This is a genomic window from Streptomyces sp. NPDC017991 (genome assembly GCF_044328075.1).
Lineage (GTDB): Bacteria > Actinomycetota > Actinomycetes > Streptomycetales > Streptomycetaceae > Streptomyces.
This window is the reverse complement of the sequence record NZ_JBIRGP010000005.1, coordinates 113,517-169,497: the sequence shown is the minus strand read 5'-3', so window position 1 is coordinate 169,497 and position 55,981 is coordinate 113,517. Positions and strand designations below refer to the sequence as shown.

General features: G+C 71.7%; 54 protein-coding genes (2 of these 54 only partly in view). 35 read left to right on the top strand and 19 right to left on the bottom strand.

The features are described 5' to 3' along the window. Together ACH4DZ_RS17065 and ACH4DZ_RS17060 are read left to right on the top strand one after the other, a co-directional pair. A protein-coding gene (locus tag ACH4DZ_RS17065; RefSeq protein WP_398287920.1) for an ABC transporter permease crosses the window boundary here: on the top strand, positions 1-651 show its 3' portion. 201 nt of this gene lie to the left of the window's left edge; 651 of the gene's 852 nt are visible here — the last part of the coding sequence; its start codon lies off the left edge, out of view; its stop codon occupies positions 649-651. Between the two features lie 34 nt (positions 652-685). Then, positions 686-1,315, top strand: coding sequence for an AAA family ATPase (locus tag ACH4DZ_RS17060; protein WP_398287919.1), 630 nt, complete (start codon positions 686-688; stop codon positions 1,313-1,315). A 311-nt stretch (positions 1,316-1,626) separates the two neighbouring features. Here ACH4DZ_RS17060 and ybaK read toward each other — a convergent pair whose 3' ends face one another. From ybaK to ACH4DZ_RS17040, 4 genes are all read right to left on the bottom strand, one after another. Further along, positions 1,627-2,130 (bottom strand): Cys-tRNA(Pro) deacylase, encoded by a 504-nt coding sequence (ybaK, locus tag ACH4DZ_RS17055; RefSeq protein ID WP_398287918.1) that lies wholly within the window; start codon positions 2,128-2,130, stop codon positions 1,627-1,629. Between the two features lie 11 nt (positions 2,131-2,141). Then, the gene (locus ACH4DZ_RS17050) at positions 2,142-2,882 is read right to left on the bottom strand and encodes an LON peptidase substrate-binding domain-containing protein (protein WP_398287917.1); all 741 of its coding nucleotides are present in this window, start codon (positions 2,880-2,882) and stop codon (positions 2,142-2,144) included. An 11-nt stretch (positions 2,883-2,893) separates the two neighbouring features. Further along, positions 2,894-3,937 carry a hypothetical protein gene (locus tag ACH4DZ_RS17045; protein WP_398287916.1) on the bottom strand — a complete coding sequence of 348 codons (1,044 nt, stop codon included), beginning with the start codon at positions 3,935-3,937 and terminating at the stop codon, positions 2,894-2,896. Between the two features lie 196 nt (positions 3,938-4,133). Next, positions 4,134-5,714 carry an oxidoreductase gene (locus ACH4DZ_RS17040; RefSeq protein WP_398287915.1) on the bottom strand — a complete coding sequence of 527 codons (1,581 nt, stop codon included), beginning with the start codon at positions 5,712-5,714 and terminating at the stop codon, positions 4,134-4,136. A gap of 230 nt (positions 5,715-5,944) precedes the next feature. On the opposite strand from ACH4DZ_RS17040, the gene hisD reads away from it, so the two are divergent. The 10 genes from hisD to ACH4DZ_RS16990 all read left to right on the top strand — a co-directional run bounded on the left by hisD (position 5,945) and on the right by ACH4DZ_RS16990 (position 14,022). Continuing rightward, the gene (gene hisD / locus ACH4DZ_RS17035) at positions 5,945-7,264 is read left to right on the top strand and encodes a histidinol dehydrogenase (protein WP_398287914.1); all 1,320 of its coding nucleotides are present in this window, start codon (positions 5,945-5,947) and stop codon (positions 7,262-7,264) included. Between the two features lie 59 nt (positions 7,265-7,323). Then, the gene (locus ACH4DZ_RS17030; RefSeq protein WP_398288304.1) at positions 7,324-8,514 is read left to right on the top strand and encodes a histidinol-phosphate transaminase; all 1,191 of its coding nucleotides are present in this window, start codon (positions 7,324-7,326) and stop codon (positions 8,512-8,514) included. Then, entirely contained in the window at positions 8,511-9,104 is a 594-nt protein-coding gene (gene hisB / locus ACH4DZ_RS17025; RefSeq protein WP_055518513.1) for an imidazoleglycerol-phosphate dehydratase HisB, read from the top strand. The genes ACH4DZ_RS17030 and hisB overlap by 4 nt, the downstream gene beginning before the upstream one ends. A 2-nt stretch (positions 9,105-9,106) precedes the next feature. Continuing rightward, complete coding sequence (locus ACH4DZ_RS17020) at positions 9,107-9,271, top strand: hypothetical protein (protein ID WP_398287913.1); 165 nt, start codon at positions 9,107-9,109, stop codon at positions 9,269-9,271. Continuing rightward, positions 9,262-9,912, top strand: a complete 651-nt coding sequence (hisH, locus tag ACH4DZ_RS17015; protein WP_398287912.1) for an imidazole glycerol phosphate synthase subunit HisH — start codon at positions 9,262-9,264, stop codon at positions 9,910-9,912. Before ACH4DZ_RS17020 ends, hisH begins: the two co-directional genes overlap by 10 nt. Positions 9,913-9,915: 3 nt before the next feature. After that, a complete protein-coding gene (gene priA / locus ACH4DZ_RS17010; protein ID WP_398287911.1) occupies positions 9,916-10,641 on the top strand; it encodes a bifunctional 1-(5-phosphoribosyl)-5-((5-phosphoribosylamino)methylideneamino)imidazole-4-carboxamide isomerase/phosphoribosylanthranilate isomerase PriA in 726 nt (241 codons plus the stop codon). Beyond that, positions 10,638-11,066: a RidA family protein gene (locus ACH4DZ_RS17005; RefSeq protein ID WP_398287909.1), complete on the top strand. Its 429-nt coding sequence runs from the start codon at positions 10,638-10,640 to the stop codon at positions 11,064-11,066. Before priA ends, ACH4DZ_RS17005 begins: the two co-directional genes overlap by 4 nt. Next, positions 11,063-11,818 carry an imidazole glycerol phosphate synthase subunit HisF gene (hisF, locus tag ACH4DZ_RS17000; protein WP_398287908.1) on the top strand — a complete coding sequence of 252 codons (756 nt, stop codon included), beginning with the start codon at positions 11,063-11,065 and terminating at the stop codon, positions 11,816-11,818. Before ACH4DZ_RS17005 ends, hisF begins: the two co-directional genes overlap by 4 nt. Before the next feature lie 173 nt (positions 11,819-11,991). Continuing rightward, on the top strand, positions 11,992-12,579 hold the full coding sequence (locus ACH4DZ_RS16995; protein ID WP_398287907.1) for a helix-turn-helix domain-containing protein: 588 nt from the start codon (positions 11,992-11,994) through the stop codon (positions 12,577-12,579). 30 nt (positions 12,580-12,609) lie between these two features. Next, positions 12,610-14,022: an MFS transporter gene (locus tag ACH4DZ_RS16990; RefSeq protein WP_398287906.1), complete on the top strand. Its 1,413-nt coding sequence runs from the start codon at positions 12,610-12,612 to the stop codon at positions 14,020-14,022. A 111-nt stretch (positions 14,023-14,133) separates the two neighbouring features. Here ACH4DZ_RS16990 and ACH4DZ_RS16985 read toward each other — a convergent pair whose 3' ends face one another. Then, positions 14,134-14,769 (bottom strand): TIGR03085 family metal-binding protein, encoded by a 636-nt coding sequence (locus ACH4DZ_RS16985; protein WP_398287905.1) that lies wholly within the window; start codon positions 14,767-14,769, stop codon positions 14,134-14,136. Positions 14,770-14,885: 116 nt separating this feature from the next. Here ACH4DZ_RS16985 and hisI point away from each other — a divergent pair, with 116 nt between their 5' ends. The 11 genes from hisI to lgt all read left to right on the top strand — a co-directional run bounded on the left by hisI (position 14,886) and on the right by lgt (position 24,228). Further along, positions 14,886-15,305, top strand: coding sequence for a phosphoribosyl-AMP cyclohydrolase (hisI, locus tag ACH4DZ_RS16980; protein WP_398287904.1), 420 nt, complete (start codon positions 14,886-14,888; stop codon positions 15,303-15,305). An 11-nt stretch (positions 15,306-15,316) separates the two neighbouring features. Further along, positions 15,317-16,804, top strand: coding sequence for an anthranilate synthase component I (locus ACH4DZ_RS16975; protein WP_398287903.1), 1,488 nt, complete (start codon positions 15,317-15,319; stop codon positions 16,802-16,804). Between the two features lie 170 nt (positions 16,805-16,974). Continuing rightward, a complete protein-coding gene (locus tag ACH4DZ_RS16970) occupies positions 16,975-17,616 on the top strand; it encodes a TIGR02234 family membrane protein (RefSeq protein WP_398288303.1) in 642 nt (213 codons plus the stop codon). Between the two features lie 233 nt (positions 17,617-17,849). Continuing rightward, positions 17,850-18,083, top strand: a complete 234-nt coding sequence (locus ACH4DZ_RS16965) for an HGxxPAAW family protein (RefSeq protein WP_398287902.1) — start codon at positions 17,850-17,852, stop codon at positions 18,081-18,083. A gap of 89 nt (positions 18,084-18,172) precedes the next feature. Beyond that, complete coding sequence (locus ACH4DZ_RS16960) at positions 18,173-18,634, top strand: DUF2752 domain-containing protein (RefSeq protein ID WP_398287901.1); 462 nt, start codon at positions 18,173-18,175, stop codon at positions 18,632-18,634. Between the two features lie 182 nt (positions 18,635-18,816). Then, positions 18,817-19,626: an indole-3-glycerol phosphate synthase TrpC gene (gene trpC / locus ACH4DZ_RS16955; protein ID WP_398287900.1), complete on the top strand. Its 810-nt coding sequence runs from the start codon at positions 18,817-18,819 to the stop codon at positions 19,624-19,626. A gap of 9 nt (positions 19,627-19,635) precedes the next feature. Next, complete coding sequence (trpM, locus tag ACH4DZ_RS16950; protein WP_398287899.1) at positions 19,636-19,899, top strand: tryptophan biosynthesis modulator TrpM; 264 nt, start codon at positions 19,636-19,638, stop codon at positions 19,897-19,899. 170 nt (positions 19,900-20,069) lie between these two features. Next, positions 20,070-21,362: a tryptophan synthase subunit beta gene (gene trpB, locus ACH4DZ_RS16945; protein ID WP_398287898.1), complete on the top strand. Its 1,293-nt coding sequence runs from the start codon at positions 20,070-20,072 to the stop codon at positions 21,360-21,362. Further along, positions 21,359-22,174 carry a tryptophan synthase subunit alpha gene (trpA, locus tag ACH4DZ_RS16940; protein ID WP_398287896.1) on the top strand — a complete coding sequence of 272 codons (816 nt, stop codon included), beginning with the start codon at positions 21,359-21,361 and terminating at the stop codon, positions 22,172-22,174. The genes trpB and trpA overlap by 4 nt, the downstream gene beginning before the upstream one ends. Positions 22,175-22,265: 91 nt before the next feature. Continuing rightward, entirely contained in the window at positions 22,266-23,042 is a 777-nt protein-coding gene (locus ACH4DZ_RS16935; RefSeq protein ID WP_398287895.1) for a DsbA family protein, read from the top strand. A gap of 127 nt (positions 23,043-23,169) precedes the next feature. Continuing rightward, positions 23,170-24,228 (top strand): prolipoprotein diacylglyceryl transferase, encoded by a 1,059-nt coding sequence (lgt, locus tag ACH4DZ_RS16930; RefSeq protein ID WP_398287894.1) that lies wholly within the window; start codon positions 23,170-23,172, stop codon positions 24,226-24,228. A gap of 71 nt (positions 24,229-24,299) precedes the next feature. On the opposite strand, the gene ACH4DZ_RS16925 is transcribed toward lgt, so the two are convergent. From ACH4DZ_RS16925 to ACH4DZ_RS16900, 6 genes are read right to left on the bottom strand one after another with little or no spacing between them, the layout of a single operon-like run. Beyond that, positions 24,300-25,139: an HpcH/HpaI aldolase/citrate lyase family protein gene (locus ACH4DZ_RS16925; RefSeq protein ID WP_398287892.1), complete on the bottom strand. Its 840-nt coding sequence runs from the start codon at positions 25,137-25,139 to the stop codon at positions 24,300-24,302. Then, positions 25,136-26,365, bottom strand: coding sequence for a CaiB/BaiF CoA transferase family protein (locus ACH4DZ_RS16920; RefSeq protein ID WP_398287891.1), 1,230 nt, complete (start codon positions 26,363-26,365; stop codon positions 25,136-25,138). The genes ACH4DZ_RS16925 and ACH4DZ_RS16920 overlap by 4 nt, the downstream gene beginning before the upstream one ends. Then, positions 26,362-27,840 carry an ADP-ribosylglycohydrolase family protein gene (locus ACH4DZ_RS16915; RefSeq protein ID WP_398287889.1) on the bottom strand — a complete coding sequence of 493 codons (1,479 nt, stop codon included), beginning with the start codon at positions 27,838-27,840 and terminating at the stop codon, positions 26,362-26,364. The genes ACH4DZ_RS16920 and ACH4DZ_RS16915 overlap by 4 nt, the downstream gene beginning before the upstream one ends. Continuing rightward, positions 27,837-29,006, bottom strand: coding sequence for an ADP-ribosylglycohydrolase family protein (locus ACH4DZ_RS16910; RefSeq protein WP_398287888.1), 1,170 nt, complete (start codon positions 29,004-29,006; stop codon positions 27,837-27,839). The genes ACH4DZ_RS16915 and ACH4DZ_RS16910 overlap by 4 nt, the downstream gene beginning before the upstream one ends. A gap of 8 nt (positions 29,007-29,014) precedes the next feature. Continuing rightward, the gene (locus tag ACH4DZ_RS16905; protein ID WP_398288302.1) at positions 29,015-30,496 is read right to left on the bottom strand and encodes an ADP-ribosylglycohydrolase family protein; all 1,482 of its coding nucleotides are present in this window, start codon (positions 30,494-30,496) and stop codon (positions 29,015-29,017) included. After that, complete coding sequence (locus tag ACH4DZ_RS16900; RefSeq protein WP_398287887.1) at positions 30,388-31,401, bottom strand: ADP-ribosylglycohydrolase family protein; 1,014 nt, start codon at positions 31,399-31,401, stop codon at positions 30,388-30,390. Before ACH4DZ_RS16900 ends, ACH4DZ_RS16905 begins: the two co-directional genes overlap by 109 nt. A gap of 293 nt (positions 31,402-31,694) precedes the next feature. Here ACH4DZ_RS16900 and ACH4DZ_RS16895 point away from each other — a divergent pair, with 293 nt between their 5' ends. The 3 genes from ACH4DZ_RS16895 (at position 31,695) to ACH4DZ_RS16885 (ending at position 38,887) form a co-directional block, all read left to right on the top strand. Continuing rightward, the gene (locus ACH4DZ_RS16895; RefSeq protein WP_398287886.1) at positions 31,695-32,426 is read left to right on the top strand and encodes a VIT1/CCC1 transporter family protein; all 732 of its coding nucleotides are present in this window, start codon (positions 31,695-31,697) and stop codon (positions 32,424-32,426) included. 412 nt (positions 32,427-32,838) lie between these two features. Continuing rightward, positions 32,839-37,434: a glutamate synthase large subunit gene (gene gltB, locus ACH4DZ_RS16890; RefSeq protein WP_398287885.1), complete on the top strand. Its 4,596-nt coding sequence runs from the start codon at positions 32,839-32,841 to the stop codon at positions 37,432-37,434. Next, on the top strand, positions 37,427-38,887 hold the full coding sequence (locus ACH4DZ_RS16885; protein ID WP_398287884.1) for a glutamate synthase subunit beta: 1,461 nt from the start codon (positions 37,427-37,429) through the stop codon (positions 38,885-38,887). Before gltB ends, ACH4DZ_RS16885 begins: the two co-directional genes overlap by 8 nt. 279 nt (positions 38,888-39,166) lie before the next feature. Here the strand turns inward: ACH4DZ_RS16885 and ACH4DZ_RS16880 are convergent, their stop codons facing one another. Beyond that, positions 39,167-39,994 (bottom strand): chitosanase, encoded by an 828-nt coding sequence (locus ACH4DZ_RS16880; protein WP_398287883.1) that lies wholly within the window; start codon positions 39,992-39,994, stop codon positions 39,167-39,169. A gap of 74 nt (positions 39,995-40,068) precedes the next feature. Here ACH4DZ_RS16880 and ACH4DZ_RS16875 point away from each other — a divergent pair, with 74 nt between their 5' ends. The 3 genes from ACH4DZ_RS16875 to ACH4DZ_RS16865 all read left to right on the top strand — a co-directional run bounded on the left by ACH4DZ_RS16875 (position 40,069) and on the right by ACH4DZ_RS16865 (position 43,742). Further along, positions 40,069-40,287, top strand: coding sequence for a hypothetical protein (locus ACH4DZ_RS16875; protein ID WP_398287882.1), 219 nt, complete (start codon positions 40,069-40,071; stop codon positions 40,285-40,287). A gap of 11 nt (positions 40,288-40,298) precedes the next feature. Next, positions 40,299-41,402, top strand: a complete 1,104-nt coding sequence (locus ACH4DZ_RS16870; protein ID WP_398287881.1) for a hypothetical protein — start codon at positions 40,299-40,301, stop codon at positions 41,400-41,402. A gap of 711 nt (positions 41,403-42,113) precedes the next feature. Beyond that, positions 42,114-43,742: a cytochrome bc complex cytochrome b subunit gene (locus ACH4DZ_RS16865; RefSeq protein WP_398287880.1), complete on the top strand. Its 1,629-nt coding sequence runs from the start codon at positions 42,114-42,116 to the stop codon at positions 43,740-43,742. 30 nt (positions 43,743-43,772) lie between these two features. Here the strand turns inward: ACH4DZ_RS16865 and ACH4DZ_RS16860 are convergent, their stop codons facing one another. After that, entirely contained in the window at positions 43,773-44,852 is a 1,080-nt protein-coding gene (locus ACH4DZ_RS16860) for an acyl-CoA dehydrogenase family protein (protein ID WP_398287879.1), read from the bottom strand. Next, the gene (locus ACH4DZ_RS16855) at positions 44,852-45,997 is read right to left on the bottom strand and encodes an acyl-CoA dehydrogenase family protein (protein ID WP_398287878.1); all 1,146 of its coding nucleotides are present in this window, start codon (positions 45,995-45,997) and stop codon (positions 44,852-44,854) included. Before ACH4DZ_RS16855 ends, ACH4DZ_RS16860 begins: the two co-directional genes overlap by 1 nt. Positions 45,998-46,084: 87 nt before the next feature. Here ACH4DZ_RS16855 and ACH4DZ_RS16850 point away from each other — a divergent pair, with 87 nt between their 5' ends. The 3 genes from ACH4DZ_RS16850 (at position 46,085) to ACH4DZ_RS16840 (ending at position 48,818) form a co-directional block, all read left to right on the top strand. Further along, positions 46,085-46,870 (top strand): SDR family oxidoreductase, encoded by a 786-nt coding sequence (locus ACH4DZ_RS16850; RefSeq protein ID WP_398287877.1) that lies wholly within the window; start codon positions 46,085-46,087, stop codon positions 46,868-46,870. A 144-nt stretch (positions 46,871-47,014) separates the two neighbouring features. Next, on the top strand, positions 47,015-47,626 hold the full coding sequence (locus ACH4DZ_RS16845) for a TetR/AcrR family transcriptional regulator (protein WP_210883560.1): 612 nt from the start codon (positions 47,015-47,017) through the stop codon (positions 47,624-47,626). Between the two features lie 34 nt (positions 47,627-47,660). After that, the gene (locus ACH4DZ_RS16840) at positions 47,661-48,818 is read left to right on the top strand and encodes an acetyl-CoA C-acetyltransferase (protein ID WP_398287876.1); all 1,158 of its coding nucleotides are present in this window, start codon (positions 47,661-47,663) and stop codon (positions 48,816-48,818) included. A gap of 114 nt (positions 48,819-48,932) precedes the next feature. On the opposite strand, the gene ACH4DZ_RS16835 is transcribed toward ACH4DZ_RS16840, so the two are convergent. From ACH4DZ_RS16835 to ACH4DZ_RS16820, 4 genes are read right to left on the bottom strand one after another with little or no spacing between them, the layout of a single operon-like run. Next, positions 48,933-49,988, bottom strand: a complete 1,056-nt coding sequence (locus ACH4DZ_RS16835) for an NAD(P)H-dependent flavin oxidoreductase (protein WP_398287875.1) — start codon at positions 49,986-49,988, stop codon at positions 48,933-48,935. Then, on the bottom strand, positions 49,988-50,782 hold the full coding sequence (locus tag ACH4DZ_RS16830) for a CoA-transferase subunit beta (protein ID WP_398287873.1): 795 nt from the start codon (positions 50,780-50,782) through the stop codon (positions 49,988-49,990). Before ACH4DZ_RS16830 ends, ACH4DZ_RS16835 begins: the two co-directional genes overlap by 1 nt. Continuing rightward, positions 50,779-51,642, bottom strand: coding sequence for a CoA transferase subunit A (locus tag ACH4DZ_RS16825; protein WP_398287872.1), 864 nt, complete (start codon positions 51,640-51,642; stop codon positions 50,779-50,781). The genes ACH4DZ_RS16830 and ACH4DZ_RS16825 overlap by 4 nt, the downstream gene beginning before the upstream one ends. Before the next feature lie 2 nt (positions 51,643-51,644). Continuing rightward, the gene (locus ACH4DZ_RS16820; RefSeq protein WP_398287871.1) at positions 51,645-52,442 is read right to left on the bottom strand and encodes an enoyl-CoA hydratase family protein; all 798 of its coding nucleotides are present in this window, start codon (positions 52,440-52,442) and stop codon (positions 51,645-51,647) included. 88 nt (positions 52,443-52,530) lie between these two features. Between ACH4DZ_RS16820 and ACH4DZ_RS16815 the strand changes: the two genes are divergently transcribed. After that, positions 52,531-53,358, top strand: a complete 828-nt coding sequence (locus ACH4DZ_RS16815) for an SDR family oxidoreductase (RefSeq protein WP_398287870.1) — start codon at positions 52,531-52,533, stop codon at positions 53,356-53,358. A gap of 1 nt (position 53,359) precedes the next feature. Further along, positions 53,360-54,289, top strand: coding sequence for an SDR family oxidoreductase (locus ACH4DZ_RS16810; RefSeq protein ID WP_398287869.1), 930 nt, complete (start codon positions 53,360-53,362; stop codon positions 54,287-54,289). Positions 54,290-54,441: 152 nt separating this feature from the next. Here the strand turns inward: ACH4DZ_RS16810 and ACH4DZ_RS16805 are convergent, their stop codons facing one another. After that, complete coding sequence (locus tag ACH4DZ_RS16805) at positions 54,442-55,356, bottom strand: hypothetical protein (protein ID WP_398287868.1); 915 nt, start codon at positions 55,354-55,356, stop codon at positions 54,442-54,444. Between the two features lie 204 nt (positions 55,357-55,560). On the opposite strand from ACH4DZ_RS16805, the gene ACH4DZ_RS16800 reads away from it, so the two are divergent. Beyond that, positions 55,561-55,981 carry the 5' portion of a S1 family serine peptidase gene (locus ACH4DZ_RS16800; protein WP_398288301.1) on the top strand. It continues 362 nt past the right edge of the window, so the window shows 421 of its 783 coding nt (coding positions 1-421); it begins with the start codon at positions 55,561-55,563; its stop codon lies beyond the right edge, outside the window.

The following is a 55,981-nucleotide window of genomic DNA, read 5'->3' as shown; positions in this document are numbered from 1 at the left end:
GCGACCTTCCAGTCGATCGGGATCATGGTCCTGATGCGCGGGGTCGTGGACGGCGGCGGTGAGGCGCGGGCCGTGGTCGCCGGTTCGTCGGTCCTCGTGGTCGCGTTCGTCGCGCTCAACCTGCTCGCCCAGTACTTCGGCCAGCTGCGCGCCAGCGGCGGTCTCGACCACTACGCGACGCTGCCCGTGCCGCCCGCCGCCGTCGTGCTCGGCGCCGCCGCCGCGTACGCCTCCTTCACCGTGCCGGGGACGCTCGTGACCGCCGTCGTGGGCAGCGTCCTCTTCCAGCTGCCGCTGACGCACCTGTGGATCCTCATCGCCGTCATCCCGCTCGCGGGCGCGGCGCTGGCCGGGCTCGGCGCGGCGCTCGGACTGCTCGCGCCCCGCCCCGAACTGGCTACACTGCTGGGCCAGTTGGGCATGTCCGCCGCGCTGCTGCTCGGTGTGCTGCCGCCGGACCGGCTGCCGACGTTCGTGCAGTGGGCACGTGATCTGATGCCCTCCACCTACGGGGTGGAGGCGCTCGGGCTGACCTTCGGGCCGGACCCGGACTGGGGTCTCGTGCTGCTCGACCTCGCCGTGTGCGCGGGCGTCGGTGTCGCCTCGCTGGCCGTCGCGACCTGGGCCTACCGCCGGGCGGCCGTCCGGTGACGCGCCCGACAGGCGGGCCTGGCACGATGTCGGTGTGACCGCACCGCTGAACCCGCCTCCGCCGCCGCACCACCAGCCGCCGCACGACGCCTGGCAGGCGCCGCCCGCCGGGTACGGGCTCGGTCATCAGGAGGACGGTCCCGGAATGAAGACAGAGCTGCGCGAGGCCGTGGTCATCACGGTCGCGATGGCGGTCGGCGGACTGCTGCTCGGCGTCCTGTGGTGGTGGCTGGCACCGCACGTGCCACTCGTCTCGGACGACACCACCGTCTACCTCAAGGACACGGAGGGGGAGCAGGCCATCGGCGTGGACGGAACGTTCACTCTGCTGGCGCTCGCCCTCGGCCTGGTCAGCGCGCTGGGGGTGTTCCTCCTGCGGCGCGGGGGCGGCATCGCGCTCGTCGTCGCCCTCACCGTCGGCGGCGTCCTCGGCTCCCTGGTCGCCTGGCGTCTCGGCATCTGGCTCGGCCCCACCCAGGACGTGGTCGCGCACGCCAAGGGGGCCGGCAAGGGCGTCACCTTCGACGCCCCGCTGGAACTCGGCGCCAAGGGCGCGCTGCTCGCCTGGTCCGTCTCGGCCCTTCTGATCCACCTGGGCCTGACAGCCCTCTTCGCCCCGAGGGACCCGGACCCCTTCGAGTCCCCGTACCACCCGCAGGCATAGGGCGGCCACCCGGGGTGGGGCAGCCCCACAGGGGCGCGGGGAACTGCGCGCCCAGCCACAACGCACCCGCAGCCGACTCACAACACAGGGGCGCCGACTTACGGCCCAGCGGCCGACCCACGGACCGGGGGCCGACTCACAACTCAGGGGCCGACTCACGGACCGGCGGAGTGGTCACGACGGTCGGCGCCCGTGGTTCGCCCGGCCCTTCCGGATACGCCACTTCCGCTTACGCGTCTTCTTCGACATGTCCTCGGTACTTAACCGAGAACCCGGCCCCCGTCGAGAGGCCACGCACGCCCGTCGAGAGGTCAAGCCCGCCCGACGTCCGCCACCACCGCACCGGTGAGCCGCGCGAGGTCGTCGGGGGCGAGCTCGACCTCCAGCCCCCGCCGCCCCGCGGAGACGCAGATCGTGGCGTGCCCGCGCGCGGACGCGTCCAGCACCGTACGCAGCCGTTTGCGCTGCCCGAGCGGCGAGATGCCCCCGCGGACGTACCCCGTGGTGCGTTCCGCGGCGGCCGGATCGGCCATCGCGGCCCGTTTGCCGCCCACCGCCGCCGCCAGCGCCTTCAGGTCGAGGGAGCCCGCCACGGGCACGACGGCGACCGTCAGGTCCCCGTCGACGTCCGCGACCAGCGTCTTGAAGACCCGGTCCGGGGACACGCCCATGGCCTCGGCGGCCTCCTCCCCGTACGAGGGGTGCGCCGGGTCGTGTTCGTAGGCGTGGACCGTGAACTCGACCCCGGCCGCGGCGAGCACCACGGTCGCCGGTGTCCCGCCCGCCTGCTGCTGCTTCTTCGCCTTCCTGGCCAAGAGAGGTTCCTTCAGTTGAGGCTCGTCGGCCCGCGCGTCAGCTCCGACGCGGGCAGCGAGGGCAGATTGCGGATGATCGCGGTCTCCGCCCGCAGCAGCGTCAGCTCCTCGCGCAGCCGGGACGCCGTGTCCGGTGCCTGGAGCAGCCGCTGCTTCGCCGGGACGTCCAGCATCGCCGCCGCCGCGACCAGGTACGAGACGACGGACGGCTCGTCCGGCAGATCGGCCCCGGTCGCGAGAGACCGCTCCCGCGCGCCCGCCAGCCGCTTCTGGTACTGCCGGAAGGCCCGCAGCACCCCTTCCGCCAGCGCCCCGGCCTCCTCGCCGGGCTCCTCCGGCAGTTCCTCCAGTTCGGCCGTCAGATAGGCCCCTGAAGCGTCCACGGAGGCCAGCCGTACCCGGGTCGTCCCGGTGGCCAGTACCTCGAAGCTGCCGTCGGCCCGCTCCCGGATGGTCGCCGCGTCGGCGATACAGCCCACCGCGTGGAAGGCCTTCAGCGGTTCGTCGCCGAAGCCGGCCGAGGGCCCGCGCTGCGGTACGGCCGTCTGGTCGGGCATACCGGGCGAGGTGGCCGCGACCTCGTGGCCGTCGCGGATGGCGACGACGGCGAACCGGCGCGGTTCGTCCTCGGGGGTCTTGAGCAGATCGCGCATCATCGCGCGATAACGCTCCTCGAAGATGTTCAGCGGCAGGACGAGCCCGGGAAACAGCACCGAGTTCAGGGGGAAGAGTGGGAGCCGGACGGTGGTCACGACGCGAAAGCCTAATGGTCACCGGAGGGCGTACGTCCGCCGTGCTCACTCCGTGGATGGGGAAGATCCCCGATCCGTGTCCTCAGGGGCCGCTCCGAGGCCACCTGGATCCGGATCCCGTCGCGCAGTTCGAGGAACTGGCCGAGCGGATCGTCCGAGATCCGGTCCCAGGGGAACGAGGTGGCGTACGGGCCGATCCGGCGCAGTTGCTCCAGCGCGTCCTCCCAGCGTTCCAGTCTGACCAGCACATAGGTGAGGAGATTGCGGACCTCGGCGGGCCACGGGTCGGCGTCCTCGTACTCCGCGGAGAGTGCGATCGCCAGGTCGGCCGCCGAGTCGAGGCGCTCGCGGCCGACGGCGGCCCCGCCGTCCTCGGTCAGATAGGCGAAGGCCGCCCGCACGGGCAGCGCCTGGACCAGGGAGCCGGGCAGCGCGTCGTGGGCGGCGCGCTCGGCGAAGTCGAAGCACTCGCGGTGTGAGCCGTACCAGGCGGCGGACAGGTACTGCAGGGCGGCCACATGGCAGCCGTAGTGGTGCGGGGAGCGGCGCACGGCCTGCGCCCACAGCTGCTCGAACTCGGTGTGCGGCGCGTTCGTGCCACGGGCGTGGTCCAGCGCGATCCGCCACGGCACGGGGTCGCGCGGGGCGCCCTCGGCGGCGACGGAGATCAGTGGTCCGACCTGGCGCAGCAGCTCGGCGCGGGCCGGTGACCGCCAGCTCCGGCACACCGCAAGTTCGGCCTTGACCAGGGCCGCGTCCGGGTCGTGCGGGGCGGCGGAGCGCCAGTCGTCGAACCACTCGCCGCGGGAGAGGGCGAAGGCCGCGAGGCGGGTCGCGTACCGGTCCCGGTTCTCCCACTCGGCGGACTCGCGGGTGGTGGACAGCAGCTTGCCCGCCGGGCCGTACTCGCCGCGGCCCGCCGCGACCAGGGCCGGGCCGAGCCGCTCGTCGGGGGCGTCGAGCAGCACCTCGTCGTCGTCGGGCAGACCGGCGGCGAGACCCGAAGTGTTCCGCGCCATCCGGACCGTACGGAGGAGCGCTCGCAGCAGTGCCATGGTGGGTCCATTGAAAACCGCAGGTCGGACCCGTACCAGGGGGTGCGCGGTGACGCTTTCGTAACCCTGGTTTGGTTGCGTGAGAAACGGTCAAGGGCAGGTAAAAGGTGACTGTCGCTCAGGTGTCGGGCCGCTGTGCGGCACCCGTGCCGCCGGAGCCGGTCGCCCCGCGCGACAACCGCCGCTCACCCGCCGCTCAGCCCCTGCGGAGTGTGCGGGTCGCGCCCGCCGCCACCGTCGTCGCCAGGACCCAGCCGAGCAGGATCACCACGGCGGACAGCCACTGCCAGCCGCCGCGCAGCTGCCAGAAACCGGCCTGGCCGAGGTCGATGAGCGGCAGCAGCAGGTCCAGGGCGAACAGCGTCGGGTTCCACGGCGGATGCTCACCGCTCTTGAGCGGCGGATGGTCGGCGTGGGAGAAGGCGAGCGAGGTCGCCGCCCACAGCACCGCCATCCACAAGGCGGCCCGTCCCGGCCGGTATCCGTAGGCGACCGTCCAGTCCTGCGCGTACCCCCACAGCTTGGCCGCGATCGGCAGGTTCTCGCGGCGGTGGCGCTGCTTGGCGAGCAGCACCTCGCGCGCCTCCTCGTCCTCGCCGCCGTTGCGCAGCACGGTCGCCAGCCGCTCGTACGGCTCAGGGTTGTACTCGGGCGTGGCGGCGGCCACCCACTGCAGGCGCCGGATCAGCGGGAACGGGCCGCGCGGCACCAGGTACTCGTACTGGAAGCCGCCCATCTGCAGCTGGCCCGCGCCCGGCCAGCTGGTCGCCTGGTCGATGAGGGTGACCACCCGCGCCCCGTTCAGCACGACCCGCCCGCGCTGCGGACGCCGGCCGAGGAACCGCAGCTCGGGCACCTGGACGCGGCGCAGCGAGATCTCCTGGTCGTCGCGCAGGGTGAGGCGGGCCTGCTCGAAGTCCACCGCGTCGCCGAACCTGCCGTCGTCGAGCCGGATCCCGCCCTCGCACTCGAACCGCTGCACGCGGGTGCCGCGCGCGGGGGTCCGGCCGCTGGTCAGCACGGGGTCGCCGATACCCGCGGGGGTCAGATACATGGTGCGCTCGACGGTCAGCTGCGGTGCGTTCAGCGCCCGGCGCCCGTACGGATTGGCCAGCCGGCTGCCGCGCAGGCTGAGCGAGACGCCCACCTTCGCGCCGCGCAGGCTCAGTTCGCCGTGCGACTCCATCATCTCGGCCTGCAGATCCTGGCCGATGGTCATCCCGTCGCCGACGAGGGAGTTGTCGCGCCGGTCCCGGTAGATCACCGCCTGGTTGAGCAGCAGGTCCGTGCCTATCTGCGCGTCGGTGAGGCGCACGCCGTTGTAGAAGCGGCAGCGCGGCAGATGCAGATCGCCCTCGGTGTGCAGCCGGGCCGCCTCCAGCCGCGGTATCGCGCAGTCCACCAGCCGCAGGGTCGTGAACCGGGACTCCGGCAGCAGGATCTCCTTGTCGAAGCGGCAGCCCTTCATCTCGACGTACGGCTCGACCGTGCCGCCCGCGAGATCGAGCGGGTCGACGATCCGCACCCCGGCCAGCTTGAGGGAGGCCACGCGGCCGTCCAGCGCGGGCGGGCCGTTCAGCAGCAGCCAGCACACGATCCTGGCCCGTACCGTGCGCTCGGGGCCCCAGGGATGGTCACCGTGCGGATCGTCGGCGACGGTGTCCCCGGCCCGCAGGTCGTACACGCTGCCGTTGCGGAACGCCTGCCACATGCCGGCCTCGGCCGCGCTCAGGTCGTCGGGCAGTTCGCCGACGCGCAGGCCGGCCCCGTCGGTCACGGTGTTCTCTCACCCCTCAGTTACTCGCGAGTTCGTACAACCGTCACTGTGATGCCCGCTGAGTCGGCGTCTGAACGCCGAGAGTGACCATGGTGACTGTCAGTGACTACGGAGGGCTGGATCAAGCCACGAGCCGACCGATGATCCCCGGCTCGTATCAGCGATTGATACAGCCGCCCGATGCCCGACGGCCGTCTGAGAGAATTAGCTACGTGCTGCAACATTTCGCTATGGCCCGCATCGATCTGCGCGGCGACGCCCTCCCCGAGGGCCCCGCCCTGCGCGACCTGCTGCCCCGAGCCGACTTCGACGTCTCGGCCGCCCTGGAGAAGGTGCGTCCGATCTGCGAGGCCGTGCATCATCGCGGCGACGCGGCGCTGATCGACTACGCGGAGAAGTTCGACGGCGTACGCCTGGAGTCCGTACGGGTCCCCGCGCAGGCCCTCACGGACGCGCTCGAACAGCTCGACACGGCCGTCCGCGCGGCCCTGGAGGAGTCGATCCGCCGCGCCCGTATCGTCCATCGCGAGCAGCGCCGCGCCACGCACACCACCCAGGTGGTCCCCGGCGGCTCGGTGACCGAGAAGTGGGTGCCCGTCGACCGCGTCGGGCTGTACGCGCCCGGCGGCCGGTCGGTCTACCCGTCATCCGTGATCATGAACGTGGTCCCGGCGCAGGAGGCCGGCGTCGAGTCCATCGCGCTCGCCTCGCCCGCCCAGGCCGACTTCGGCGGCCTGCCGCACCCGACGATCCTGGCCGCCTGCGCGCTGCTCGGCGTCGACGAGGTGTACGCGGCCGGCGGCGCGACCGCCGTGGCGATGTTCGCGTACGGCACCGAGTCCTGCCCGCCCGCCAACATGGTCACGGGCCCCGGCAACATCTGGGTCGCCGCCGCCAAGCGCTACTTCGCGGGCCGGATCGGCATCGACGCCGAGGCCGGGCCGACCGAGATCGCGATCCTCGCCGACCGGAGCGCCGACCCCGTGCACGTCGCCTCCGACCTGATCAGCCAGGCCGAGCACGACCCGCTCGCCGCCGCCGTCCTCGTCACCGACTCGGTCGAGCTGGCCGACGCGGTCGCCGAGGAACTGGAACCGCAGGTCGCCGCCACCAAGCACATCGAGGACCGGATCGTCCCGGCGCTCGGCGGCAGGCAGTCCGCGATCGTGCTGGTCGACGGCGTGGAGGAGGGCCTGCGGGTGGTCAACGCCTACGGCGCCGAGCACCTGGAGATCCAGACGGCCGACGCGCACGCGGTCGCCGACCGGGTCACCAACGCCGGCGCGGTCTTCGTCGGCCCCTGGGCGCCCGTCTCGCTCGGCGACTACGCGGCCGGCTCCAACCACGTCCTGCCGACCGGCGGCTGCGCCTGCCACTCCTCGGGTCTGTCCGTCCAGTCGTTCCTCCGCGGCATCCACATCGTCGACTACACGCGCGACGCGCTGGCCGAGGTCGCCCACCACGTGGTGACGCTCGCGGAGGCGGAGGACCTTCCCGCCCACGGTGCGGCGGTCAAGGCCCGGTTCGGCTGGAAGGTGCCCGGCAAGTGAGTACTCCCGGCGGTTCCTCCAGCAGCTCCTCCGACAGCTCCCCCGGCAGCTCCTTCGGTATGGAAGACCTGCCCGTCCGCGACGAGCTGCGCGGAAAGTCCCCGTACGGCGCGCCCCAGCTCGACGTGCCCGTACGGCTCAACACCAACGAGAACCCGTACCCGCTGCCCGAACCGCTCGTCGAGCGGATCACCGAGCGGGTGCGCGAGGCCGCGCGCCACCTCAACCGCTACCCCGACCGGGACGCGGTGGAGCTGCGCACCGAACTGGCCGCCTACCTGACGAAGACCGGCAAGCACGTCGTCGGTGTCGAGAACGTGTGGGCGGCCAACGGCTCGAACGAGGTCATCCAACAGTTGCTGCAGACCTTCGGCGGGCCCGGCCGCACCGCGATCGGCTTCGAGCCCTCGTACTCGATGCACGGGCTGATCTCGCGCGGCACCGGGACCGGATGGATCTCCGGCCCCCGCAACGACGACTTCACGATCGACGTGGCCGCGGCCGAGAAGGCCATCGCCGAGCACCGGCCCGACGTCGTGTTCATCACCACCCCCAACAACCCCACGGGCAACGCGGTGCCGCCCGCCACGGTCCTCGCGCTGTACGAGGCGGCGCAGGCGGCCAGGGCCGGAACCGCCGGCGCGATGGTCGTCGTGGACGAGGCGTACGTCGAGTTCAGTCACGGTGAGTCACTGCTGCCGCTGCTCGAAGATCGGCCGAATCTCGTCGTCTCGCGCACCATGTCCAAGGCGTTCGGCGCGGCCGGGCTGCGCCTCGGCTACCTCGCCGCCCACCCGGCGGTGGTGGACGCCGTCCAGCTCGTACGGCTGCCGTACCACCTGTCGGCCGTCACCCAGGCGACCGCGCTGGCCGCCCTGGAGCACACCGACACACTGCTCGGGTACGTCGAGCAGCTGAAGACCGAGCGTGACCGGCTGGTGGCCGAACTGCGCGCGCTGGGCTTCGCGGTGACCGAGTCCGACGCCAACTTCGTCCAGTTCGGACGGTTCGACGGCGCGAACGGCTCGCACGAGGCCTGGCGGCGGATCCTCGACCGGGGCGTCCTGGTCCGGGACAACGGCGTACCGGGATGGCTGCGGGTCACCGCAGGCACCCCCGCCGAGAACGACGCGTTCCTCGACGCGGTCCGTGAGCTGCCGCGTGAGCTGTCACGCGCACTGCCGCGTGAGTTGCAGACATCCGTGCCCGTGGGGGACACCCCCGCACCCCCGAAGGAGCAGAGCGCATGAGCCGCGTAGGCCGTGTCGAACGGAACACCAAGGAGACCTCCGTCGTCGTCGAGATCGACCTCGACGGCAGCGGAAAGGTCGATGTGTCGACAGGCGTCGGCTTCTACGACCACATGCTCGACCAGCTCGGCCGGCACGGTCTCTTCGACCTGACCGTGAAGACCGAGGGCGACCTGCACATCGACTCGCACCACACCATCGAGGACACCGCCCTCGCCCTGGGCGGCGCCTTCAAGCAGGCACTCGGCGACAAGGTCGGCATCTACCGCTTCGGCAACTGCACCGTCCCGCTGGACGAGTCGCTCGCCCAGGTCACCGTCGACCTCTCCGGCCGCCCCTACCTCGTGCACACCGAGCCCGAGAAGATGGCGCCGATGATCGGCGAGTACGACACGACGATGACCCGGCACATCCTGGAGTCCTTCGTCGCCCAGGCGCAGATCGCCCTGCACGTGCACGTGCCGTACGGGCGCAACGCCCACCACATCGTGGAGTGCCAGTTCAAGGCGCTCGCCCGGGCCCTGCGGTACGCCTCCGAGCGCGACCCGCGCGCGGCGGGCATCCTTCCCTCCACGAAGGGCGCGCTGTAAGCATGAGCGGCCTCTCCACCATCCTGATCGTCGTCGGGCTCTTCCTGCTCGGCGGCATCTACTCCTTCGTCAAGCAGCAGATGCCCAGGAGCCTCATCGTCCTGCTGTCCATCGGCGCGGCCATGTGCCTCGTGGCCGGTGTCGTCCGCCTGGAGGTGTGGAATTGAGTACCTCCTCCAAGCGGGTCGTCGTCTTCGACTACGGCTTCGGGAACGTCCGGTCCGCCGAACGCGCTCTCGCGCGCGCGGGCGCCGAGGTCGAGATCACCCGTGACTTCGACAGGGCCATGAACGCGGACGGGCTGCTGGTACCGGGCGTCGGCGCCTTCGCCGCCTGCATGAAGGGCCTGCGGGAGGCGCGCGGCGACTGGATCGTCGGCCGCCGCCTCGCCGGCGGGCGCCCGGTCCTGGGCATCTGCGTCGGTATGCAGATCCTCTTCGAGCGCGGCATCGAACACGGCGTCGAGACCGAGGGCCTCGACGAGTGGCCCGGCTCGGTCGAGCCGCTGCAGGCCGACATCGTCCCCCACATGGGCTGGAACACCGTCGAGCCGCCGGCGGGCACCCAGCTCTTCGCCGGCCTCGACGCCGACGCGCGCTTCTACTTCGTGCACTCGTACGCCGTCCACGACTGGTCCCTGGAGACCGCGAACCCGGCGATGCGCTCACCGCTCGTCACCTGGTCCACGCACGGCAAGCCCTTCGTGGCGGCCGTCGAGAACGGCGCCCTGTGGGCCACCCAGTTCCACCCCGAGAAGTCCGGCGACGCCGGAGCCCAGCTGCTCACCAACTGGATCGGAACCCTGTAGACCATGGCCAAGCTCGAACTCCTCCCCGCCGTCGACGTCCGCGACGGCCAGGCCGTCCGGCTCGTGCACGGCGAGTCCGGCACGGAGACCTCGTACGGTTCCCCGCTCGACGCCGCCCTCGCCTGGCAGCGGTCCGGCGCCGAGTGGCTGCACCTGGTGGACCTGGACGCCGCGTTCGGCACGGGCGACAACCGCGCGCTGATCGCCGAGGTCGCCCGCGCCATGGACATCAAGGTGGAGCTGTCCGGCGGCATCCGCGACGACGACACGCTCGCCGCGGCCCTCGCCACCGGCTGCACCCGCGTGAACCTCGGCACCGCCGCCCTGGAGACCCCCGAATGGGTCGCCAAAATCATCGCCGAGCACGGCGACAAGATCGCGGTCGGCCTCGACGTACGCGGCACCACCCTGCGCGGACGCGGCTGGACCCGGGACGGCGGCGACCTCTACGAGACGCTGGAGCGCCTCGACAAGGAGGGCTGCGCGCGGTACGTCGTCACCGACATCGCCAAGGACGGCACGCTCCAGGGGCCGAACCTGGAGCTCCTGAAGAACGTCTGCGCGGCCACCGACCGACCCGTCGTCGCCTCCGGAGGCGTGTCCTCGCTGGACGACCTCCGCGCGATCGCCGAGCTCGTCTCCCTCGGCGTCGAGGGCGCGATCGTCGGCAAGGCCCTGTACGCCGAGGCCTTCACCCTGGAAGAGGCACTCGCGGCGGTGGCCGGATGAGTGCCGTACGACGCGTCACGACCGGCGCACCCTGGGAAGAGGCCTTCGGCTACTCCCGCGCGGTGGAACTGCCGAACGGCCTGGTGCTGGTCGCCGGCTGCACCTCCGTGGTGGACGGCCAGATCGCCGGGGGAGGCCCGTACGAGCAGGCCGTCAACTCCTTCAAGGTCGCCCTCGCGGCCCTGGAGCAGCTCGGCCTCGGTCGCGAGCACGTCGTCCGTACGCGCATGTACCTCACGCACGCCCGGGACGTGGAGGACATCGGCCGCGCCCACAAGGAGTTCTTCGACGCGGTCCGGCCGGCCGCCTCGATGATCATCGTCTCCGGTTTCGTGGACCCCGGCCTGGTGGTCGAGGTCGAGGTGGAGGCGTACCGGGAGGCGGCGGGCCGGGAGGCGGCATCCGGCGGGGAGTCCGGCTCATGACCCTCGCCGTACGCGTCATCCCCTGCCTGGACGTCGACAACGGCCGGGTCGTCAAGGGCGTCAACTTCCAGAACCTGCGTGACGCGGGCGACCCCGTCGAGATGGCCAAGGTGTACGACGCCGAGGGCGCCGACGAGCTGACGTTCCTGGACATCACCGCGTCCTCCGGCAACCGTGAGACCACCTACGACGTGGTGCGCCGCACCGCCGAGCAGGTGTTCATCCCGCTCACGGTGGGCGGCGGCGTACGCACCGCCGAGGACGTCGACAAGCTGCTGCGGGCCGGGGCCGACAAGGTCGGCGTGAACACCGCCGCCATCGCCCGACCCGACCTGATCCGCGAGATCGCGGAGCGCTTCGGACGGCAGGTGCTGGTCCTGTCGGTGGACGCGCGCAGGACGGCCGCCGGAACCTTCGAGGTGACCACCCACGGCGGTCGCGAGGGCACCGGCATCGACGCCGTCGAGTGGGCGCACCGGGCCGCCGAGCTGGGCGCGGGCGAGATCCTGCTCAACTCGATGGACGCCGACGGCACCAAGGACGGCTACGACCTGGAGATGATCGGGGCCGTGCGCAAGCACGTCACGGTCCCGGTCATCGCCTCTGGCGGCGCGGGCAGCCTCGCCGACTTCCCGCCGGCCGTCACCGCGGGCGCGGACGCCGTGCTCGCCGCCTCCGTCTTCCACTTCGGCGATCTGAGGATCGGCCAGGTGAAGCAGTCGCTGCGGGAGGCCGGACACCCCGTACGGTGACGCCCCACCGAAGCTGAACCGACACGGACGAGAGCCCCGACCGCCGAGCGGCCGGGGCTCTTCCCCGTGCCGAACCGCGGGACGGGAAGCTGCGGGAGGGAACCCGCGAGATGGGAAAGAAAAGTTGCGCAGTTTTTATTGCGCAACTTTTCTTTTGTATCTACGGTGCTGTCATGACCGGCACGGAGAACCACCCGATCACGGACCTGGGCACCCTCAAGGCCCTCGCCCACCCCTTGCGGATGCAGCTGTACCGGGGCCTGTGCGTGGCCCGCACCGCCACCGCCTCCCAGCTCGCCGAGCAGGTCGACGAAGCCGTCTCCCTGGTCAGCTACCACCTGCGCAAACTGGCCGAGCACGGACTGATCGAGGCGGCCGACCCACAGAGCGGCGACGCCCGCGAGCGCTGGTGGCAGCCCGCCACCCAGGGTGTGAGCCTCAGGGACCAGGACTTCCGGGACGTTCCGGAGCGGGCCGCCGCACACCTCGCCGCCACCCGGCTCTTCCACCAGCAGCGGTCCGACATGTACCGCCGCTACCTCGACGAACGCCTCATCTGGGGCCCCGAGTGGAACTCCGCCGCCCCGGACAACGAGTCCCTGCTGCGGCTGACCGCCGCCGAACTCGCCGAGCTGAGCGCGGAGCTGCTGGCCCTCGCGAAGAAGTACGACGAGAAGGGGCGTGCCGCCGAGGCCGCCGGCGCGACCGAGGGGCGCGAGAACGTCGCGCTGCACGCGCTCGCGTTCCCGTTCCGCACCTGACAGTCCGTGCGTCCGAGAGAGGCCACCGACGTGACCGTCACTCCCGCGATCTCCGAAACGGCCACGCCGGCCGCTGACCGCCCCGCCCACCGCGACCCCGACGTCCTGCGCTGGCTCGGCGCGTACGCCTCCTCGGCGATCGGCGACAACGTCTACTACGTGGCGCTGTCCTGGGCCGCCGTGCGGTCCGGTACGCCCTCGCAGGCCGGGCTCGTGATGGCGGCGAGCGCCGTACCGCGCGCCCTGCTCATGCTGGGCGGGGGAGTGATCGCCGACCGTTTCGGCCCGCGTCGCGTGCTGCTCACCGGCAGCGGCGTGCGGTGCGCGGCGGTGCTCACCGTCGCCGTCCTGCTGCTCGTCAGCAGCCCCGGGCTGTGGCTGCTCGGGGTGCTCGCTCTGGTCTTCGGCGTGGTCGACGCCGTGCTCATGCCCGCGCTCGGCGCGCTGCCGGCCCGGATCACCGCCCGTGGCCAGCTGGCCCGCGTGCAGGGCATGCGCGGCATGGCGAGCCGTCTCGCAGGCGTCCTGGGTGCCCCGCTCGGCGGCCTCGGAGTGGCCTTCGGCGGCGCCGCGGCGGCCTTCGGCGCGGCCGCGCTGCTCTTCGCGGTCTCACTGCCGCTGCTGGCGGCCGTCCGGATCGGCCGGCAGCCGCACGAGGGGCGACCCGCAGGGGAGCTGCCTGCGGGAAAGGAGGGGCGCGCGGGGCCGGAAGGGAGCGGCACACGGGAGCTGCCCGCCGGACTGGGTGCGCCCGGCGGCTCCGAGCAGGTTGCGGCGCCGGAGACATCTGCCGGGCCGGAGGAGGCCGTCGCACCACAGGGGTCCGGTCGACCGTCGGCCGCGCGGGATGTGCGGGACGGCCTGGAGTACATCCTGCGCAACCCCGTCCTCGCCCGGCTCATGGTGGTCATCGCGCTGAGCGACCTGGGTTTCGTCGGGCCGCTGAACGTCGGACTGACGCTGCTGGCCGACGAACGCGGCTGGGGTGCCTCGGGGATGGGCTGGGTGCTGGCCGGCTTCGGGGCCGGGGCGGGAGCGATGTCCCTGCTGCTGACCGTGCGGGGACGGGTGCCGCGCGCGGGGCTGGTGCTGTCCGTGACGATCGCCGTCGGGGCCGTCGCCGTCGGGGCGATCGCGTACGTGCCGACGCTCGCCGCAGCCGTCGGCGTGGCGCTCGCCGTCGGCCTGCTCGCCGGACTGAGCGGGGCGTTGTGCGGGGCGCTGATGCAGACCGAGTCGGATCCCGCGTTCGTCGGGCGGGTGACCTCCGTGGCGAATCTCTTCAGTCTGGGGCTCGCCCCGCTCACGTTCCCGCTGACCGGCGCGGCGATCACGCTCTGGGGGACCGGCCCCGTCTTCGCCGCCAGCGCGGGAGTGTGCGCGCTCGGCGGGCTGACGGGGCTCGGCTCCGGGGCGTTGCGCCGCGCGGAACTTCCTAGGTGAGGGGGACGGCCCGCGCGGTCACCCGCGCCCTTGAGGGGCGCGGGCCCGCATCAGCGGCCCGCAGACCCATAGACCTGCAGACCCGCAGATCCATAGATCCGCAGGGTCGGTCTACAGGCCCAGTTGTTTTGTTTCCTGGAGCTTGGCGATCGCGTCCTTGTCGCCGTCCACCTCCACATCGGCCACGCCCTGCCGGCCGTGGGCGAAGAGGACCAGCTCGGAGGGTTCGCCGGTGACCGTGACCACGGGCGTGCCCTTGTGGGCGACGACCGTCTGGCCGTCCGGGCGGCGCAGGACCAGACCGGTGGGCGCGCCCCGGCCCATCAGCCGGGCCGCGCGTTCGAGACGGGACCACAAGGCGTCCTGGAAGACCGGGTCGAGCACCCGGGGAACCCAGTCGGGCCGCGCACGGCGTACGTCCTCGGTGTGGACGTAGAACTCGATCGCGTTCGACGCCTCGTCGATCTGCTTCAGGGAGAACGGCGAGAAACGCGGCGGTCCCGTACGGATGAGCTGGATCAGCTCCTCGTACGGCTTCGCGGCAAACTCCGCCATCACCCGGTCGAGCCTTGAGGCGAGCTGCTTGATCAGGATGCCGCCGGCGGCGTCCGGGCGGCGCTCGCGCACCACGACATGGGCGGCGAGATCACGGGTGTTCCAGCCCTCGCACAGAGTGGGGGCGTCCGGCCCCTCGGCCTCCAACAGATCGGCGAGGAGAAGTCGTTCACGCTTCGCATGGGTCGACATGTCTGCCAGCCTACGACCGCTCCGGCGGTCCGCCCACTCCTCCGGGCCATCGATCTCCGCTCTCAGCCAGTGGACGCCGTCCGGGAGCGGGCGGCCGGCGCGGCACAATGGTCGGCATGACCAGCACGCCCACGCCCAGCAGGCCCAGCGGCCTGGACCCCGAGATCGCCGCACGCCTCAGGCGCGGCGCCGACGGGCTCGTACCCGCCATCGCCCAGCAGTACGACACCGGTGAGGTGCTGATGCTCGGCTGGATGGACGACGAGGCGCTGCATCGCACGCTGACGACCGGCCGGTGCACCTACTGGTCGCGCAGCCGCCAGGAGTACTGGGTCAAGGGCGACACCTCCGGGCACTTCCAGTGGGTCAAGTCCGTCGCGCTCGACTGCGACGCCGACACCGTGCTGGTCAAGGTCGACCAGGTGGGCGCCGCCTGCCACACCGGCGACCGCACCTGCTTCGACGCCGACGTGCTCCTCAAGGACGCCGGAGACGCCGGAGACGCCGGTTCCGGCGTGCCCGCCGTGGATCAGTAAGGTCAGCGGCCATGGACCTCGACACCTTCCGCAAGCTGGCCACCGACCGGCGTGTCATCCCCGTCAGCCGCAAGCTCCTCGCGGACGGCGACACGCCCGTCGCGCTCTACCGCAAGCTCGCCGCCGAACGCCCCGGCACGTTTCTCCTGGAGTCCGCGGAGAACGGCCGCACGTGGTCCCGCTACTCCTTCGTGGGGGTCCGCTCCGCCGCCACCCTCACCGAGCGCGACGGACAGGCGCACTGGCTGGGCACCCCGCCCGTCGGGGTCCCGGCCGACGGCGACCCCCTCGCGGCGCTGCGCGCCACCATCGAGACCCTGCACACCCCGCACGACCTCGCCGACGGCCAGGCGCTTCCGCCGTTCACGGGCGGCATGGTCGGCTACCTCGGCTACGACATCGTGCGCCGCCTGGAGAAGATCGGCCCCGGTGAGCGCGACGACCTGAAGCTGCCCGAACTGACCATGCTGCTCACCAGTGACCTCGCGGTCCTGGACCACTGGGACGGCTCGGTCCTGCTGATCGCCAACGCGATCAACCACAACGATCTCGACACGGGCGTCGACGAGGCCTTCCACGACGCCGTGGCCCGCCTCGACGCCATGGAGGCGGACCTCTCGCGGCCCGTCTCGCAGCCGCCGGCCGCGCTTCCGCCGTCCGAGCTCCCCGAGTACACCGCGCTGTGGGGCGGCCCCGACTACCAGGTCGCCGTCGAGGACATCAAGGAGCGCATCCGGGCGGGCGAGGCCTTCCAGGTCGTCCCCTCCCAGCGTTTCGAGACGGCGTGCACGGCGAGCGCGCTGGACGTCTACCGGGTCCTGCGGGCGACCAACCCCTCCCCGTACATGTACCTCTTCCGCTTCGACGGCTTCGACGTCGTGGGGTCCTCCCCGGAGGCCCTGGTCAAGGTCGAGGACGGGCGGGCGATGGTCCACCCCATCGCCGGCACCCGGCCGCGCGGCGCCACCGTCCAGGAGGACCAGGCCCTCGCCGACGAGCTGATCTCCGACCCCAAGGAGCGCGCCGAGCACCTGATGCTCGTCGACCTGGGCCGCAACGACCTGGGGCGGGTCTGCGAGCCGGGCTCGGTGGAGGTCGTCGACTTCATGTCCATCGAGCGCTACTCGCACGTCATGCACATCGTGTCGACCGTCACCGGCAAGGTCGCCGAGGGCCGTACGGCCTTCGACGTACTGACCGCCTGCTTCCCCGCCGGTACCCTCTCCGGCGCCCCCAAGCCCCGCGCGATGCAGATCATCGACGAACTGGAGCCCTCGCGGCGCGGTCTGTACGGCGGCTGCGTCGGCTACCTCGACTTCGCGGGCGACTCCGACACCGCCATCGCCATCCGTACGGCCCTGCTGCGGGACGGGACGGCGTACGTGCAGGCGGGCGCCGGGGTCGTCGCCGACTCGGATCCCGTCGCCGAGGACACCGAGTGCCGCAACAAGGCGGCGGCGGTCCTGCGCGCGGTCCACACGGCCAACCGGCTCGCCTGACGGGCGCCCGCCCGACGGGCCCGGGGCGGCCCACGTGACGAGGTCGATGACGAGGGCGATGCTGAAGTCGATGACGAGGTCGATGACGAGGTCGACAAGGAGACATTCGCGGGCAGTGCGACGTGGCTCACGTGTCCTCGGGTGACGGTTCGCCCGGAGTTCAGGCGATAGTGGGGTACGTGACTGCTGTACCGCACCCCCGATCCGAAGCTCCCGGGCCCGCCCGTTCCGGCCGCCGAAGCCTCGCCGTCGCCCTGTTGTCCGGCGCGCTCGGCGCGGCCCTCGTGCTGCTCGCCACCCGGCGCGGCTGGTCGGGCGGCACGGCGACCGTGGCCGGTGGCGACTTCCCGCTGAGCGCCTCAGGCAGTGACGTCACGGGCGTCCCCGCCTCCCTGGCGATCGTGGGACTCGCCTCCCTCGTCGCCGTCTTCGCCGTCCGCCGGGCCGGCCGCTTCCTGGTCGCCGGGCTCCTCGCGCTCTCCGGCGCGGGCACGATCGCCGCGGCGCTCCTCGGTCTCTCCGACAGCTCCGCGCTGGACGAGAAGGCCGCGGCGGCCACCGGGGACACCGCCGCGACCGTGGGCACCATGACGCACACCGGCTGGCCGTACGTGGCCGCGGTGGGCGGACTGCTGCTGTTGCTCGCGGGGCTGCTGGCGCTGCGGTACGGGCGGTCGTGGCCGACCATGTCGGGGCGGTACGAGCGGGACGGGACGCCTCGGCCCCGGCGCGTTCGGGCGCCCGTCGATCCCGATCGGCCCGAGGAGATTTGGAAGGCGCTGGACCGGGGCGAGGACCCTACCGGGGCGTGACCGTTCCACGGCGCGTCGCGTTTCAGGGTGCGGGTCCGGTGGGGGTCGTTCGCGCAGTTCCCCGCGCCCCTTAAGGGCAAAAGATCGCGCCGTTCCCCGCGCCCCTCATGGGTGCGGTCGACCCCCGCGCACCCGCACCCGTCCGCGAACCCCAGTGGAACCGCACACACTCCCGTGCGGGACAATGGGAGCGAGCGTCCGGCTCATACACGTACAGCAACGAGGAGCAAGTCATGGCGGGCAGCAGCCACGGCCACACCCCGGCCGCCTGGACCGGTGTCATCATCGCCTTCATCGGTTTCTGCGTCTCCGGTGCCTTCATGGTGCTGGCCAGCCCGCTGGGCTTCTGGGCCGGCATGGTGATCGTCGTCCTCGGCGGCGTGGTCGGCGTGGCGATGCGCGCGGCGGGCCTCGGCCAGCCGAAGAACTCGCACCCCACCCACCAGGTGGCGTCGGCCGAGAGCTGACCACGGCGAGCTGCCCAGGAGGCGGGTCCGGCTCGTAAAGGGCCGGGACCGCCTCCCGCCATGTGCGGCCGACACCCCGGCGCGGCAGAATGCGACGCGTGAACGCCGAATCCCAGAGGGTGACGCCCGCTCCCGGATCCGTGGCCGCCGCCGTGGCCGCGGTACGGCGGCTCGCCGTGCCCGGCGGGATCCTGCTGGCCGTCGCCGCGGCCTTCGCGTACGTGGGAGCCGTCGACCCGAACGAACCCGGCCACTACCCCGCCTGCCCACTGCTCCGCCACACGGGCCTGTACTGCCCCGGCTGCGGAGGGCTGCGCAGCGCCCACGCCGTCGTGCACGGGGACCTGGGGGCGGCCTTCGGGGCCAACGCGCTCGCCGTGCTCGGCTATCTGGTCTTCGCCGTGCTGTGGGCCGTCTGGGTGGTCCGCACGGCCCGGGGCCGCCCGATGCGCGTCGATCCCGGGCCGTCCCTGCTGTGGAGCCTGGGCGCGTTGACGCTGGTCTTCACCGTTGTCCGGAACCTGCCGTTCGGTGGCTGGCTGCACCCTTGATCAACAGCGAACGTCCAGGTAGTGGGACCGGCGTCAACCGGATGTGAGGCCCGAGCCCTCCTGCGGATACCATCGCAGTGACCACCGGTTTCGCCCGATGCGACGAAACCCGGTCGACAGCAGGACCGCTTCGACCGCTTAACCGCTTCAACCGTTCACCGTCAGGGAAGGGGGCCGCTCGCGTGAGTGTGCTCGACGAGATCATCGACGGAGTCCGTGCCGACCTCGCGGAACGGCAGGCGCGCGTCAGCCTCGACGAGCTCAAGGAGCGCGCCGCGAAGGCTCAGCCTGCCAAGGACGGTGTCGCGGCCCTGCGCGGCGACGGCGTCAAAGTCATCTGCGAGGTCAAGCGCTCCAGCCCGTCCAAGGGCGCCCTCGCCGCGATCGCCGACCCCGCAGCCCTCGCCGCGGACTACGAGGCGGGCGGCGCGGCCGTCATCTCCGTGCTCACCGAGCAGCGCCGCTTCGGCGGCTCCCTCGCCGACCTGGAGGCCGTCCGGGCCCGGGTCGACATCCCGGTGCTGCGCAAGGACTTCATCGTCACGTCGTACCAGCTGTGGGAGGCCCGGGCGTACGGGGCCGACCTCGCGCTGCTCATCGTGGCCGCCCTCGACCAGCCCGCCCTGGAGTCCCTCGTCGAGCGCGCCGAGTCCATCGGGCTCACCCCGCTCGTCGAGGTGCACGACGAGGACGAGATCGACCGGGCGGTGGACGCCGGGGCGAAGGTCATCGGCGTCAACGCGCGCAACCTCAAGGACCTCAAGGTCGACCGCGGCACCTTCGAGCGCATCGCGCCCGAGATCCCCGCGCACATCGTGAAGATCGCCGAGTCCGGTGTCCGCGGCCCGCACGACCTCATCGCCTACGCCAACGCGGGCGCCGACGCCGTACTCGTCGGTGAGTCCCTGGTGACCGGCCGGGACCCGAAGACCGCCGTCTCGGACCTGGTCGCCGCGGGCGCGCACCCCGCGCTGCGGCACGGACGGGGCTGACCTCTCCCGATGAACGCCGGCCGCATCCCCGCCGCGACCACCCGTCCGGGCTTCCGCCCCGACGGTCGTCCGGCGTGCGTCCGGTCCGTCGCCGCGGGGATCTCACCGGCCGCCGGCCCCTACGCCCGGCTCGCCCGCGGCTGCCGTCCGCGCGGCTGCCGGGCGCCCGCGCGGCGCGTGCACGGTCGCCGGGTGCGGTACGTCATCGGCGACGAGCCGGGTCAGGTGAACGGCATGCGATGGCGTCGGCGCGTGTCACCTGCGGTGGGCTGAGCCGCGTTCTAGCGTTCCGCTGGAGGTCCGGCGATTACCCGCGGGCCGGTGGGGGCTGGTCGCGCAGTTCCCCGCGCCCCTTCGGGGCGCTGCCTCATCGACGGTGACATGCGATCCACGTAACTCCATTCCTACCAATCCCGGGGCCGACGCCCCTGCGAGGTAACCGCATGTCCAGCGAGTTCTTCATTCCCGACCCCGACGGCCAAATTCCCAGTGCTGAGGGCTACTTCGGCGCGTTCGGCGGCAAGTTCATCCCGGAGGCGCTGGTCGCCGCCGTGGACGAGGTCGCCGTCGAGTACGACAAGGCCAAGTCCGACCCGGAGTTCGCCCGGGAACTGGACGACCTGCTCGTCCACTACACCGGTCGGCCCAGCTCCCTCACCGAGGTCGAGCGGTTCGCCGAGCACGCCGGGGGCGCCCGGATCTTCCTGAAGCGGGAAGACCTCAACCACACCGGCTCCCACAAGATCAACAACGTGCTCGGCCAGGCCCTCCTCACCAAGCGCATGGGCAAGACCCGCGTCATCGCCGAGACCGGCGCCGGACAGCACGGCGTCGCCACGGCCACCGCGTGCGCGCTGTTCGGCCTCGAATGCACCATCTACATGGGCGAGATCGACACGCGGCGCCAGGCCCTGAACGTGGCCCGGATGCGCATGCTCGGCGCCGAGGTCATCGCCGTGAAGTCCGGCAGCCGCACGCTGAAGGACGCCATCAACGAGGCCTTCCGCGACTGGGTCGCCAACGTCGACCGCACCCACTACCTGTTCGGCACGGTCGCCGGACCGCACCCCTTCCCGGCGATGGTCCGCGACTTCCACCGCGTCATCGGCGTCGAGGCCAGGCGGCAGATCCTGGAGCGCGCGGGCCGCCTCCCCGACGCGGCCGTGGCCTGCGTCGGCGGCGGTTCGAACGCCATCGGCCTCTTCCACGCCTTCATCCCGGACGCGGACGTACGCCTCATCGGCTGCGAGCCCGCCGGACACGGCATCGAGACCGGCGAGCACGCGGCCACCCTGACGGCCGGCGAACCGGGCATCCTGCACGGCTCCCGCAGTTACGTCCTCCAGGACGAGGAGGGCCAGATCACCGAGCCCTACTCGATCTCGGCCGGACTGGACTACCCGGGCATCGGTCCCGAGCACGCCTACCTCAAGGACAGCGGCCGGGGCGAGTACCGGGCCGTCACCGACGACGCGGCCATGCAGGCACTGCGCCTGCTCTCCCGCACCGAGGGCATCATCCCGGCGATCGAGAGCGCCCACGCGCTCGCCGGAGCCCTGGAGGTCGGCAGGGAACTCGGCCCGGACGGGCTGATCGTCGTCAACCTCTCGGGCCGCGGCGACAAGGACATGGACACGGCCGCGCGGTACTTCGGCCTGTACGACGAGGGCGCGGACGCCGTCGTGGAGGCGGACGCCGACAGTGACACCGCCGAGATCGAGGGGGACGCCAAGTGAGCGGCAACGTACAGCTGTTGAGTGACACCCTCGCCGGGGCGAAGGCGGCGGGCCGGTCCGCGCTGATCGCGTACCTGCCGGCGGGATTCCCGACCGTGGACGGCGGCATCGCGGCGATCAGGGCCGTCTTCGACGGCGGCGCGGACGTCGTCGAGGTCGGGCTGCCGCACAGCGACCCCGTCCTGGACGGACCCGTCATCCAGACCGCCGACGACATCGCCCTGCGTGGCGGCGTCAAGATCGCGGACGTGATGCGCACGGTCCGCGAGGCGTACGAGGCGACCGGGAAGCCGGTGCTCGTGATGACGTACTGGAACCCCATCGACCGCTACGGCGTCGAGCGCTTCACCGCCGAGCTGGCCGAGGCGGGCGGCGCCGGGTGCATCCTGCCCGACCTCCCCGTCCAGGAGTCGGCGCTGTGGAGGGAGCACGCGGAGAAGCACGGCCTCGCGACCGTCTTCGTCGTCGCCCCGAGCAGCAAGGACGCCCGCCTCGCCGACATCACCGCGGCCGGTTCCGGCTTCGTGTACGCGGCCTCGCTGATGGGGGTCACCGGCACCCGCGCGTCCGTGGGCGCCCAGGCGCAGGACCTCGTCCGGCGCACCAAGGCCACCACCGACCTGCCGGTCTGTGTCGGCCTCGGCGTCTCGAACGCCGTACAGGCGGCCGAGGTCGCCGGCTTCGCCGACGGCGTCATCGTCGGTTCGGCCTTCGTGAAGCTGATGCTGGACGCCCCCGACGAGGCCGCGGGCCTGGACGCCGTACGCGCTCTCGCCGCCGACCTGGCCAAGGGCGTGCGCGGCGCGGTGTAGCGACACGGTGTGATGAACGGTTCGCTCACTCGAACGGGTGGACCTGGGGCCGGGGAGGCGCGGTGCGCCTCCCCGGTTCGTTCTGCGGGATGTGAGCGAGAAGAACCGTGAGGGAAAGCGCACCGCCCGCGAGCGGCTGGCGGAAGAGCGAGACAAGCAGAAGACGGCCGACAAGCGCCGCCGGGTGCTGGTCGTGGGCGGAGCGATCGTCTGCGTACTGGCCCTGGCCGGGGTGATCGGCGTTCTGGCCGCGAACTCGGGCGACGACAAGGCGGACACCGAGGCGGGCCCGCTGACGGCCCCCTCGGGGGCGAACGGCGACGACAGCCTCGCCATCCCCGTCGGCAAGGAGAGCGCGAGGTCGACCCTCACCGTGTGGGAGGACTTCCGCTGCCCGGCCTGCAAGAGCTTCGAGGACGGCTACCGCTCGACGATCCACGAGCTGACGGAATCCGGACAGCTGAAGGTCGAGTACCACCTGGCGACCCTGATCGACGGGAACATGCGCGGCAGCGGCTCGCTGCGTGCCGCCAACGCCGCCGCGTGCGCCCAGGACGCCGGGAAGTTCCCCGCGTACCACGACGTGCTGTTCGAGAACCAGCCCGCCGAGACGGACGACGCGTACGCGAAGAACAGCAAGCTGATCGAGCTGGCCGGCAAGGTCGACGGGCTCACCACCGGCACGTTCGAGAAGTGCGTCGAGGACGGCACGCACGACAGCTGGGTGGCCAAGTCCCATCAGGCCTTCCAGGGCGGCGGCTTCAGCGGCACACCGACGGTCCTGCTGAACGGGAAGAACATCTACCAGGACCAGACCATGACCCCGGCCAAGCTGCAGCAGATGGTGCAGCAGGCCGACAAGGCGTGAGTCCGGCGGGCGGACCGGCCGGGTGTCCCCGGCCGGGCTCCGGGGGGTTGCGCGCGGTCTCGTTATGGACCCGTAGCCCGGGCGGGTTGCCGTACGTGCCGCCCGGCAGGGTAGCGTCGACCCCGCCATGGAACTTGCCTATATCCCCAGCCCCTCGCGCGGTGTGCTGCACCTCGGCCCCATTCCGCTGCGTGGCTACGCGTTCTGCATCATCATCGGCGTCTTCGTAGCCGTCTGGCTCGGCAACAGGCGCTGGGTCGCGCGCGGGGGCCGACCAGGCACCGTGGCGGACATCGCCGTGTGGGCCGTGCCGTTCGGCCTCGTCGGCGGGCGTTTGTACCACGTCATCACCGACTACCAGCTGTACTTCAGCGAGGGTCAGGACTGGGTCGACGCCTTCAAGATCTGGGAGGGCGGCCTCGGTATCTGGGGGGCCATCGCGCTCGGCGCGGTCGGTGCCTGGATCGGGTGCCGCCGCCGAGGGATCCCGCTGCCCGCCTGGGCCGACGCCCTCGCCCCCGGCATCGCCCTCGCGCAGGCCATCGGCCGCTGGGGCAACTGGTTCAACCAGGAGCTGTACGGGCGCGAGACCGACCTGCCCTGGGCGCTGCACATCACGTCCGTGACGGACGGCCGGGAGCCCGGCTACTACCACCCGACGTTCCTGTACGAGTCGTTGTGGTGCATCGGTGTCGCGGTGCTCGTCATCTGGGCCGACCGCCGCTTCAAGCTGGGCCACGGGCGCGCCTTCGCGCTGTACGTCGCCGCGTACTGCGTGGGCCGCTTCTGGATCGAGTACATGCGTGTCGACGAGGCGCACCACTTCCTGGGGCTCCGGCTGAACGGCTGGACCTCGATCGTCGTCTTCGTCCTCGCCGTGGTCTACATCGTGCTGTCGGCGCGACGCAGGCCGGGCCGCGAGGAGGTCGTCGAACCGGCCGCCCCGGACGACGACACGGACGAGGACGGCGCCGCGGTGGACCTGGACAAGAAGTCCGAGGACGACACCGAGGCAGAGGCCGCCGACGCCGACTCCGCCGAGAAGAAGGAAAAGACCAAGGCAGAATCCGAGGCAGAAGCCAAGGCGGAGACCAAGGCGGAAGCCACGGAAGAAGCCGAGGCAGAGGACAAGGCAGAGGACAAGGTGGAGGAGAAGGACGAGGCCGGGTCGGCCAAGAAGTCCTGACCTCCGCGGCTACGTGGAAGGGGGCGCCCCGAGTTCCGGGGGCGCCCCCTTCCACGTACCCGCCGCGGTTCCTACGTACGGCGGGCCAGCGCCAGGGTGCGGTGCGCCCCCGCCACCACCGCCGTGTCGATGAAGCGGCCGTCGGGGAGGGCCTGGGCGCCGGAGTGGGTGGCCGCCGCACCGAGGATCGTCTCGGCCGTTTCGATCTCCTCCTGGGTCGGGAGGTAGGCGGCCTCGATCACCGGGAGCTGACGGGGGTGGATGGCCGCGCGGCCGAAGAAGCCCAGGTCACGGCCGTGTGCGCAGGACGCGGCGAGCCCCGCGAGGTCGCGCACGTCAGGGTGGACGGACTGCGGCGGTGGGGCGAGGCCCGCCGCGCGGGCGGCCACGACCACTCGGGAGCGCGGCCAGTCGAGGCCCGCGTCGGCGCGTACGCCCAGGTCGGCCCGTAGGTCGGTCTCGCCGAGCGCGATGCCGTGCAGGGCGGGATGGGCCGTGGCGATGGCGAAGGCGTGCTCGACGGCCAGGGCCGATTCCAGGAGGGCGTACAGGGGGAGGCGCGGGACGAGTTCCGTCGTCCGCAGGATCTCGGCGGGGGAGGAGACCTTCGGCAGGCGCAGGCCCGTGAGGGTGCCGAGCGCGGCCGGGGTGCGGAGGGCGTGGAGGTCGGCGGTGAACTCCGGGCCGTCCAGGGCGTTGACGCGGACGTGGACCGGGACCGGGGGCGGCTCGGCGAGCAGGTCGGCGGTGGCGGCGCGGGCGTACTCCTTGCGGTCGGGGGCGACCGCGTCCTCCAGGTCGACGAGGACCACGTCGGCGCCGGCGGTCAGCGCCTTCGCCACCGTCCCGGGGCGGTCGCCGGGGACGTAGAGCCAGGTGAGCGGGACCCGCGTCCGGACCTGTGTGGTCACAGGGCGCCCTCCGCACGGAGTTTGGTGATCTCGTCTTCCGTCAGGCCGAGTTCGGTGAGGACCGCGTCCGTGTCGGCGCCGTGCGGGCGGCCTGCCCAGCGGATTCCGCCGGGGGTGTCGGTGAGGCGGAAGAGGACGTTCTGCATGCGCAGCGGGCCCAGTTCGGGATCGTCGACGGTGGTGATCGAGTCGAGGGCGGCGTACTGCGGGTCCTCCATGACATCGCGTACGTCCTGGACGGGGGCCACCGCGGCCTCCGCCTTCTCGAAGGCGTCGATGACGTCGGCGCGGGTGTGCCGGGCGATCCACGAACCGACCGCCTCGTCGAGGACGTCGGTGTGGCGGGCCCGGTCCGCGCCCGAGGCGAACCACGGTTCGGTGACCAGCTCGGGGCGGCCGACCAGGCGCATCACGCGTTCGGCGACCGACTGGGCGGAGGTCGAGACGGCGACCCAGGTGCCGTCGGCGGTGCGGTAGGTGTTGCGCGGCGCGTTGTTCTGCGAGCGGTTGCCGGTACGGGCCTGGACATGGCCCAACTGGTCGTACCAGAGCGGCTGCGGGCCGAGGACCGTGAGGATCGGCTCGATGATCGCCATGTCCACGACCTGTCCGCGTCCCGTGCGGTCGCGTGCCGACAGGGCCGTCATCACCGCGTACGCGGTGGCCAGGCCCGCGATCGAGTCGGCGAGGCCGAAGGGCGGCAGGACCGGCGGGGCGTCCGGTTCACCGGTGATCGCGGCGAAACCGCTCATCGCCTCGGCGAGGGTGCCGAAGCCGGGGCGGCGCGAGTAGGGCCCGAACTGGCCGAAGCCGGTGACCCGGGCGAGCACCAGGCGGGGGTTGGCGGCCGACAGTTCCTCCCAGCCGAGGTCCCACTTCTCCAGCGTGCCCGGCCGGAAGTTCTCGATGATCACGTCGGCGGAGGCGGCGAGGCGCAGCAGGGTGTCGCGTCCGCCGTACGTGGAGAGGTCCAGGGTCATCGTGCGTTTGTTGCGGCCGAGGAGTTTCCACCAGAGGCCGATGCCGTCCTTCGACGGGCCGTGGCCGCGGGACGGATCCGGTCTGCGGGGGTGCTCGACCTTGACGACCTCCGCGCCGAAGTCACCGAGCATCGTGGCGGCGAGGGGGCCGGCGAAGAGGGTCGCCAGGTCGAGGACGCGGAGGCCGTCGAGAGGTGCCGTCGGGGTGGTCGGGGTGGTGGCGCTGGTCATGGTGCTGGGGGTCATGGGTGCGGGGCCTCCGTGGGAAGGGGGCGGGGGTCCGGCTGCGCGTCCGGGCGCGTGGTCAGCCGGGCGGTCAGCCGGGCGAGGGTGTCGAAGCCCGTTCCGTCGAAGTCGCCGACGGTCGTGGCCAGGCGGTTCTTCAGGGGAGTCGTCCAGCGGGACGGGATCGCCTCGGGGGCGCCCGCGAGCAGGCCCGTGATCGAACCGGCCGTCGCGCCGTTCGAGTCGGTGTCCCAACCGCCCGACACCGCCCGGCAGATGGAGGCTGTGAAGTCGCCGTCCGCGTGGGTGAGGGCGGCGGCGAGCAGGGCCGTGTTGGGGACGGCGTGGACCCAGTGGTACGAGGAGTGGGTGGCGTGCAGTTCGTCCACGATCCGGTCGAAGTCCTGGTGCCCGGTCGCCAGTTGGACGGCGTGACGGATCGCTCGGGCCAGGCGGGAGTCCGGGGGGACGACCGTGAGGCCCGTACGGAGGCAGGCGTGGATGTCGCTCCTGCCGGTGGCCGCCTCCGCGATGACGGCCGCCGTGAACATCGCCGCGTAGACGCCGTTGGCCGTGTGGGTGAGGGTGGCGTCCCGGTATGCCTGTTCCGCGGCGGTCGCGGGGTCGCCCGGGTTGGTCCAGCCGTGGACGTCCGCGCGGATCAGGGCGCCGATCCATTCGCGGAACGGGTTGCGGTGACGGGCCGTGTGCGGGGGTTCGATGCCGTCGAGGAGGTTGCGGTAGGCGACACGTTCCGCCGTGAACGTACGGCCTGCCGGGAGCTCGTCCAGCCAGAGGCGGGCCACGTCCGTGGTGGTGAAGTGTCTGCCGTGGCGTTGGAGCAGGAGGAGGTTCAGGAGGGGGTAGTTGAGGTCGTCGTCCTCCGGCATGCCGTCGATGTTCTCGGCGAGGGAGGTGGGGGCGGAGCGGCGGTTCCAGGGGTGTTCCGCTCTGAGCTCGGGTGTCAGGCCGCGTTCCGTGAACCAGGTGGTGAGGGGCCAGTTGCCGGTCGCCCTGGCCAGTTGGCGGATGCCGGTCAGGGGGAGTTTCTCCACCGGTTTGCCCAGGAGGCAGCCGACGGCTCTGCCCAGCCAGGCGCCTTCCAGACGGAGGTGGAGAGTGGCTGGGGTCAGGGGGATCTCTTCCCTGACCCCGCCCCTTCCCGAAGGCGGGGGCTGCGCCCCCGCACCCCCCGCTCCGTTGGCGGGCCAGTTCGGGCAGCGGGCCCGGATCCTGGTGAGGGCTGTCGGCTCGTTGTCCGTCAAGGCGCTGGGCAGGTCTGCCAGTTCGTCCAGGAGGTCCTGGGCCAGGGCTCGTAGGTAGGGGGAGGCCGGAGTGGGCGATGCGCCCGCGCGGAGCGGGGCGTCCGGGCCGGCCGCTGTCCGCCAGCGGGCGGCGACGGCCGATGGTTCGCGGCCGTCCTGGCCCGCCTGGCGGAGTTCGTGGCCCAGGAGGTCCTCCGGCTGGACCCAGGTCAGGCGCAGCGGAGGCGTCATGACAGCTCCGCGTACGCCGTCTCGTGGGCGCGGCGGCGGGTGACGTCTCGCGCGAAGATCTCCCGCGTCACCTCGGTGAGGGTGCGCGCGGGGGCCTTCAGGTCCAGGCGGCTGGCCTCCGCCACCGTCTTGGCCCAGTCGGACGGGATCTCCGCGCCCAGGGCGCCCGCGAGAGCGCCGGACATCGTCGCGATGGAGTCGCAGTCCCGGCCGTAGTTCACCGAACCCAGCACCGCGTGCCGGTAGTCGCCGCCGGAGACCAGCAACATGGCCAGCGCCACCGGCAGTTCCTCGATCGAGTGGATGCGGGAGGGGCGGCGGGCACCCAGGGACGGGCTGCGGTAGTCCGGGCCGACCGTGTCGTACGGGGCGACCGCCGCACGCAGGGGACGCAGCGCCGACTCGAAGTCCGAGTACCGCGTGGCCGTGTCGCAGACCGTCTCGATCGCGGCCCGTGTGCCGTCCTTCGCGACGGCGAGACAGGCCTCGACCACCGAGTCCGGGGTCGCGCCGGGGGTGCAGGCCGCCGCCACGGCCGCCGCGAAGACACCGGCCGCCTCGCGCCCGTACGACGACTGGTGGGCGCCCGCGACGTCGAGGGCCTCGGCGTACGCGCCCGCCGGGTTCGCCGCGTTGACCAGGCCGACCGGGGCCATGTACATCGCGGCACCGCAGTTGACGATGTTGCCGGTGCCGGCCTCGCGCGGGTCCACGTGGCCGTAGTGGATCCGGGCCACCAGCCACTTCTCGGCGAGGAAGATCCGCTGCAGGGGCAGGGCGTCCGCTTCGAGTTCCGGGATCCAGCGGGGCGTCGTCATCAGGTCGGGCACCAGGTGTCCGGCGACGGCGTACGCGTCCAGGTGGTCGCGGACCGTCGCGTAGACCCGTACCAGCGCGTGGGTCATCAAAGTGTCGTCGGTGACGTGTCCGTCGCCCTTGTGGTACGGGGCGACGGGGCGTGCCGTGCGCCAGTCGTCGCCGTGCCAGGGACCGACGATGCCGTGGACGCGTCCGCCGTGCCGTTCGGCGATCTGCTCGGGGGAGTAGCCCTCCACGGGGCCGCCGAGCGCGTCGCCGACGGCGGCTCCGACGAGGGCTCCGGTGATCCGTTCGTCGAGCGCCGCCGGTCTTGTTCCTGTTCTTGTTTCTGCGGTTTTGGGGGTCATGGCCCGAATCATCCCTCCGGGAGGGCCAGTTCCGTCGCTTCCAGCAGATCGGCGAGTCCGATGAGGTCCGTGCCGGTCAGGCGCGGCAGCGTGCAGCCGGACAGGGTGCGGCAGGCGTCGCGCCAGGCGGCGGGGACGGCCGTACCGCCGCCGAGTGCGCCGGTCAGCGCGCCGGCGAGGGCCGGGGCCGAGTCCGCGACCCGGGACAGACACGCCGCCGCGGGCACCGCCTCCGCGATCCGGCCGCGGGCGGCGACGGCGAGTGCGAGGGCGACCGGGACGGTCTCGGCGGCGGCGATGCCGTAGCTGTAGACGTGGTCGACGATCTGGTGTTCCAGGAGGGGGACGAGCCCGAAGGCGCCGTGCCCGTCCGCTTCGCAGGTGTCGGCCAGTGCTAGGGCGTGGCGGGCGTTGCGGCCGATCTCCGTGGTGTCCGGGAGTTCGGCGAGGGCCGCTTCCGCGCAGGCGTCCACGTCGGCGCCGCCCAGTGCGAGTGCGACGGCCGCGGCCATCGCGCGGGCGCCGTGCACGCCGTCGCCGTCCTGGGTGTAGCGGGCGTCGAACTCGGCCAGTTCCGCGGCGGACCGGGGGTCTCCGGCGTGGGCGACCGCCAGGACGCAGGCCCGTACGCAGGCCGCGTCGTCGAAGTAGTGGGGGTTGTCGTGGCCCGAGGCGGGTGGGCGCAGGCCGTTGGCGAGGTTGCCGAGGCCCGCGCGTACGGAGATGCGGGCGCGCAGGGGGAGTACCGCCGACTCGACCTCGGGGGCGCGGTCCGCGGCGGCGGCGACCTCGCTGGCGATCGCGTTCCAGGAGAGGTCGATCGCCGCGCGCATACGGCGGTCCCGGCTGAGGTCGCCCAGGGCGGCGGCGTCCGCGGCCCGTAGGACCGCCTCCGCCGCGAAGGCCGCCCACTCGGCGTCGTCCGAGGGGCCGAGTCTCAGGGGTTCCGGGGGTTGGTTGAGGGCGATGGGGACGGGGAGGGTGGTGGTCGCGTTCTGTTCGGCGAAGGTGTCCAGTTCGCGGGTGAGGCGTCTGGTCCATTCGGGCATGCGGGTGGCTCTGTGCCGGGCTGCCGGCCAGCCTGCGGCGTCGCCTGCCGCTAGGCCGAGCAGGAGGCCTTCGATTCGGCGGGGTGGGTTGGGGTGGGTGGGGGTGTGCGGGTGCGTCGTGGCTGGTCGCGCAGTTCCCCGCGCCCCTGAGGGGGTGGGGGGTGCGGGGTGTGTTGGTGGGTGCGGGGCCGTTGGGGCTGGTCGCGCAGTTCCCCGCGCCCCTGAAAGGCGCGTCTCTGGCGGGGCCTGTTGCGCGGATTCCCGCGCCCCTGAAGGGTGCGTCCCTGAAAGGTGTGCCCCTGCAAGGTGCGTCTCTGAGAAGCGTGTGGTGGTCATTGGGTGTCCTCTGCCGGGGTCAGTAGGTCTGCTACGTCCAGGACGTGGTGGCCCCGCATGGAGGGGAGGCAGCTGCCCTTCGCGGGGCCGATCGCCGCCGCCCAGGCGGGTGGGATCGCGGCGGCGCCGCGTGTGGCACCGGCCAGGGCGCCCGCCACCGCCGCCGTCGTGTCGGCGTCGCGGCCCATGTTGACCGCCGTCAGGACGGCCTCCTCGAAGTCGCCGTCGGCCGCCGCGTACGCGCCGAAGGCCAGGGCGACGGCCTCGGGGGCCAGGTCCGTCCAGGGGTAGCCGCCGATGACGACCGCCGAGCGCACCGCGCGTTCGCCGCGGTGCGCGCAGGCCACCGCCCTGCGCAGGGAGCGCGCCGTCCAGGAGTCGTCGGGGACGACGGCCAGCGCGGAGGCGACGACGACGATCGTGGGCGCGCCCGCCATCGCCGCGGCGACGCCCGCCGCGACGGCCTGGCCGCCGTAGATGCCCTCGCCGTCGTGGCTCACCGAACCGTCGATCGCCACCAGCCGGGCCGCCTCCGCGGGGCGGCCCGCCGCGAAGACCCCGAAGGGCGCCGCCCGCATGGCGAGGCCGTCGCTCCAGGCGTGCCGGTGCTGGGCGGAGATGGGGGCGGCGAGCCCCCGGCGCAGGTTCTCCAGCGTGCCCCGTTCGCTGAAGCCCGCTCCCCGGAACGGCCCCTCGTCCCGGTCCGCGATCCACTGGTGCCAGGCGGCCTCCACGTGGGCGACCGTGAGCGCCGAGCCGTGCCGTGCCAGCAGCAGGCCCGAGAAGATCGCGTACTCCGTGTCGTCCGTGCCGGCCGGCTTCTCGGCCACGTATCCCGTGATGCGGCCCCAGCGCGCGCGGATCTCGGACGGTTTCATGTTCTCGGCCGGCGCCCCCAGCGCGTCCCCGACGGCGAGCCCGAGCAGTGCGCCGCGCGCCCGGTCACGAAGAGCGGTGCCGCCCCCGCCCCCGGGCGCCGGTACCGGCGGAACGCAGGCGATCGATGCCATGGCGGCCCCTCTCCGTCGCGGGGTCCCAGGTGATCGGAAGCCGGTCGCAGGCCAATCGGGAGCCCCTTTGCGGATGTGTCCCCCGGGAGGGGTTCACCGGAGCCTCACGCGCCCCAGAGTCACCCGGTCGACATTTGTGCGCAGGTGGGCACGGATGAGCGAAGGGGGGTGAAGGTGCAGGTAAGTACGGCCTTCCTTGCTGGCGGGGGCGGAATTTCAGGCGTACTTTGGCAGTTGTCCAAAAGTAGAAGAAGTCCAAACAGGCAGTGAACGAGCACTTGGGGGACCCCCGCATGGCCATCATCGAGACCGAGGCCGCGCTGCACGAGGCGCACCGCGACAACCACACCCACCGGGACGTGAACGGCGGATGGCTGCGCCCGGCCGTCTTCGGTGCGATGGACGGCCTCGTCTCCAACCTGGCGCTGATGACCGGTGTGGCCGGTGGAGCGGTCTCCCACCGGACCGTCGTCATCACCGGGCTCGCGGGTCTGGCCGCGGGCGCCTTCTCCATGGCGGCCGGCGAGTACACCTCCGTCGCCTCGCAGCGCGAACTCGTCGAGGCCGAACTCGACGTGGAGCGGCGGGAGTTGAGGAAGCACCCGCAGGACGAGGAGCGCGAGCTCGCCCTGCTCTACGAGGCCCGTGGGGTCGAGTCCGCGCTCGCCGGTGAAGTCGCCCGGCAACTGTCCCGGGATCCCGAGCAGGCGCTGGAGATTCACGCGCGGGAGGAGCTGGGCATCGATCCCGGCGACCTGCCCTCGCCCCTCGTCGCCGCGGTGTCGAGCTTCGGCGCGTTCGCCCTGGGCGCCCTGCTCCCCGTCCTCCCGTACCTGCTGGGGGCCGCCACCCTCTGGCCCGCCCTGCTCCTCGCCGCCCTCGGGCTCTTCGCCTGCGGTGCGATCGTCGCCAAGGTGACCGCCAGGTCATGGTGGTTCAGCGGGCTGCGGCAGCTCGCGCTGGGCGGGGCCGCGGCCGGTGTGACGTACGCCCTGGGCAGTTTCTTCGGAACGGCCGTAGGATGACCGGCACCGCCTGATCGCGCACCTATGCAAGGGACTGCATAAGTAGCCGTTACTCGGCGGTTTCGAACGCTTAACCATTGGGCATGAGCCGTAAGCGCCGCGGGCAATGACGCCCGCGCCGCACCACACGCACATCATGAGCAGCAGGTGACGTTGCCTGCCGCGACCGGGCCGACGGTCATCGATCTGACCGAAAAGGCCCCCTTTTTCAGCCGCCACGAGCGGCGCCTCGCCGCGACCCGCGGTGTCCGCATGATGGAACGCGGTATCCGGTTCACGAGAACCGCTCCATCATGTAACCTGCACGAAATTTTGCACTCTCGCTAAGGGCCAACGTCGTCCCTCGGCACTTGCCCCCAGAGCCTCAAGGCCTGGGAGGTGCCCCCCAGACACGACGACGACGGGAGAGCCGATGCGTACGCCGCGCCAGCCGTCCCAGCACTCCGAGAATGGCCGGAACTGGTCCTTCATGGATGCTCGCCCTGCCGCGCAGGGAATGTACGACCCGCGCAACGAGCACGACGCCTGCGGCGTCGGCTTCGTGGCGACCCTCACCGGTGAGGCGAGCCACGCGCTGGTCGAACAGGCGCTGACCGTGCTCCGCAACCTGGAGCACCGCGGCGCGACCGGCTCGGAACCCGACTCCGGGGACGGCGCGGGCATCCTGTCCCAGGTCCCCGACGCCTTCTTCCGCGAGGTGGCCGAATTCGAGCTGCCCGAGGCGGGCTCGTACGCGGTCGGCATCGCCTTCCTGCCCGAGGACGGCGTCGCCGACGCCGTCTCACGGATCGAGACGATCGCCGCCGAGGAGAACCTCACGGTCCTCGGCTGGCGCGAGGTCCCGGTCGCCCCCGGACTGCTCGGCGCCACCGCCCGCTCGACGATGCCGCACTTCCGCCAGGTGTTCGTGGGGGACCTGTCCAGCCGGGGCATCGACCTCGACCGCAAGGCGTTCGCGCTGCGCAAGCGTGCCGAGCGCGAGGCCGGCGTGTACTTCCCGTCGCTCTCCGCCCGCACCATCGTCTACAAGGGCATGCTGACCACCGGCCAGCTGGAGCCCTTCTTCCCGGACCTGTCCGACCGCCGCTTCGCCTCCGCGATCGCGCTCGTGCACTCCCGGTTCTCCACCAACACCTTCCCGAGCTGGCCGCTCGCCCACCCGTACCGCTTCGTCGCGCACAACGGCGAGATCAACACGGTCAAGGGCAACCGCAACTGGATGGCGGCCCGGGAGTCCCAGCTCGTCTCCGACCTGTTCGGCGAGCAGGACAGCCTCGACCGGATCTTCCCGATCTGCACGCCCGACGCGTCCGACTCCGCCTCCTTCGACGAGGTCCTGGAGCTGCTGCACCTCGGCGGCCGGTCCCTCCCGCACTCCGTGCTGATGATGATCCCGGAGGCCTGGGAGAACCACGCCTCCATGGACCCGGCCCGCCGCGCCTTCTACCAGTTCCACTCCACGCAGATGGAGCCCTGGGACGGCCCGGCCTGCGTCACCTTCACCGACGGCACCCAGGTCGGCGCGGTCCTCGACCGCAACGGCCTGCGCCCCGGACGCTACTGGGTCACCGACGACGGCCTCGTCGTCCTCGGCTCCGAGGTCGGCGTCCTCGACATCGACCCCGCGAAGGTCGTCCGCAAGGGCCGCCTGCAGCCCGGCCGGATGTTCCTCGTGGACACCGCCGAGCACCGGATCATCGAGGACGACGAGATCAAGGCCGGCCTCGCCGCCGAGAACCCGTACGCGGAGTGGCTGGAAGCCGGCGAGATCGAGCTCTCCGACCTCCCCGAGCGCGAGCACATCGTGCACACGCACGCCTCGGTCACCCGCCGCCAGCAGACCTTCGGCTACACCGAGGAAGAGCTGCGCGTCATCCTCGCCCCGATGGCCAAGACCGCCGGCGAGCCCCTCGGCTCCATGGGCACGGACTCGCCCATCGCGGCCCTGTCCGAGCGCCCCCGGCTGCTCTTCGACTACTTCACCCAGCTGTTCGCGCAGGTCACCAACCCGCCGCTGGACGCCATCCGCGAAGAGCTCGTCACCTCGCTGCGCTCCTCGCTCGGCCCCGCGGGCAACCTCCTTGAGCCGACCGCCGCCTCCTGTCGAAGCGTCACCCTGCCCTTCCCGGTGATCGACAACGACGAGCTGGCCAAGCTCATCCACATCAACGCCGACGGCGACATGCCCGGCATGAAGGCCGCCACGCTCTCCGGCCTGTACCGCGTCTCCGGCGGCGGCGACTCCCTCGCCGCCCGCATCGAGGAGATCTGCACCGAGGCCGACGCCGCCATCGAGAACGGCGCACGCCTGATCGTCCTCTCGGACCGGCACTCCGACGCCGAGCACGCGCCGATCCCCTCGCTGCTGCTCACCGCCGCCGTCCACCACCACCTCATCCGCACCAAGCAGCGCACCCAGGTGGGCCTGCTGGTCGAGGCGGGCGACGTCCGCGAGGTCCACCACGTGGCCCTCCTCATCGGCTTCGGCGCCGCGGCCGTCAACCCGTACCTGGCGATGGAGTCCGTCGAGGACCTGGTCAGGGCCGGGACGTTCCTGACGGGCATCGAGCCCGAGCAGGCCATCCGCAACCTGATCTACGCGCTCGGCAAGGGCGTTCTCAAGGTCATGTCCAAGATGGGCATCTCCACCGTCGCCTCCTACCGCGGCGCCCAGGTCTTCGAGGCCGTCGGCCTGGACACGGCCTTCGTCCAGAAGTACTTCAGCGGCACCGCCACCAAGATCGGCGGCGTCGGCATCGACGTCGTCGCCAAGGAGGTCGCCGCCCGCCACGCGAAGGCGTACCCGGCCAGCGGCATCGCGCCCGCGCACCGCGCCCTCGACATAGGCGGCGAGTACCAGTGGCGCCGCGAGGGCGAGCCGCACCTGTTCGACCCGGAGACGGTCTTCCGCCTCCAGCACTCGGCGCGCAGCAACCGCTACGACATCTTCAAGAAGTACACGGACCGCGTGAACGAGCAGTCCGAGCGCCTCATGACGCTGCGCGGCCTGTTCGGCTTCAACTCGGGCCGCGAGCCGATCTCCATCGACGAGGTCGAGCCGGTCGGCGAGATCGTCAAGCGCTTCTCCACCGGCGCCATGTCGTACGGCTCCATCTCCAAGGAAGCCCACGAGACGCTCGCCATCGCCATGAACCAGCTGGGCGCCAAGTCCAACACCGGTGAGGGCGGCGAGGACCCGGACCGCCTCTACGACCCGGCGCGCCGCTCCTCCATCAAGCAGGTCGCCTCCGGCCGCTTCGGCGTCACCTCCGAGTACCTGGTCAACGCGGACGACATCCAGATCAAGATGGCCCAGGGCGCCAAGCCCGGTGAGGGCGGCCAGCTGCCCGGCCACAAGGTCTACCCGTGGGTCGCAAAGACGCGTCACTCGACACCCGGCGTGGGCCTCATCTCCCCGCCCCCGCACCACGACATCTACTCCATCGAAGACCTCGCCCAGCTGATCCACGACCTGAAGAACGCGAACCCGCAGGCGCGGATCCACGTGAAGCTGGTCTCCGAGGTCGGCGTCGGCACGGTCGCCGCCGGTGTCTCCAAGGCGCACGCGGACGTCGTCCTGATCTCCGGACACGACGGCGGTACGGGCGCCTCCCCGCTCACCTCGCTCAAGCACGCGGGCGGTCCCTGGGAGCTCGGCCTCGCCGAGACCCAGCAGACGTTGCTCCTGAACGGGCTGCGCGACCGCATCGTCGTACAGACCGACGGGCAGCTGAAGACCGGCCGTGACGTCGTCATCGCCGCGCTGCTCGGCGCCGAGGAGTTCGGTTTCGCGACCGCGCCGCTCGTCGTCTCCGGCTGCGTCATGATGCGCGTCTGCCACCTCGACACCTGCCCGGTCGGCATCGCCACCCAGAACCCCGTCCTGCGCGACCGGTTCACCGGCAAGGCCGAGTACATCGTCAACTTCTTCAAGTTCATCGCCGAAGAGGTCCGCGAGATCCTCGCCGAGCTGGGCTTCCGCACCATCGAGGAGGCCGTCGGCCACGCCGAGGCGCTCGACGTGGCCCGCGCGATCGACCACTGGAAGGCGCAGGGCCTGGACCTGGCCCCGCTCTTCTACGTGCCCGAGCTGCCCGAGGGCGCGGCCCTCCACCAGACCATCCAGCAGGACCACGGCCTGGAGAAGGCGCTCGACAACGAGCTGATCAAGCTCGCCGCCGACGCCCTCAACGCGACCGGTGCCACCGACGCCCAGCCGGTCCGCGCCCAGGTCGCCATCCGCAACATCAACCGCACGGTCGGCACCATGCTCGGCCACGAGGTGACGAAGAAGTTCGGCGGCGCGGGCCTGCCCGACGACACCGTCGACATCACCTTCACCGGCAGCGCCGGCCAGTCCTTCGGCGCCTTCCTGCCGCGCGGTGTGACGCTGCGCCTGGAGGGCGACGCCAACGACTACGTCGGCAAGGGCCTCTCCGGCGGCCGGGTGATCGTCCGTCCCGACCGGGGCGCCGACCACCTCGCCGAGTTCTCCACGATCGCCGGCAACACCATCGCGTACGGCGCGACGGGCGGCGAGCTCTTCCTGCGCGGCCGCACCGGCGAGCGCTTCTGCGTCCGCAACTCGGGTGCGACCGTGGTCGCCGAGGGCGTGGGCGACCACGGCTGCGAGTACATGACGGGCGGCCACGCCGTCGTCATCGGCGAGACGGGCCGCAACTTCGCGGCCGGCATGTCGGGCGGCATCGCGTACGTCATCGACCTCGACCTCGACAACGTCAACGCCGGCAACCTCGGCGCGGTCGAGGAACTGGACGACACCGACAAGCAGTGGCTGCACGACGTCGTGCGCCGGCACCAGGAGGAGACGGCCTCCACCGTCGCCGAGAAGCTCCTGGCCGAGTGGGACACCGCCGTGGACCGCTTCAGCAAGATCATCCCCAGCACGTACAAGGCAGTGCTCGCCGCCAAGGACGCCGCCGAGCGAGCCGGACTCGACGAGTCCGCGATCACCGAGAAGATGATGGAGGCGGCGACCAATGGCTGATCCCAAGGGCTTTCTGAACCACGGCCGAGAGGTCGCCAGGACCCGCCCCGTCGAGGAGCGCGTCAGGGACTGGAACGAGGTCTACGTCCCGGGCTCCCTCCTGCCCATCATCCCCACGCAGGCCTCGCGCTGCATGGACTGCGGCATCCCCTTCTGCCACAACGGCTGTCCGCTCGGGAACCTCATCCCCGAGTGGAACGACTTCGCGTACCGCGAGGACTGGTCCGCCGCCTCCGAGCGGCTGCACGCCACGAACAACTTCCCGGAGTTCACCGGCCGGCTGTGCCCCGCCCCTTGTGAGTCGGCGTGCGTGCTGGGCATCAACCAGCCCGCCGTGACCATCAAGAACGTCGAGGTCTCGATCATCGACAAGGCGTGGGACAGCGGCGACGTCGCTCCCCAGGCCCCCGAGCGCCTCTCCGGCAAGACGGTCGCCGTCATCGGCTCCGGCCCCGCGGGCCTGGCCGCCGCACAGCAGCTCACCCGCGCCGGCCACACGGTCGCCGTCTACGAGCGCGCGGACCGCGTCGGCGGCCTCCTGCGCTACGGCATCCCCGAGTTCAAGATGGAGAAGCGGCACATCAACCGCCGCATCGAGCAGATGCGCGCGGAGGGCACCCGCTTCCGTACGGGCATCGAGATCGGCTGCGACCTCAAGGCCACCGACCTGCGCAAGCGGTACGACGCCGTGGTCATCGCCGCCGGCGCCACCGTCTCCCGCGACCTGCCGGTCCCCGGCCGCGAGCTGAACGGCATCCACTTCGCGATGGAGTACCTGCCGCTCGCCAACAAGGTGCAGGAGGGCGACTTCGTGGCGCCCCCCATCACCGCCGAGGGCAAGCACGTCGTCGTCATCGGCGGCGGCGACACCGGCGCCGACTGCGTGGGCACCGCCCACCGCCAGGGCGCGGCCTCCGTCACCCAGCTGGAGATCATGCCCCAGCCGGGCGAGGACCGCGCTCCGCACCAGCCGTGGCCGACGTTCCCCATGCTCTACAAGGTGACCTCCGCGCACGAGGAGGGCGGCGAGCGGGTCTACGCCGTCTCCACCACCCACTTCGAGGGCGACGAGGACGGCAACGTCCAGTGGCTGCATCTCGGTGAGGTCGAGTTCATCGACGGCAAGCTCACCCCGAAGCCGGGCACGGAGCGCAAGATCCCCGCCCAGCTCGTCACCCTCGCCATGGGTTTCACCGGCACCGACCAGGAGAACGGGCTGGTCTCCCAGTTCGCCCTCGACCTCGACGAGCGCGGCAACATCGCCCGCGACCGCGACTACGCGACCAACGTGCCCGGCGTGTTCGTCGCCGGTGACGCCGGGCGCGGCCAGTCCCTCATCGTCTGGGCCATCGCGGAGGGCCGCTCGGCCGCCCGCGGGGTCGACCGCTTCCTGACCGGCGTCAGCGAGCTGCCGGCTCCGGTCCGCCCGACGGACCGCTCCCTGATGGTCTGACGCCCCACCCCCCCCATAGACGTCCCGTACAACGGTGTACGGAACTGAGCGCGGCGCCTGCCCTCGTCCCCGACCGGACTTGGTGGGCGCCGTGGTGCGTCCGCACGGGTTTTGCTTGCGTCTGCGGGCCCGTGGGGGCGGGCCTCAAAAATCGCGCAGTTCCCCGCGCCCCCAAAGGGGCATCTGGGGGCGCGGGGAACTGCGCAGCGGGGGTTCGGGGGCGGAGCCCCCAGGTGGTGACGGGAACGGGTAGGGGCGGCGGGGGCGAGAAAGGAACGGCTACTTCACTGCGTACGACTGGCCGTAGACCTTCCACTTCAGCGGAGTGTCCAGATCCAGATTGCCGTCGTACAGAAAACGCCGCTGAGCCGTGTCCACACGAGAGGTGTCCCGCCCCTCGTCCTCCATGGTCTTCTTCCGCATGTCCAGGAAGATGTCGAGATACGCGGCCTCCTTGCCACCCTCCGCAGGAGTGTCCGCCTCCGCCATGGCCCGCTCACGGATGCCGTAGAACCCGGGATTGCCGGGCCCGTGCATCACCATGGCGTCGTAGTAGATGAACTGCCCGAGCACACCCAGCCCGTCCCGCCGCGCGAGTCGCACCGCGGGATCGAAGTACACCCGGTCCCGCTCGGAATCCTGAGCCCGTCGGAACGCGGCCTTCCCCGACTCCGCCTTCCAGGCAGCCACGAACGCGGCGCCCAGCCCCGCATGCGACTCGGACCCGTCGACCTCCCGCAGAGCGGGCAGATACCGCGCCAGCCCATTGCCCGGATGCGACTTCGTATAGCGCTCGACCAGGACGAGCAGATCATGCGTACCGGTGGTGAAGCCGATGATGCCCGCGGTGTACCCGCGGCCGTCGTCGATGTCCTCGATGTAGTCGTACTGCGCACGCCAGTCCAGGCTGGAGTTCTCGGCGCTGGACACGATCCGCTGCGCCAGCTCCTTCTTCGCCGGCGCGTCCAGCCCGGCCGCACGCGCATCGGGAGTGGCGCTTCGGCCATCCGAACGCCCGCCCTCATCGCCATGACCGGGCACGACGAAGCAGGCCGCCACCGCGAAGAGGGGGACGACGGCGAACAACAGACGGCCAGCGCGTTTCATGAGCAAAGAGTACGATCGCCGCAGGGTGCCGTGCCGCATCGGGTGGACCATCTGTGAGCATCGGGGGAGGACCTGTGAGCGCGGACGAACTGACGTCGCTGAAAGCGGAGTTGGCGGGTCCACTGCCGCCGGCCTTCGGTGAACTGGACGGTCCGCAGGCCCTGTTGCTCGCCCAGGCACTGCGCCGGGCACGGGAGCGCCGAGCCTCCGGACTGCACGAGTCCGTCGAGGACGCCCTCACCCTCGTACCGGCCCTGACCAGGGAACCTGTCCGCCGGATGCTCTTCCGCTGAAGGGAATCCGCATGGACACACTGCGCGGCAGAGCCGAGACCCTGAAGCTCGCCCGGCTGCTGGACGTCGAGCCACGGCGACTGGCGTTCCTCGAAGAGCTGCCCGCCGACGACGTACGCCTCTTCCGTGAGAGTGCCGTCGCCGCGCTCTTCGACGAGGACCCCGTCCTGCTCGACCGCATCGCAGGCCTGACGAAACTGCTGCCCGCCGCCGTCGCCGCGGGCATCGCCCAGAAGGCACTGGGCCCGCGTCTGGCCGCCGCGCTCGCCGGACGCCTCGAACCGGCCCGCGCGGCCGACATCATCGACAGACTCCCGGCCGACTTCACGGCCCGCTGCTGCCACCACGTCGACCCGCGCCGCATCGCCGGGATCATGGGCAGGCTGGACGACGGCATCGTCGTACGCATCGCCCTCGTCCTCGCCGAACGCGGCGACCACCTCACGATGGGCCGGTTCGTCGGCCACCTGCGGGACTCGGCGCTGAAGAGCATCCTGCCGCAGCTCGACGAAACGACTCTGCTGCGCACGGGCTTCGTCATCGACCACCCCGAGCGGCTCGGGCACATCGTCGCACTGCTCGACGACGAACGGATCTCCTCGGTCATCGAGGCCGCCGCCGACCACGACCTGTGGCCCGAGGCCATCGCCGTCGCGGGCATGGCGGCGGGTGAGCAGCGGGCCCGGATCGCGTCGCTGACCGCCGCGCAACCGGTGGGCCGGCTCGACTCCTTGATACGCGCCACCGCCGAGCAGGACCTGTGGGAGTCGCTGCTGCCGATCGTGTCGCTGCTGAGCGAGGACGAGCTGCGGGCCGTCGCCGCGCTGCCCGCGCTGCGGGACCCCGCGGTGCTGGGCGGGCTCGTCCTCGGGGTGGTGGCGACCGGCCTCTGGGGGGACTTCCTGCCCCTGGTGGGGGTGTTGCCGCCGAGCGCGCGGCGGATTGTGGCGGGGGTTGCGGGGGCGCTCGACGATGCGGGGCTTGACGCGCTGGCCCGTGGGGTCGAGAAGGAGGACCTGTGGGACCTGGTGCTGCCGCTGGTCGAGCTGATGTCCGACTCGGCACGGGATCGGGTTCTTGCCCTGCGGGCATTCCAGGAACGGGCGGCCGGGTAGGGGGCCCGCCCCCCACCGGGCCCCTCCGGGACGGGGCGGCTGAGGCCGGTTCACACCGCGCGGCGGGTGAGGGCTGGCCCAAAGGATTGCGCAGTTCCCCGCGCCCCTGAAAGACCGGGCCGGTGGGGGCTGGCCTAAAGGGTTGCGCAGTTCCCCGCGCCCCTGAAAGGCCGGGCCGGTTGCGGCTGGCCTAAAGGGTTGCGCAGTTCCCCGCGCCCCTGAAAGGCCGGGCCGGTTGCGGCTGGCCTAAAGGATTGCGCAGTTCCCTGCGCCCCTAAGAGGCCGGGCCGGTTGCGGCTGGTCTAAAGGGTTGCGCAGTTGCCCGCGCCGCTGAAAGGCCGGGCCGGTTGCGGCTGTGTCGGTGCTCGCGTCGTTTCGAGGGCTGGGACCGCAAGTTCCACCGGGGGTTGTCGACCCTCCCGCGTGGAGGGGGTGTGTCGGGATGTCCGGGCGCCGCGGCAACACGCCTCGACCCGACTTTGCGAGAGCGGCGACCGGATGTCCCGGCGCGCCCCCGCCCACCCACGCACCCAGGGGCGCGAGGAACGGCGCGACAAGCCCCCACCGACGTTCAGCCGAACAGACGGACCGAACAACCCCTTCGCCTTCGCAGAACCCCGTGCCACTCTGAACGACGAGCGAGAGCGACGAGCGACGAGCGGCGAGCGGCGAGCGGCAAGCGACGAGCGGTGCCTATGGGGAGGGCCACATATGGACGGGCGAAGCGCGAAACGACCGGCGGACGCAAACAGCGGCGAACGCCTCGCAGACTGGGCAGACGGCCGCCTCGGCATCTACACCCTCGCCAAGACCCAGATGCGCAAGGTGTTCCCGGACCACTGGTCCTTCATGCTCGGCGAGATCTGCCTCTACAGCTTCCTCATCCTGATCCTCACCGGCGTCTACCTCACCCTCTTCTTCGAACCCAGCGGCGTGGAAGTGGTCTACAACGGCTCGTACGAACCCCTCAACGGCATCATCATGACCAGGGCGTACGAGTCCACCCTCGACATCAGCTTCGACGTACGCGGCGGACTCCTCATCCGCCAGATCCACCACTGGGCAGCACTCGTCTTCGTCGCCGGAATGCTCGTCCACATGATGCGCGTGTTCTTCACAGGCGCCTTCCGCAAGCCCCGCGAGCTGAACTGGCTCTTCGGCTGGACCCTGTTGTTCCTCGGCATCCTCACCGGCCTGACCGGCTACTCGCTCCCCGACGACCTGCTCTCCGGCACCGGCATCCGCTTCGCCCAGGGCGCGATCCTGTCCGTCCCCGTCGTCGGCACGTACCTCTCCTTCTTCCTCTTCGGCGGAGAGTTCCCAGGACACGACATCATCTCCAGGCTCTTCCCGGTCCACGTCCTCCTCCTGCCCGGGATCATGCTCGGGCTGGTCGTCGCCCACCTGATCCTGGTCTTCTACCACAAGCACACGCAGTACCCCGGCCCCGGCCGCGACCAGAAATCGGTCGTCGGCATGCCGTTCATGCCGGTCTACATGGCCAAGGCGGGCGGCTTCTTCTTCCTGGTCTTCGGCGTGCTGTCGATGATGGGCGCGATCGCCACGATCAACCCCGTGTGGGCGTTCGGCCCCTACCGCGCGGACCTGGTCACCACCGGCGCCCAGCCCGACTGGTATCTCGGCTTCTCCGAGGGCCTGATCCGGGTGATGCCGGGATGGGAGATCGACGCCTGGGGCCACACCCTGCAACTGGGCGTCTTCATCCCCTTCACCCTCTTCCCGCTGATCCTGCTGGCGATCGGCGTCTACCCGTTCGTCGAAGCGTGGATCACCGGCGACAAACGCGAGCACCACATCCTCGACCGCCCCCGCAACGTCCCCACCCGCACGGCACTGGGCGTGGCCTGGCTGAGCCTGTACGCCGTACTCCTCATCGGCGGGGGCAACGACATCGTCGCCACCCACCTCCACCTGTCGATCAACGCGATCACCTGGTTCGTACGGATCGCCGTCCTCCTCGTACCTCTCCTCGCCTTCGTCGTCACGAAGCGAGTCTGTCTCGGCCTGCAACGCGGCGACCGGGACAAGGTGCTGCACGGCAGGGAGTCCGGCACGATCAAACGGCTGCCGCACGGCGAGTACGTCGAGGTGCACGAACCCCTCACCCGGGCCCAGCGGTTCACCCTCACCCAGCACGACCAGGTCCCGCCCTACGACGTGGGCCCGCTCGTCGACGCGAACGGCGTCGAACGCAAGGTCAAACCCACCCAGCGCCTGCGGGCGCGCCTCGCCCACGCCATGTACGGCCAGAACGCGCACATCCCCAAGCCGACCGCCGAGGAGTACCACGAACTCACCAGCAGCGACGACCACCACTGAGGACCCCAAGTCCCAGGAGTCCCAAGAGGTTCACCCAGCCCGTATCGCCGCGGTCCCGGCACCACAGTCCAGCACCACCGCCCGGCACTCACCCGGACCGCCCCAGGCGGAGCGCAGCGCCCGCGCCTTGGTCAGCCACAGCGAGAGGTCGTACTCCGCGGTGTAACCGATCGCGCCGTGCAACTGCAGGGCCGTACGGGCCGTCGCGTACGCCGCCTCGCAGGCCGCGACCTTGGCGGCGGCGACGTCGGCCGGGGTCATCGACAGCGCGGCGCCGAAGACCAGCGGACGCGCGAACTCCAGCGCGATCTTCGCATCGGCCAACCGGTGCCGGACCGCCTGGAACGAGCCGACGGGCACACCGAACTGGCTGCGCTGCTTCACGTACGCCACGGTCCTGTCGAGCAGGGCGAGACCCACTCCGAGAGCCTGGGCGGCGGTCGCGAGCCGCGCCCAGCGAACGGCCTCGGCGGCACCCGTGACGACCTGCGGCCCGGCGGCCAGCAGCTCACCCCCGGCACGGGGAAGGCACAGACGGCGGGCAGTATCGAGGGACCGGCACACACCCGATTCGAGCCCTTCACGAGCGGCACCCCCCTGCCCCACCCACAACTCCCAAGCCCCAACCCCCTCCCCGCCCTCACCCCCGTCCCCACCGCCCTCCCCACCCCCAGTCACGCTCAGCTCCACGTCCGCCACGTCCCCGTCCAGGACGTACGGCCCCCCGCCCGGCACGGCCGCCGTCACGACCGTCTCCCCGGAGACCAGCCCCGGCAGGAATCTCTTCGCGGGGTTCGCGAACCCCGGCCCGGTGAGCAGCGCGCCCGCCGCCACCGTCTCCACCAACGGCCCCGGCACCGCATGCCTCCCCAACTCCAAGAAGGCGACGGCCACCTCGACGGGCCGCGGCCCGAGTCCTCCGTACGCCTCCGCCTCGGGCACCGCCAGCGCGAACACCCCCAGGTCCGCGATCCGCGACCACAGCGCCCGCCCGGCCGTGTGGTCGCCGGCGCCCCAGGCCCGTACGACCGCGGGCGTGTCCGCAGCCGTCAGCAGGGCGTCCAGCGAGCGCGCGAAGGCGGTCTGTTCGTCGTCCAGGAGGAACCGCATCAACGACGCCCCTTCGGCAGGCCGAGCAGCCGCTCGGCGATGATGTCGCGCTGGATCTCGTTCGTGCCCGCGTAGATGGGCCCCGCGAGCGAGAAGACGAAACCCCCGGCCCACCCTCCGCCGCCGTCCGCCAACTCCCCTTGCGGGCCGAGCAGATCGAGCGCCGTCTCGTGCAGGGCGATGTCGTACTCGGACCAGAAGACCTTGTTCATGCTGGACTCCGGACCGAGGGGCTCGCCGTCGAGGAAGCGGGAGGCCGCCGCGTACGTGAACAACTGGTACGCGCGGGCACCGATCAGCGCGTCGGCCACCCGGTCACGCGTGTACGGGTCCCGGCCGCGCTCGTGCCACAGCGCGGCCAGCCGCTGTGCCGGCGCCAGGAAACGGCCGGGGGAACGGAGCGTCAGACCGCGTTCGTTGCCCGCCGTGGACATCGCCACCCGCCAGCCCTGGCCGGGATCGCCGATCACGTCCTCGTCCGGCACGAACACCTCGTCCAGGACGAGTTCGGCGAAGGCCGGCTTCCCGTCCAGCCTGCCGATCGGGCGGACGGTCACGCCCGGCGCCCGCAGGCCGAACATCAGGTAGGTGAGGCCCTGATGGGGTTTCGGCGTGTCCGGCTCGCTGCGGAAGAGGCCGAACGCGCGGTCGGCGAACGCGGCCCGCGACGACCACGTCTTGTGTCCGCTCAGCAGCCAGCCGCCGTCCGTACGCACCGCTCTGGACCTGAGGGAGGCGAGGTCGGACCCGGCCTCCGGCTCGGACCAGGCCTGCGCCCAGACGACCTCGCCGCGGGCCATCGGCGGCAGGATCCGCGCGCGCTGCTCCTCGGTGCCGTGGTCGAAGAGGGTCGGTGCGAGGAGGCTGACGCCGTTCTGCCCGACCCGGCCCGGGGCCCCCGCCGCCCAGTACTCCTCCTCGAAGACCAGCCACCGCACCAGCCCGCAGTCCCGTCCGCCGTACTCGGCCGGCCAGGACACCACCGACCAGCGGTCGGCGGCGAGTTCGGCCTCCCAGGCACGGTGGGCCGCGAAGCCCTCCTCGGTCTCCAGGGAGGCCGGCGGCCCGGCCGGTACGTGCGCGTCGAGCCAGGCCCGGGCCTCTGCGCGGAACGCCTGATCGGCGGGGGAGTACGTGAGATCCACGATCACCTTCCTCTTGCTCGACCTGCGCGGGCTCCCTGTGCAACCGCAACCTTCCCTAACAAGTGTTTGGTAGGTTAGCGTGACCCTATGACAGACGTCGAGGGTCCGGTGTACGAGCCCGGGCACGGACTGCTGAAGGGACGCACCGCCGTCATCACGGCCGCCGCCGGCGCGGGCATCGGCGGTGCCACGGCCCGCCGCTTCCTGGAGGAGGGCGCGCGCGTGCTGATCAGCGACGCGCACGAGCGGCGGCTCAAGCAGTACGAGGCGGAGCTGGCGGCGGAGTTCGAGGGGGTCGCGGCGCTCGCCTGCGACGTCACTGACGAAGCCCAGGTGCAGACGCTCTTCGGCACGGCCCTGCGGCTGCACGGACGGCTCGACATCGTGGTCAACAACGCAGGACTCGGCGGCTCCTCGGACCTCGTCGACATGAGTGACGAACAGTGGTCGAGGGTCCTCGACGTGACACTGAACGGCACGTTCCGGTGTACGCGCGCGGCCCTGCGGGCCTTCCGCGAAGGCGGCCTCGGCGGTGTGATCGTCAACAACGCCTCCGTGGTCGGCTGGCGCGCACAGGCCGGGCAGGCGCACTACGCGGCGGCGAAATCGGGCGTGATGGCGCTCACCCGGTGCGCGGCGATGGAGGCGGCGGGATTCGGAGTGCGGGTCAACGCCGTCTCACCGAGCCTCGCCATGCATCCGCACCTGGTGAAGGTGACGACACCCGAACTGCTGGCGGAGCTGACGGCCCGCGAGGCGTTCGGGCGGTACGCCGAGCCGTGGGAGGTGGCCAACGTGATCGTGTTCCTGGCGTCCGGGTACTCCTCGTATCTGACGGGCGAGGTGGTCTCCGTGAGCAGCCAACATGCGTGAGCGCTCCGCTGGGGTCGGCCGTGGGGTGGGTGGTGGTGGCGTGGTGGTGTGTGTGCGGGTCCGTGGGGGCCGGCCGCAAAGATCGCGCAGTTCCCCGCGCCCCTCAAGCGGCCGGGGCTGCGCCCCGCGGCTCACAATGGGGCCGTGCCTACCAAGAAGAAGCCCCAGGTGACCGCCTCGCCCGAGCGGCGCCGTGAACTCCTCGGCACCGCCGCCGAGGTCTTCGCCGAGCAGGGCTACAACGCCACCACCGTGCGCAAGATCGCGGACCACGCGGGCATGCTCGCGGGCAGCCTCTACTACCACTTCGACTCCAAGGAATCGATGCTGGAGGAGATCCTGCGGACCTTCCTCGACGAGCTGTGGGACGGCTACGACACCGTCCTCGACGCCGAACTGGGCCCGCGCGAGACGCTGGAGGCCCTGGTCACCGAGTCGTTCCGGGAGATCGACCGGCACCGCGCGGCCGTCGCGATCTACCAGAAGGAGTCCAAGCAGCTCGTCGCGCAGGAGCGTTTCGCGTTCCTCGCCGAGTCGCAGCGCAAGTTCGAGAAGGCGTGGCTCGCCACGCTGGAGCGGGGCGTGGCCGGCGAGGTCTTCCGGGACGACCTCGACATCCGGCTCACCTACCGCTTCGTGCGCGACACCGTGTGGGTCGCCGCGTCCTGGTACCGGCCCGGCGGACAGCACAGCCCGGACGAGATCGCCCGGCAGTACCTGTCGATGGTGCTGGACGGGATCGCCGTACGCAGTTGATCGCATGGGATACAGCCGATCCAGGGGAGTTGGCATGGCCGAGGCCTACATCGTCGAAGCGGTCCGTACACCCGTGGGCCGTCGCAAGGGCGGCCTGAGCGGGATCCATCCCGCCGACCTGGGCGCGCATGTGCTGAAGGCACTGGTCGCGCGTTCCGGAGTCGATCCGGCCGCGGTCGAGGACGTCGTCTTCGGATGTCTGGACGCCGTGGGACCGCAGGCCGGTGACATCGCCCGCACGTCGTGGCTGGCGGCCGGACTGCCCGAGGAGGTGCCGGGGGTGACGATCGACCGGCAGTGCGGCTCCTCCCAGCAGGCCCTGCACTTCGCCGCACAGGGCGTCCTCTCGGGCACACAGGACCTCGTGGTCGCGGGCGGCGTCCAGAACATGACGCAGATCCCCATCGCCTTCGCCTCCCGTCAGGCGGCCGAGCCGCTGGGCCTCACACAGGGGCCGTTCGCGGGCAGCGAGGGATGGCGGGCCCGGTACGGGGACCGGCCCGTCAACCAGTTCCTGGGCGCCGAGTCCATCGCGGCCATGTGGGGGATCAGCCGGCGGGACCAGGAGGAGTTCGCCCTGCGGTCCCACCAGCGGGCGCTCCGTGCGATCGACGAGGGCCGCTTCGAGCGGGAGACCGTGCCGTTCGGGGACGTCACGGTCGACGAGGGGCCACGGCGGGACACCTCGCTGGAGAAGATGGCGGGCCTGCGACCGGTGGTCGAGGGCGGCACCATCACCGCCGCCTGCTCCTCACAGGTGTCCGACGGGGCCGCCGCGATGCTCCTCGCCTCGGAGCGGGCCGTCCGTGCGCACGGGCTCACTCCCCGGGCGCGCGTGCACCACCTCTCCGTGCGGGGGGAGGATCCGATACGGATGCTGTCGGCGCCGATTCCTGCCACCGCCTACGCGTTGAAGAAGGCCGGGATGTCCATCGGGGAGATCGATCTCGTCGAGATCAATGAGGCCTTCGCGCCCGTCGTCCTTGCGTGGCTGAAGGAGACGGGGGCGGATCCTGACCGGGTCAATGTCAATGGGGGTGCGATCGCGCTCGGTCATCCCCTGGGGGCCACGGGGGTGAAGTTGATGACGACGTTGCTGCACGAACTGGAGCGGATCGGGGGGCGGTTCGGGTTGCAGACGATGTGTGAGGGCGGGGGGCAGGCGAATGTGACCATCGTCGAGCGGCTTTAGGTCTCTTGTCGGCTGCGGGCCGGTGGGGGCTTGTCGCGCAGTTCCCCGCGCCCCTGAAAAGCGCCTCTTAACAGCGCCCTTGAAAGGCGCCCGCTGGGGCGGCCCCAGGGGCGCTCACAGCGGCCCCGGATCGGGGAGCGCGCGCAGGGTCTGCTGTGCCTGCCTCATCACCCTCTCCACCAGGTCCGCGCACGACGGCAAGTCGTCGATCACGCCCGCCACCTGGCCCGACGCCATCACCCCCAGGTCCGTACGGCCTTCCACCATGGACGCCCGCAGGAGCATGGGCGTGTTGGCGGCCAGCAGGACCTGGCTCCAGGTCAGGTCCTTGCCGTGCTTCATCGACAGGCCGTCCCTGATCAACCGGGACCAGCCGAGGCCCGAGAGCTTCCTGTAGCCGGCGGCCCTGCGCACCGCTCGGGTCAGCGTTCTCGTACGGCCCGCCCCTTCCAGGGAGTCGACCAGGTCCGTACGGAGCATGCGGTGCGGTAGGCCGTCCACTGCGGTCGTCACCGTGACGTCCTTGACCGAGGCCGCGAGATACCGGGCCTTCACCGCGTCCGGCACCGTCGAGTCCGAGGTGAGGAGGAACCGGGTGCCCATGGCGACGCCGGCGGCACCGTACGCGAGTGCCGCGACCAGGCCCCTGCCGTCGAAGAAGCCGCCCGCGGCGACGACGGGTATGCCGACCGCGTCCACGACCTGGGGGAGAAGCACGCTGGTCGCCACCTCGCCGGTGTGACCACCGCCCTCGCCGCCCTGCACGATCACCGCGTCAGCTCCCCAGGCCGCGACCTTCTCGGCATGACGGCGGGCCCCGATCGACGGGACGACGACCACGCCCGCGTCCTTCAGCTCGACGATCAGCTCACGGGACGGTGCCAGCGCGAACGAGGCGACCTTCACACCCTCCTGCACGATGATCCGTACCCGGTCGCGGGCGTCCCCCGCGTCCGCGCGGAGGTTGACCCCGAACGGCGCCTCCGTACGGGAGCGGACCTCGCGAACAGCAGCCCGCAGCTGATCGGGTGTCATCGTCGCGGAGGCGAGGATGCCCAGCGCGCCCGCGTTCGCCGTCGCGGAGACCAGACGCGGGCCCGCCACCCAGCCCATTCCCGTCTGCACGATCGGATGCCGGACACCGACAAGCCGCGTGAGGGCGGTCTCCATCAGCCCTTGACCTCGCGGTCGCGCAGACCCTTCGGATCCAGGTCCTCGCGGATCGACCTCAGCTCCGCCGGGGACGGTTCTCGGGTGTACGGGACGTCGTCCGGGACGGTCAGCTCGAAGCCCGTCGCCGCCACGACCTCCTCGACCGTGACCCCCGGATGCAGCGAGGCGAGCCGCATCGAATGGTCCTCGGTCGCGAAGTCGAACACCCCGAGGTTCGAGACCACCCGCGGGATGCGGTGGAAACGGGTCGCCGTGGGACCGGCCGCCGCGGCGCTGTCGTACCCCACCCCGCCGATCATGTCGACCTTCTCCACGAAGACCCGCGTCGAGTGTCTGGGTACCCAGTAACTGACCGGGTTGTTCAGCGTGTTGACGGGGCCGCCGCGCACTCCGAGCAACTGCCGGGTGGGCCGCTCCCAGTCGCCCACACAGGAGATGTTCTGGTTGCCGAAGCGGTCGATCTGGCTCGCCCCCATCATCACGTGCCGGCGACCGCCGGCCACCAGGGCCAGATGCTGCCGGTACGGCAACCAGCCCTCCGGCGTGCCGTCCGGACCGACCAGCAGCGCCTCGCCGTCGGTCAGCAGCAGGTCCGGCGAGAAGGTGCGCCGGGCGAGGCGGGCCCCTGTCGACGGGATCGGGCCCATCGGGCTGGCCAGCACCTCGCCGTCGCCACGCCACGCCTCCGCGCAGGCGATCACGCAGTACTCGGCGCGGGTCGCACCACCGCGGGGCGCGCTCGGGGTCGGGCCCGGGGTCGCGCCCGGGGATGCGCCCGGCACCGCGCTCATGACTGCTCCTCGTGCCATGCCTCGACGGCGGTCCGGTAGGCCTGTTCGTCGCCCGCGAGGAACCTCTCCGCGAACTCGGGCCACGGCATGGACGCGTAGAGCCGCTGGAAGGCCTCGTCCCGGTCGTGGTCGGGCACGCACGACGTGAAGTGCGCGCCGCCCGGCGCCTCCACCACGCCGCTCACGTGCAACCGCTTGATCAGCAGGGTCTGGGGCGGCGCCGCCTTCGTCAGTTCCGCCGTGTCGACGATCCGCTCACAGGACACGTACGCCGTCCGGGCCGCCTCGCAGAACAGGTCGTCGAAGTACGGGTCGGGGCCCAGATACTGGCCGTTGCCCGCGCGGTCGGCGCGGTTCACATGGACCAGTGCCGCGTCCAGCCGCAGGGCGGGCATGGCGACGAAGGTCTCGCACCCGCCCGTCGACTCGTCCTCGTACGGCGAAGTGACCGTGCGCAGCCCGGGATTGACCCGCATCACGTCCGAACCGATGCCGGCCCGCACGGGCAGGAAGGGGAGGCGGTTGGCCGCTGCCCGCAGCCCCCACATGAACATCGCCTCGTCGATCTCCATCAGTTCGAGCGAGCCGCTCTCACGGGCCGCCCGGTAGTGCGGTTCGAGCGGGATCGAGTCGAGCGTCGCGAAAGGGGCGACCAGTTTCCGTATCCGCCCGGCCGCCGCCAGCATGCCGACGTCCGGGCCGCCGTACGAGACGACCGTGAGATCGGTGATCGTGGAGCGGAGCAGTGCTCGTACGAGAGCCATCGGTTTGCGGCGGGAGCCCCAGCCTCCGATACCGAGGGTCATCCCGCTCTCCAGCCGCGAGACGGCCTCGTCTGCGGTCATCGTCTTGTCGCCCATCCTTACCCGCCCTCCTTCCCGAGAAGGTCCTGGACCCCGCGTGTGTCCCGGCCTTCGAACGCGTCCCGGCCCCCGAACGTGTTCCGAACGCGCTCGCCCGTGCCGCCGAGGGCCGCCTCGAACGTGAAGCCCTGCTCGAAGCGGTAGCTGCGCCGCACGTCGACGGGGTCGATGCCGTTGATCGCGGCCTTGGCGAGCCGGATCAGCCGGCCGTCCTTGCCCGCGATCTCCCGGGCCAGCTCCAGGACGGCCGGGCGCAGCCGGTCGCGCGCCACGACCCGCCACACCGAGCCGTGCCCGTGCAACTCCGCAGCGGTCGCCGTGCGCGAGGTGTAGTACAGCGCGCGCATCAGGTGTTGCGGCACCAGCCGGGACAGATGTGTGGCCGCGCCCAGCGCGCCCCGGTCCAGCTCGGGCAGACCGAAGGTGGCGTCGTCGCTCGCCACGATCGCGTCCGCGTTGCCCACCAGGCCTATACCGCCGCCCAGACAGAAACCGTGCACCTCCGCCACCACCGGCACCTCGCACTCGTACACCGCCGCGAAGGCCTCGGCGCAGCCGCGGTTGGCGCCGAGCAGGGCGCTGTCGCCCCCGGCCTGTATCTCCTTGATGTCCACGCCCGCGTTGAAGCCCCGCCCTTCGGCGGCCAGCACCACACAGCGGTTCCCGGCGTCGCGCCCCGCCGCGCGCACGGCGTCGGCCAGCGCGGACCAGCCGCTCACCGGAAGCGCGTTCACCGGCGGGAAGTCGACCGTGACGACGGAAATCCCTTTTTCCGGGGACGAGGTGGAGACACCCATGGACGCATCAGCTACCTTTCCACCAAACGTTTGTTAGGTGCGATCTGATGTCGAAGGTAACAGCGAATGCCGACGGGCGGGAGGCCCTGTGGACAACCGGCCGGGCAGGCGGCTCGTGGTGGTCACGGGCGGGACCAGGGGCGTCGGCGCCGGGATCGCGCGGGCGTTCGCCGAGGCGGGTGACCAGGTCGTGGTCTGTGCGCGCAGACCACCGCAAGCACCGCAGGCACCGCAGGCACAGCGAGCACTTCTCGACGGCGTCGAGTTCGCCCCCCTCGATCTGCGTGACCCGCCGGCCGTCCGTGCCTTCTTCGGGCGGCTGCCCCGGCTCGACGTTCTCGTCAACAACGCGGGCGGCGCCCCCTATCGCCTGCTCGCCGGGACGGAGGCCGAGCGGCACGCGCGGGTGATCGACCTCAACCTCGTCGCGCCTCTCACGGCCTCCCTGGCGGCGTACGACCTGCTCAAGCGTGCCCGGGGCTCCATCGTGATGATCGGCAGCGTCAGCGGGACGCGGCCCTCACCCGGCACGGCGGCCTACGGGGCCGCGAAGGCCGGACTGGAGAACCTGGCCCGCTCGATGGCCGCGGAGTGGGCACCGGAGGTGCGGGTCAACACGCTCGTCGTCGGAATGGTCCGCACCGAGCTGTCGCACCTCCACTACGGGGGCGAGGACGGCATCGAGGCCGTCTCCCGCACCGTCCCGCTGGGGCGGCTCGCCGTGCCCGCGGACGTCGGTGGGGCGGCCGTCTTCCTCGCGTCGGACGCCGCCGCGTACATCACCGGGGCCGGCCTTCTCGTGCACGGCGGCGGCGAACGGCCGGCCTTCCTGGACGCCGCGACCGCCAACAAGACCGACAGGGCCGACAGGGCCGACAGGGCCGACAGGGCCGAAAAGGCCGACAAGGAGAAGTGACATGACCTCGGGCACAAGTGCGGGCGCCGGCCTCTGTGACGGGCGGGTGGTGCTCGTCACGGGCGCCGGGCGCGGGCTCGGGCGGGCCCACGCGCTCGCCTTCGCCGCCGAAGGAGCACACGTCGTCGTCAATGACCTGGGCGTCGGGCTCGACGGCTCCCCAGGGGCCGACAGCCCGGCCCGGCAGGTCGTCGACGAGATCCGGGCGGCGGGCGGCGAGGCCGTCGCACACGCGGGGGACATCGCGACGACCGAGGGCGCCGCATCCCTCGTACACACGGCGCTCGACGCCTTCGGGCGGCTCGACACACTCGTGAACAACGCCGGCTTCCTGCGCGACCGCATGCTGGTCAATCTCGACGAGGACGACTGGGACGCCGTCATGCGCGTCCACCTGAAGGGCCACTTCCTGCCGCTGAAGCACGCCGCCGCACACTGGCGGGCGCAGGCGAAAGCGGGGCTCGTGCCGCAGGCCCGGGTCGTCAACACCAGCTCCGGAGCGGGCCTTTCGGGGTCCGTCGGGCAGGGCAACTACAGCGCGGCCAAGGCCGGCATCGTCGGGCTCACCCTGGTGGCCGCCGCCGAGATGGGGCGCTACGGAGTGCAGGTCAACGCCATCGCGCCGGCCGCGCGGACCCGGATGACCGAGACGGCCTTCGCCCAGGCCATGGCCCAGCCGGACAGCGGCTTCGACGCGATGGCTCCCGAGAACGTGTCGCCGCTCGTCGTCTGGCTCGGCTCGGCCGCGAGCGCCGGGGTCACCGGCCGGGTCTTCGAGACCGAGGGCGGCCGGATCACCGTCATGGACGGCTGGCGGCCCGGCCCCGGCGTCGACAAGGGGGCCCGGTGGACCCCCGCCGAGGCCGGGGACACCGCGCTGGAGCTTCTCGCGCGGGCCCAGGCTCCGACCGCGGTTCACGGGACGCAGTAAGTAACAGTAAGTACTGGTGATGCGACCGGAAGTACTGCTGATGCGACCGGCGGAGGCAGACTCCGAGGCCGTCGTCCGCGCGACCAGCCACGAGGAACCCGCTCGCCCGCCCGCCGGCGTCCACGCGCCAGGCGCACGCCCCCGCGCCAGTGCTACGTGTCGCACTCCAGCACAGTGCGACAGAGCCCGCACCGCGCCCGCACCCGCCCCTGGACCGGCACCCGGATCCGCTGATGACAGGTCGGGCAGGGGAACGACACCCGCATGGGCCCCCGCCCGTCCGGCGTGAAGGCGTACAGCGCGTCCGCGTCCGCGCCCGCGGACGCGGGCACCGCCGCGACGACGCGGCCCTGCGCGTGGCGGCGGTCCTTCGCGTAGCGGCGCCGCCCCACCCACCCCGCCGCGGTCAGCGGCGGCTGCCGCTCGTCGTCCCGGGCCCGCGCCATACCCCTCGTGTACGCCGTGTACGCCTGCGCACTGGTGAACCAGGTCGCGGGATCCTCACCGAACACCAGGGACCGCTTGGCCAGTACGTACCCGAACTCCTCCGGTGTCAGATAGCCGAGCTTCTGCGAGGACGACGCGTCCTCCCGGTACGCGTCCAGCAGCAGCCAGCCCGCACCGAGATACGTCGTCGCCGTGTCCGTGAGGATCTCGTTGTCCCGGGTGCCGGGGAACGACAGATCCAGGCGGTGCAGGTAGACGTGCATCACCTCGTGCGCCAGCGCGGCGCCGATGTCCCGCCGATGGGTACGGAAGCGGTCGTTCAGCTCGATGAAGTACTCCGGTCCCGCGGCCAGCTCGACACTCGCCGCGTGCTCCATCTCCCGGAAACTCACGATCATCCGGGCGTCCGGCAGCCGGAAGTGGCGCACCAGCTCGTGCGCCACCCGCTGCGCGCCGAGATACAGGTCGTCCGTGTCGCAGAACGCCACGTCGACGGGGGCCACGCTGGCGGCGAACGTGTGGACGGTGTCGTACGAGAGCCGCTTGTACAGCGCGGTGACCGCCGCGCGCACCGTCTCCAGGTGCGGGTAGCCGTGTTTGACCGGACCGCCGTTCGCCACGCCCGAACCCCCAGAGCCGCGAAGTTTTGAAGAGGCCCCGAACCTCGTTCCAGCTTAAGGGGACGCGAGCGGATTCTCGCGGGTTGGGTTGCCCGACGTGTACGTGACATCCACCCTTGCCTCGCATGCTGCATGATCTTCATACTTCTGTGCACTCTTCTGTGCGCTCAACCCCCCACGAAAGGGAACAAGTTGACCAATAGAATGCTCGGTTTCCTCAGGAGATCCGCCTTCCGGCGGGCCGCGGCGGTCGGTGCCGTCGCTCTCGCGACCGCCAGTCTCCAGCCCGTCGCCGCGCACGCCGCGCCCGCTCCGATCGTCGGCGGCGCGCCCGCCGCGCAGGGTGAGTTCCCGTTCATGGTCAGCCTGTCCATGGGCTGCGGCGGTTCGCTCTACAAGAAGGACGTCGTCCTGACCGCCGCGCACTGCGTGGACGGCTCGGGCAGCACCACCCGCATCACCGCGACCGCGGGGGTCGCCAACCTCGGTGCGGCCGGCGCGATCAAGGTCAGGTCCACGAAGGTCGTCCAGGCCCCGGGCTACAACGGCAACGGCAAGGACTGGGCGCTCATCAAGCTCGCCCGGCCCATCGAGCTGCCCACGCTGAAGATCGCGACGACCACCC

Bases quoted from the DNA above. Each gene is read 5' to 3' on its own strand.
- hisI (WP_398287904.1), top strand. From the start codon at position 14,886: ATGACCAGCACGCCCACGCCCAGCAGGCCCAGCGGCCTGGACCCCGAG.
- ACH4DZ_RS16820 (WP_398287871.1), bottom strand. From the start codon at position 52,442: ATGGGTGTCTCCACCTCGTCCCCGGAAAAAGGGATTTCCGTCGTCACG.
- ACH4DZ_RS16995 (WP_398287907.1), top strand. From the start codon at position 11,992: ATGACCGGCACGGAGAACCACCCGATCACGGACCTGGGCACCCTCAAG.
- ACH4DZ_RS16975 (WP_398287903.1), top strand. From the start codon at position 15,317: ATGGACCTCGACACCTTCCGCAAGCTGGCCACCGACCGGCGTGTCATC.
- ACH4DZ_RS17005 (WP_398287909.1), top strand. From the start codon at position 10,638: ATGAGTGCCGTACGACGCGTCACGACCGGCGCACCCTGGGAAGAGGCC.
- ACH4DZ_RS16830 (WP_398287873.1), bottom strand. From the start codon at position 50,782: ATGAGCGCGGTGCCGGGCGCATCCCCGGGCGCGACCCCGGGCCCGACC.
- ACH4DZ_RS16965 (WP_398287902.1), top strand. From the start codon at position 17,850: ATGGCGGGCAGCAGCCACGGCCACACCCCGGCCGCCTGGACCGGTGTC.
- trpB (WP_398287898.1), top strand. From the start codon at position 20,070: ATGTCCAGCGAGTTCTTCATTCCCGACCCCGACGGCCAAATTCCCAGT.
- gltB (WP_398287885.1), top strand. From the start codon at position 32,839: ATGCGTACGCCGCGCCAGCCGTCCCAGCACTCCGAGAATGGCCGGAAC.
- ACH4DZ_RS16860 (WP_398287879.1), bottom strand. From the start codon at position 44,852: ATGCGGTTCCTCCTGGACGACGAACAGACCGCCTTCGCGCGCTCGCTG.
- ACH4DZ_RS16895 (WP_398287886.1), top strand. From the start codon at position 31,695: ATGGCCATCATCGAGACCGAGGCCGCGCTGCACGAGGCGCACCGCGAC.
- ACH4DZ_RS16960 (WP_398287901.1), top strand. From the start codon at position 18,173: ATGCGACGCGTGAACGCCGAATCCCAGAGGGTGACGCCCGCTCCCGGA.
- ACH4DZ_RS17020 (WP_398287913.1), top strand. From the start codon at position 9,107: ATGAGCGGCCTCTCCACCATCCTGATCGTCGTCGGGCTCTTCCTGCTC.
- ACH4DZ_RS16835 (WP_398287875.1), bottom strand. From the start codon at position 49,988: ATGGAGACCGCCCTCACGCGGCTTGTCGGTGTCCGGCATCCGATCGTG.
- ACH4DZ_RS17045 (WP_398287916.1), bottom strand. From the start codon at position 3,937: ATGGCACTGCTGCGAGCGCTCCTCCGTACGGTCCGGATGGCGCGGAAC.
- ACH4DZ_RS16870 (WP_398287881.1), top strand. From the start codon at position 40,299: ATGGACACACTGCGCGGCAGAGCCGAGACCCTGAAGCTCGCCCGGCTG.
- hisD (WP_398287914.1), top strand. From the start codon at position 5,945: ATGGCCCGCATCGATCTGCGCGGCGACGCCCTCCCCGAGGGCCCCGCC.
- ACH4DZ_RS16900 (WP_398287887.1), bottom strand. From the start codon at position 31,401: ATGGCATCGATCGCCTGCGTTCCGCCGGTACCGGCGCCCGGGGGCGGG.
- trpM (WP_398287899.1), top strand. From the start codon at position 19,636: ATGAACGCCGGCCGCATCCCCGCCGCGACCACCCGTCCGGGCTTCCGC.
- ACH4DZ_RS16850 (WP_398287877.1), top strand. From the start codon at position 46,085: ATGACAGACGTCGAGGGTCCGGTGTACGAGCCCGGGCACGGACTGCTG.
- ACH4DZ_RS16885 (WP_398287884.1), top strand. From the start codon at position 37,427: ATGGCTGATCCCAAGGGCTTTCTGAACCACGGCCGAGAGGTCGCCAGG.
- ACH4DZ_RS16810 (WP_398287869.1), top strand. From the start codon at position 53,360: ATGACCTCGGGCACAAGTGCGGGCGCCGGCCTCTGTGACGGGCGGGTG.
- ACH4DZ_RS17030 (WP_398288304.1), top strand. From the start codon at position 7,324: ATGGAAGACCTGCCCGTCCGCGACGAGCTGCGCGGAAAGTCCCCGTAC.
- ACH4DZ_RS16840 (WP_398287876.1), top strand. From the start codon at position 47,661: ATGGCCGAGGCCTACATCGTCGAAGCGGTCCGTACACCCGTGGGCCGT.
- ACH4DZ_RS16910 (WP_398287888.1), bottom strand. From the start codon at position 29,006: ATGACCCCCAAAACCGCAGAAACAAGAACAGGAACAAGACCGGCGGCG.
- ACH4DZ_RS16880 (WP_398287883.1), bottom strand. From the start codon at position 39,994: ATGAAACGCGCTGGCCGTCTGTTGTTCGCCGTCGTCCCCCTCTTCGCG.
- ACH4DZ_RS16985 (WP_398287905.1), bottom strand. From the start codon at position 14,769: ATGTCGACCCATGCGAAGCGTGAACGACTTCTCCTCGCCGATCTGTTG.
- lgt (WP_398287894.1), top strand. From the start codon at position 23,170: ATGGAACTTGCCTATATCCCCAGCCCCTCGCGCGGTGTGCTGCACCTC.
- ACH4DZ_RS16825 (WP_398287872.1), bottom strand. From the start codon at position 51,642: ATGGGCGACAAGACGATGACCGCAGACGAGGCCGTCTCGCGGCTGGAG.
- ACH4DZ_RS16920 (WP_398287891.1), bottom strand. From the start codon at position 26,365: ATGACCCCCAGCACCATGACCAGCGCCACCACCCCGACCACCCCGACG.
- hisB (WP_055518513.1), top strand. From the start codon at position 8,511: ATGAGCCGCGTAGGCCGTGTCGAACGGAACACCAAGGAGACCTCCGTC.
- priA (WP_398287911.1), top strand. From the start codon at position 9,916: ATGGCCAAGCTCGAACTCCTCCCCGCCGTCGACGTCCGCGACGGCCAG.
- ACH4DZ_RS16865 (WP_398287880.1), top strand. From the start codon at position 42,114: ATGGACGGGCGAAGCGCGAAACGACCGGCGGACGCAAACAGCGGCGAA.
- ACH4DZ_RS16915 (WP_398287889.1), bottom strand. From the start codon at position 27,840: ATGACGCCTCCGCTGCGCCTGACCTGGGTCCAGCCGGAGGACCTCCTG.
- hisF (WP_398287908.1), top strand. From the start codon at position 11,063: ATGACCCTCGCCGTACGCGTCATCCCCTGCCTGGACGTCGACAACGGC.